51 protein-coding genes, 4 tRNA genes and 1 riboswitch (2 of these 56 cut by a window edge) are annotated in these 57,671 nt (G+C 39.8%); of the genes, 34 read left to right on the top strand and 21 right to left on the bottom strand.

Annotated elements, in window-relative coordinates; genetic code table 11:
- The 5 genes from clpX to EFY79_RS04955 all read right to left on the bottom strand — a co-directional run.
- A protein-coding gene (gene clpX / locus EFY79_RS04975; protein WP_123119576.1) for an ATP-dependent Clp protease ATP-binding subunit ClpX crosses the window boundary here: on the bottom strand, positions 1–345 show its start. 891 nt of this gene lie to the left of the window's left edge; the window shows 345 of its 1,236 coding nt (coding positions 1–345); it begins with the start codon at positions 343–345; the stop codon falls past the left edge of the window.
- Positions 346–425: 80 nt separating this feature from the next.
- Positions 426–1,052: a ClpP family protease gene (locus EFY79_RS04970; protein ID WP_123119575.1), complete on the bottom strand. Its 627-nt coding sequence runs from the start codon at positions 1,050–1,052 to the stop codon at positions 426–428.
- Positions 1,053–1,073: 21 nt separating this feature from the next.
- Positions 1,074–1,763, bottom strand: coding sequence for a ClpP family protease (locus EFY79_RS04965; RefSeq protein ID WP_123119574.1), 690 nt, complete (start codon positions 1,761–1,763; stop codon positions 1,074–1,076).
- Positions 1,764–2,053: 290 nt separating this feature from the next.
- Complete coding sequence (gene tig / locus EFY79_RS04960; protein WP_123119573.1) at positions 2,054–3,421, bottom strand: trigger factor; 1,368 nt, start codon at positions 3,419–3,421, stop codon at positions 2,054–2,056.
- Positions 3,422–3,491: 70 nt separating this feature from the next.
- Positions 3,492–3,573: transfer RNA gene (locus tag EFY79_RS04955), tRNA-Leu, on the bottom strand.
- 181 nt (positions 3,574–3,754) lie between these two features.
- On the opposite strand from EFY79_RS04955, the gene EFY79_RS04950 reads away from it, so the two are divergent.
- The 7 genes from EFY79_RS04950 to EFY79_RS04920 all read left to right on the top strand — a co-directional run bounded on the left by EFY79_RS04950 (position 3,755) and on the right by EFY79_RS04920 (position 8,895).
- Positions 3,755–4,000, top strand: coding sequence for a DUF433 domain-containing protein (locus EFY79_RS04950; RefSeq protein WP_123119572.1), 246 nt, complete (start codon positions 3,755–3,757; stop codon positions 3,998–4,000).
- Positions 3,987–4,280, top strand: a complete 294-nt coding sequence (locus EFY79_RS04945) for a DUF5615 family PIN-like protein (protein ID WP_123119571.1) — start codon at positions 3,987–3,989, stop codon at positions 4,278–4,280. The genes EFY79_RS04950 and EFY79_RS04945 overlap by 14 nt, the downstream gene beginning before the upstream one ends.
- 69 nt (positions 4,281–4,349) lie before the next feature.
- Complete coding sequence (locus EFY79_RS04940) at positions 4,350–5,546, top strand: phosphoglycerate kinase (RefSeq protein WP_123119570.1); 1,197 nt, start codon at positions 4,350–4,352, stop codon at positions 5,544–5,546.
- Between the two features lie 131 nt (positions 5,547–5,677).
- The gene (locus tag EFY79_RS04935) at positions 5,678–6,268 is read left to right on the top strand and encodes a LemA family protein (RefSeq protein ID WP_123119569.1); all 591 of its coding nucleotides are present in this window, start codon (positions 5,678–5,680) and stop codon (positions 6,266–6,268) included.
- A gap of 13 nt (positions 6,269–6,281) precedes the next feature.
- Complete coding sequence (locus EFY79_RS04930; RefSeq protein ID WP_123119568.1) at positions 6,282–6,737, top strand: TPM domain-containing protein; 456 nt, start codon at positions 6,282–6,284, stop codon at positions 6,735–6,737.
- A gap of 21 nt (positions 6,738–6,758) precedes the next feature.
- Complete coding sequence (locus EFY79_RS04925) at positions 6,759–7,565, top strand: TPM domain-containing protein (protein ID WP_123119567.1); 807 nt, start codon at positions 6,759–6,761, stop codon at positions 7,563–7,565.
- A gap of 43 nt (positions 7,566–7,608) precedes the next feature.
- Positions 7,609–8,895 (top strand): GH36-type glycosyl hydrolase domain-containing protein, encoded by a 1,287-nt coding sequence (locus EFY79_RS04920; protein WP_199727437.1) that lies wholly within the window; start codon positions 7,609–7,611, stop codon positions 8,893–8,895.
- A gap of 34 nt (positions 8,896–8,929) precedes the next feature.
- Here EFY79_RS04920 and EFY79_RS04915 read toward each other — a convergent pair whose 3' ends face one another.
- A complete protein-coding gene (locus EFY79_RS04915; RefSeq protein WP_148041855.1) occupies positions 8,930–9,781 on the bottom strand; it encodes an isocitrate lyase/PEP mutase family protein in 852 nt (283 codons plus the stop codon).
- Positions 9,782–9,992: 211 nt separating this feature from the next.
- On the opposite strand from EFY79_RS04915, the gene EFY79_RS04910 reads away from it, so the two are divergent.
- From EFY79_RS04910 to EFY79_RS04900, 3 genes are all read left to right on the top strand, one after another.
- The gene (locus tag EFY79_RS04910; protein ID WP_123119564.1) at positions 9,993–11,801 is read left to right on the top strand and encodes an ABC transporter ATP-binding protein; all 1,809 of its coding nucleotides are present in this window, start codon (positions 9,993–9,995) and stop codon (positions 11,799–11,801) included.
- A 155-nt stretch (positions 11,802–11,956) separates the two neighbouring features.
- A tRNA-Ser gene (locus EFY79_RS04905) sits at positions 11,957–12,045 on the top strand.
- Between the two features lie 23 nt (positions 12,046–12,068).
- Positions 12,069–12,143: transfer RNA gene (locus EFY79_RS04900), tRNA-Pro, on the top strand.
- Positions 12,144–12,228: 85 nt separating this feature from the next.
- Here the strand turns inward: EFY79_RS04900 and pepE are convergent.
- The 5 genes from pepE to EFY79_RS04875 all read right to left on the bottom strand — a co-directional run bounded on the left by pepE (position 12,229) and on the right by EFY79_RS04875 (position 17,079).
- Complete coding sequence (gene pepE / locus EFY79_RS04895; RefSeq protein WP_123119563.1) at positions 12,229–12,954, bottom strand: dipeptidase PepE; 726 nt, start codon at positions 12,952–12,954, stop codon at positions 12,229–12,231.
- A 33-nt stretch (positions 12,955–12,987) separates the two neighbouring features.
- Positions 12,988–13,986, bottom strand: coding sequence for an L-glyceraldehyde 3-phosphate reductase (gene mgrA, locus EFY79_RS04890; protein WP_123119562.1), 999 nt, complete (start codon positions 13,984–13,986; stop codon positions 12,988–12,990).
- Positions 13,987–14,077: 91 nt separating this feature from the next.
- The gene (locus EFY79_RS04885; RefSeq protein ID WP_123119561.1) at positions 14,078–15,631 is read right to left on the bottom strand and encodes an Rne/Rng family ribonuclease; all 1,554 of its coding nucleotides are present in this window, start codon (positions 15,629–15,631) and stop codon (positions 14,078–14,080) included.
- 257 nt (positions 15,632–15,888) lie between these two features.
- Entirely contained in the window at positions 15,889–16,743 is an 855-nt protein-coding gene (locus tag EFY79_RS04880) for a tetratricopeptide repeat protein (protein WP_123119560.1), read from the bottom strand.
- A gap of 48 nt (positions 16,744–16,791) precedes the next feature.
- A complete protein-coding gene (locus tag EFY79_RS04875) occupies positions 16,792–17,079 on the bottom strand; it encodes an HU family DNA-binding protein (RefSeq protein ID WP_123119559.1) in 288 nt (95 codons plus the stop codon).
- A gap of 191 nt (positions 17,080–17,270) precedes the next feature.
- On the opposite strand from EFY79_RS04875, the gene mutY reads away from it, so the two are divergent.
- The 5 genes from mutY to EFY79_RS04850 all read left to right on the top strand — a co-directional run bounded on the left by mutY (position 17,271) and on the right by EFY79_RS04850 (position 23,826).
- Positions 17,271–18,335 (top strand): A/G-specific adenine glycosylase, encoded by a 1,065-nt coding sequence (mutY, locus tag EFY79_RS04870; protein ID WP_123119558.1) that lies wholly within the window; start codon positions 17,271–17,273, stop codon positions 18,333–18,335.
- A 27-nt stretch (positions 18,336–18,362) separates the two neighbouring features.
- Entirely contained in the window at positions 18,363–18,767 is a 405-nt protein-coding gene (locus EFY79_RS04865; RefSeq protein ID WP_123119557.1) for a single-stranded DNA-binding protein, read from the top strand.
- Positions 18,768–18,827: 60 nt separating this feature from the next.
- Complete coding sequence (gldE, locus tag EFY79_RS04860; RefSeq protein ID WP_233577919.1) at positions 18,828–20,129, top strand: gliding motility-associated protein GldE; 1,302 nt, start codon at positions 18,828–18,830, stop codon at positions 20,127–20,129.
- A gap of 30 nt (positions 20,130–20,159) precedes the next feature.
- The gene (gldD, locus tag EFY79_RS04855; RefSeq protein ID WP_199727436.1) at positions 20,160–20,795 is read left to right on the top strand and encodes a gliding motility lipoprotein GldD; all 636 of its coding nucleotides are present in this window, start codon (positions 20,160–20,162) and stop codon (positions 20,793–20,795) included.
- Between the two features lie 109 nt (positions 20,796–20,904).
- Positions 20,905–23,826, top strand: a complete 2,922-nt coding sequence (locus tag EFY79_RS04850) for an FAD-binding and (Fe-S)-binding domain-containing protein (protein WP_123119555.1) — start codon at positions 20,905–20,907, stop codon at positions 23,824–23,826.
- A gap of 74 nt (positions 23,827–23,900) precedes the next feature.
- Here the strand turns inward: EFY79_RS04850 and EFY79_RS04845 are convergent, their stop codons facing one another.
- The 4 genes from EFY79_RS04845 to EFY79_RS04830 all read right to left on the bottom strand — a co-directional run bounded on the left by EFY79_RS04845 (position 23,901) and on the right by EFY79_RS04830 (position 29,677).
- Positions 23,901–25,268, bottom strand: coding sequence for an efflux RND transporter periplasmic adaptor subunit (locus EFY79_RS04845; RefSeq protein ID WP_123119554.1), 1,368 nt, complete (start codon positions 25,266–25,268; stop codon positions 23,901–23,903).
- Between the two features lie 185 nt (positions 25,269–25,453).
- The gene (locus EFY79_RS04840; protein WP_123119553.1) at positions 25,454–26,908 is read right to left on the bottom strand and encodes a TolC family protein; all 1,455 of its coding nucleotides are present in this window, start codon (positions 26,906–26,908) and stop codon (positions 25,454–25,456) included.
- 112 nt (positions 26,909–27,020) lie between these two features.
- Positions 27,021–28,193 carry a trans-sulfuration enzyme family protein gene (locus tag EFY79_RS04835; RefSeq protein ID WP_123119552.1) on the bottom strand — a complete coding sequence of 391 codons (1,173 nt, stop codon included), beginning with the start codon at positions 28,191–28,193 and terminating at the stop codon, positions 27,021–27,023.
- Between the two features lie 98 nt (positions 28,194–28,291).
- Positions 28,292–29,677, bottom strand: a complete 1,386-nt coding sequence (locus EFY79_RS04830) for an APC family permease (RefSeq protein ID WP_123119551.1) — start codon at positions 29,675–29,677, stop codon at positions 28,292–28,294.
- Between the two features lie 58 nt (positions 29,678–29,735).
- Between EFY79_RS04830 and EFY79_RS04825 the strand changes: the two genes are divergently transcribed.
- The 4 genes from EFY79_RS04825 to EFY79_RS04810 all read left to right on the top strand — a co-directional run bounded on the left by EFY79_RS04825 (position 29,736) and on the right by EFY79_RS04810 (position 34,941).
- Positions 29,736–31,796 (top strand): TonB-dependent receptor, encoded by a 2,061-nt coding sequence (locus EFY79_RS04825; RefSeq protein ID WP_123119550.1) that lies wholly within the window; start codon positions 29,736–29,738, stop codon positions 31,794–31,796.
- Positions 31,797–31,899: 103 nt separating this feature from the next.
- A riboswitch (cobalamin riboswitch) is annotated at positions 31,900–32,145 on the top strand.
- A gap of 97 nt (positions 32,146–32,242) precedes the next feature.
- Entirely contained in the window at positions 32,243–34,183 is a 1,941-nt protein-coding gene (locus tag EFY79_RS21870) for a TonB-dependent receptor plug domain-containing protein (protein WP_123119549.1), read from the top strand.
- Positions 34,184–34,259: 76 nt separating this feature from the next.
- Positions 34,260–34,853 carry a MarC family protein gene (locus EFY79_RS04815; RefSeq protein ID WP_123119548.1) on the top strand — a complete coding sequence of 198 codons (594 nt, stop codon included), beginning with the start codon at positions 34,260–34,262 and terminating at the stop codon, positions 34,851–34,853.
- Positions 34,854–34,869: 16 nt separating this feature from the next.
- Positions 34,870–34,941 (top strand) — tRNA-Arg (locus EFY79_RS04810).
- A 43-nt stretch (positions 34,942–34,984) separates the two neighbouring features.
- On the opposite strand, the gene EFY79_RS04805 is transcribed toward EFY79_RS04810, so the two are convergent.
- The 5 genes from EFY79_RS04805 to EFY79_RS04785 form a co-directional block, all read right to left on the bottom strand.
- Positions 34,985–36,223 (bottom strand): RNA polymerase sigma factor, encoded by a 1,239-nt coding sequence (locus tag EFY79_RS04805; protein ID WP_123119547.1) that lies wholly within the window; start codon positions 36,221–36,223, stop codon positions 34,985–34,987.
- 35 nt (positions 36,224–36,258) lie between these two features.
- The gene (locus EFY79_RS04800) at positions 36,259–36,621 is read right to left on the bottom strand and encodes a YciI family protein (RefSeq protein WP_123119546.1); all 363 of its coding nucleotides are present in this window, start codon (positions 36,619–36,621) and stop codon (positions 36,259–36,261) included.
- A 141-nt stretch (positions 36,622–36,762) separates the two neighbouring features.
- Positions 36,763–37,236 (bottom strand): carboxymuconolactone decarboxylase family protein, encoded by a 474-nt coding sequence (locus tag EFY79_RS04795; protein ID WP_123119545.1) that lies wholly within the window; start codon positions 37,234–37,236, stop codon positions 36,763–36,765.
- Between the two features lie 110 nt (positions 37,237–37,346).
- Positions 37,347–38,063, bottom strand: coding sequence for an alpha/beta fold hydrolase (locus EFY79_RS04790; protein WP_123119544.1), 717 nt, complete (start codon positions 38,061–38,063; stop codon positions 37,347–37,349).
- Between the two features lie 185 nt (positions 38,064–38,248).
- A complete protein-coding gene (locus EFY79_RS04785; protein ID WP_123119543.1) occupies positions 38,249–39,253 on the bottom strand; it encodes an aldo/keto reductase in 1,005 nt (334 codons plus the stop codon).
- Positions 39,254–39,562: 309 nt separating this feature from the next.
- On the opposite strand from EFY79_RS04785, the gene EFY79_RS04780 reads away from it, so the two are divergent.
- The 7 genes from EFY79_RS04780 (at position 39,563) to EFY79_RS04750 (ending at position 45,949) form a co-directional block, all read left to right on the top strand.
- Positions 39,563–40,078, top strand: coding sequence for a hypothetical protein (locus tag EFY79_RS04780; RefSeq protein ID WP_123119542.1), 516 nt, complete (start codon positions 39,563–39,565; stop codon positions 40,076–40,078).
- Positions 40,079–40,311: 233 nt separating this feature from the next.
- Positions 40,312–41,214, top strand: a complete 903-nt coding sequence (gene prpB, locus EFY79_RS04775; protein WP_123119541.1) for a methylisocitrate lyase — start codon at positions 40,312–40,314, stop codon at positions 41,212–41,214.
- Positions 41,207–42,361 (top strand): bifunctional 2-methylcitrate synthase/citrate synthase, encoded by a 1,155-nt coding sequence (gene prpC, locus EFY79_RS04770; protein ID WP_123119540.1) that lies wholly within the window; start codon positions 41,207–41,209, stop codon positions 42,359–42,361. Before prpB ends, prpC begins: the two co-directional genes overlap by 8 nt.
- Positions 42,362–42,610: 249 nt before the next feature.
- Entirely contained in the window at positions 42,611–42,814 is a 204-nt protein-coding gene (locus tag EFY79_RS04765; protein WP_123119539.1) for a hypothetical protein, read from the top strand.
- Positions 42,811–43,260 (top strand): PIN domain-containing protein, encoded by a 450-nt coding sequence (locus EFY79_RS04760; protein WP_123119538.1) that lies wholly within the window; start codon positions 42,811–42,813, stop codon positions 43,258–43,260. Before EFY79_RS04765 ends, EFY79_RS04760 begins: the two co-directional genes overlap by 4 nt.
- Before the next feature lie 101 nt (positions 43,261–43,361).
- Positions 43,362–44,813, top strand: a complete 1,452-nt coding sequence (locus EFY79_RS04755; RefSeq protein WP_123119537.1) for a bifunctional 2-methylcitrate dehydratase/aconitate hydratase — start codon at positions 43,362–43,364, stop codon at positions 44,811–44,813.
- Positions 44,814–45,037: 224 nt separating this feature from the next.
- On the top strand, positions 45,038–45,949 hold the full coding sequence (locus EFY79_RS04750) for an alkaline phosphatase family protein (protein WP_123119536.1): 912 nt from the start codon (positions 45,038–45,040) through the stop codon (positions 45,947–45,949).
- A 100-nt stretch (positions 45,950–46,049) separates the two neighbouring features.
- On the opposite strand, the gene EFY79_RS04745 is transcribed toward EFY79_RS04750, so the two are convergent.
- Positions 46,050–46,562, bottom strand: coding sequence for a DinB family protein (locus EFY79_RS04745; RefSeq protein WP_123119535.1), 513 nt, complete (start codon positions 46,560–46,562; stop codon positions 46,050–46,052).
- A 254-nt stretch (positions 46,563–46,816) separates the two neighbouring features.
- Between EFY79_RS04745 and EFY79_RS04740 the strand changes: the two genes are divergently transcribed.
- The 8 genes from EFY79_RS04740 to araA all read left to right on the top strand — a co-directional run.
- On the top strand, positions 46,817–47,953 hold the full coding sequence (locus EFY79_RS04740) for an aldose epimerase family protein (RefSeq protein ID WP_123119534.1): 1,137 nt from the start codon (positions 46,817–46,819) through the stop codon (positions 47,951–47,953).
- The gene (locus EFY79_RS04735) at positions 47,954–48,634 is read left to right on the top strand and encodes an HAD family hydrolase (protein ID WP_123119533.1); all 681 of its coding nucleotides are present in this window, start codon (positions 47,954–47,956) and stop codon (positions 48,632–48,634) included.
- Between the two features lie 243 nt (positions 48,635–48,877).
- Entirely contained in the window at positions 48,878–50,428 is a 1,551-nt protein-coding gene (locus EFY79_RS04725) for an alpha-N-arabinofuranosidase (protein ID WP_123119531.1), read from the top strand.
- A gap of 27 nt (positions 50,429–50,455) precedes the next feature.
- A complete protein-coding gene (locus EFY79_RS04720) occupies positions 50,456–52,123 on the top strand; it encodes a ribulokinase (RefSeq protein WP_123119530.1) in 1,668 nt (555 codons plus the stop codon).
- A gap of 2 nt (positions 52,124–52,125) precedes the next feature.
- Positions 52,126–52,833 carry an L-ribulose-5-phosphate 4-epimerase gene (locus EFY79_RS04715; RefSeq protein WP_123119529.1) on the top strand — a complete coding sequence of 236 codons (708 nt, stop codon included), beginning with the start codon at positions 52,126–52,128 and terminating at the stop codon, positions 52,831–52,833.
- Positions 52,834–54,186 (top strand): glycoside hydrolase family 27 protein, encoded by a 1,353-nt coding sequence (locus EFY79_RS04710; protein WP_123119528.1) that lies wholly within the window; start codon positions 52,834–52,836, stop codon positions 54,184–54,186. It begins immediately after the preceding gene.
- Positions 54,187–54,196: 10 nt separating this feature from the next.
- Positions 54,197–56,209 carry a glycoside hydrolase family 127 protein gene (locus EFY79_RS04705; RefSeq protein ID WP_123119527.1) on the top strand — a complete coding sequence of 671 codons (2,013 nt, stop codon included), beginning with the start codon at positions 54,197–54,199 and terminating at the stop codon, positions 56,207–56,209.
- Positions 56,210–56,240: 31 nt separating this feature from the next.
- Positions 56,241–57,671, top strand: partial view of an L-arabinose isomerase gene (gene araA / locus EFY79_RS04700; protein ID WP_123119526.1) — the 5' portion only. 60 nt of this gene lie beyond the right edge of the window; 1,431 of the gene's 1,491 nt are visible here — the first part of the coding sequence; its start codon is at positions 56,241–56,243; its stop codon lies off the right edge, out of view.

The raw sequence follows: 57,671 nt of genomic DNA, 5'->3' as shown, positions 1-57,671 counted from the left end.
CACCATAATGATGTTGCTTTTTTCAATTTCTACATCATTGTCAATTTTTTGATTGAGCCTTTTATAATGATTATAAACGGCGACAGAAAGAATTTTTTTAGCATCATCCTGGCCAATCACGTATTCGTCGAGGAATTTCTTAAGCTCCATAGGTTTTTTTACGGCAAGCTTATAGCTGGAATTGCTGGTGTTCTGGTCCTGCGGTGCTATTTCCTGCATAATAATTTCCTGTGCATGCTCGATACAATTTTCACAAATGTGCCCTTCCTGTCCCGCAATTAAAATTTTGACTTCATCACGGTTTCTTCCGCAAAATGAGCAATGTAAAGTCTGTTGTTTAGCCATATGGTTACAGATATTTATAAAGAAACGAAAGCTTCTTTAGTTTGTTTTAATATGACAGCAAAAACTGTCAAAATGATGCATTATAATTTTTTAATAATGCCATCCACTATGCCGTATTTTTTACTTTCTTCGGCATCCATCCAGTAATCTCGGTCAAAATCCTCCATTACCTTTTCATAAGTTTGTCCGCAATTTTCCGCTAATATTCTTGCCCCGATTTCTTTTGCCTTCTGAATTTGCACCGCTAATATTTCCAAATCGGCGCTTGTTCCCTGGCCTCCGCCGCTGGGCTGGTGTATCATTACTTCGCCATGGGGGAAAATAAAACGTTTGCCTTTTTGGCCTCCGCTCAGTAAGATGCTTCCCATGCTGGCCGCCATGCCCATACAAACCGTACTAACGGGTGAAGAAATCATTTGCATGGTATCATAAATCACCATTCCGCTGGTAATAACACCTCCCGGGCTATTGATATAAAAAGTAATTTCTTTGCCGGGGTCAATCGCATCAAGGTATAGAAGACGATTGGTGATTTCCCGTGCGCTTTTATCATGAACCTCTCCCCAGAGAAATATCTTCCGCTGTTCGATAAATTTTTTATCAAACATCATTCCACCCATCATTTTTTCAATTGGATTTTCTGCTGCAGGAGTTTCAGGTTCTTCTTCCTGGTCGAAACGTATTAAATTATTTTTATAGAAATTCATATCTAAATCTTTTTTGTCAAATTATTTTTTTTCTTTTCTTGCATTGGTCACTAACACTTCATCTACCAAGCCGTAATCTTTTGCTTCGCTGGCCGTCATCCAGAAGTCGCGGTTACTATCCTTGGCCACTTTCTCTAAAGTTTGTCCGGTATGATTGCTCAGAATTTCGTAGAGTTCCTGTTTGATTTTTCTGACTTCGTTAACGGTGATTGCCACATCTGAGGCCTGGCCTGCCGCTCCGGCACTAGGCTGGTGCATCATAATGCGTGAATGCTTTAAAGCGCTTCTTTTTCCGGGAGCTCCTGCCGCCATCAATACGGCTGCCATACTTGCGGCGATTCCTGTACAAATAGTAGCCACGTCGGGATTTACAAACTGCATTGTATCGTACAAGCCTAAGCCTGCGTAAACGCCGCCTCCGGGTGAATTAATGTAAAGCTGAACGTCGCGGTTTCTGTCGGTACTTTCCAAAAATAACAATTGTGCGGTAATAATATTAGCCACCTCATCATTTACGGGGTAACCTAAAAAAATAATCCTGTCCATCATCAAACGGCTGTAAACGTCCATAACTGCTACGTTCATAGGCCGCTCTTCAATGATATTCGGGGTTAAATTTGTTATATTATGTTTGATATAGCCGTCCAGTGTATTGCTGCTAATGCCCAGATGCTTCACAGCATATTTTTCAAATTCTTTTCCTGTATTCATAAACAAAATTTAATGTAATTACAATTTACAGCCGTTGAAGTTCCAAATTTTATGCTAACAAAAAAAATAAGACAAAAGGACAGAGAAAATGTAGGATATCTGATGGGAGGCTGCCTGATAAATAAGATTAGTCCATCTTTTTAAAACAACAGGAAGAAACAAAAAATAAGATTTTTTAGAGATTATTCTAAACAGAGCACAGCAAAGCAACAAAAAAGAAAGATTTATTTTTCACTAAACCATTCTAAACCATTCTAAACCATCTAAACTCCTCAACAACTCAACCCTCTTTAATGGTGATGATGATGTTCCTGCATTTTCAAAAATTCTTCAGAAGAAATTTCCTTTTCCTCTGGTGTAACCTGCGATTCCAGCCAATTGAATAATTTTTCAGTAATAATTCTCCTGTACGATGCATCCAGTTGCTTTTCATCTTTCATCATCCTGTCTACGTAGCTGTCCAGCCATGCCGTATCTTCTCCCAGGTTCATTTGGCCAAAGTAGCGGGAAATTTCTTCCTTCATACTGTTGCGCAATTCTTCGGGCGATACCTCAAGCTTATTATCCTTAATAATTTTATCGCTTATAAGAGTCCACTTTAACTGGTCAACAAACTTTGGATATTCTTCTTCTACCTGTTCTTTACTTTTTAATTTTTCGCCGCCTACTTCTAACCAGCGCTTTAAAAAGGTTTCAGGAAATTCAACGGGAGCCTCTATTAAGGTGTGATATAATTGGTCCTGGAGCTGATTGTGGCCGGCTGCATCCCATTGTTTTTGAATTTCTTCTTCAATATTTTTACGGAAATCTTCTTCAGTTTTTATTTCTTTCCCAGGAAATACCAGGTTAAAAAATTCTTCATTCAATTCCTTTTTTTCTACCAGGCCGATTTTGGTGATAGACATTTTAAAATATTTATCAATGGCGGAATTATCTTCTTTGTCAAGGCCAAGGTCAGATAAAATCCATTCTCTTTCCTTGTCAGGAAACGCATCTTTTAACTGGAGAACAATGGAATCGTCCACTTTTTTGTCCTGCAGTTTTTGCTGGTAATCTTCAGAAAAATATTTTAATAAAATAGAATTGTCTTTTGAAATCACGCCTTCTGCCACATTTCCTTCACTATCGCTTTCTTCAAATAAAACATTCAAGACATTTTCGGGGGAAGAAACTGTTTCAGCATCTTTGAGGTCCCCGTTTTTTGTGACAAGTTTTTCAATTTCTTCGTTCACCATTTCGGGTGTCACTTTCACTTTGTAGAAAACCGGCTTTGCTGTAGAAAGCGCGTCCAGGCTGATTGCAGGCTTAAGCCCTATCTCAAACGGGAAATCGTACTCTTCCGGCTTGTTCATATCTAATTTACGCAGGTCGCTTGCCATGGGTAAAGGCTGCGCAAACATTTCAGGCCTTTCTTTTACAAGATAATCCTGCAGTTCTTTTTCCACAGTTTTTACCACTTCATCAGAATATATAGAAGCGCCGTACATTTTTTTAATCATGCCGGCGGGCACCATTCCCTTTCTGAAGCCGGGGATGTTGGCTTTTTTGCTATAATCTTTTATTGCCTTTTCAAACGCGGGAAGATAATCCTCTTTTGAAAGTTTCACTGTCAGCTTATCGTGAAGATTACCGATATTTTCTTTTGTAACACTTGCCATGGCTCTAAATTTAAAAAAACCGTTCAACACGGTTTATGCTTTTCTTTTTCAGAAAATTAGTTGAAGAAAGTGCGCATGGAGGGACTCGAACCCCCACACCTTGCGGCATCAGATCCTAAGTCTGACGTGTCTACCAATTTCACCACATGCGCTTTAAGGGCGGCAAAAGTAATGGTTTTTTTTAAAATATCATCTTAAGCGGTTTGTAAAAAACAAAAAATCAGATTAATATTAATTTACTCAAAAAGTACTGCCAGAAAAGGCTGGTGTTTTAATGAGAGCTACGTGTCTTTCATTGTATCATTTTAATTGTAAATTTGAAAAAAATAATTCATGGAAACCGAGTTATTAAAAAGGATTACAGTCAACCCGGGAATATTTAATGGCAAGCCGATTATCAGGGGAATGAGGTTTACTGTTGCTGATGTATTAGGGTATCTTGCGGCCGGAATGACGCAGGAAGAAATCTTAGCTGATTTTCCTTATCTCGAAAAGGAAGATATAACGGCAGCCTTAACTTACGCACAAACAAAAGTGGATCATCCAATCATTTCAGTTCAATTAGATGCAATCAAATAATCTTGAATTCTGGATTGATGTAAATCTTCCACCTGCAATGGCTATTTGGATTCAGGATGATTTTGGTTGTTCTGCCAAATCCTTCAAAGATCTAAAATTTGAAAATGAACAAGATATAGTAGTATTTACGAAAGCCGCAAAAAAATTAAATACTATCGTTATTACCACAAAAGATATCGATTTCAAAATTCTCGCTGAAGAAAGGAGAATTCATCCCAGGATTTTATATTTGAACGTCGGAAATATTTCCAATAAAATACTCAAAAGAAATAATTTATAAATCACTTAAAGATGTTATAAAAACATTTTTAGAAACTGATAATTTTTTTATCGAAATCAAAAAACAACAATGAGCCAATTTTCAGAACACAATTTCAAAAATGAAAAAGCCCTCGTACGGGTTGATTTTAATGTACCGCTTGATAAGGATTTTTCTATCACAGACGATACCAGGATGCGCGCGGCTGTGCCTACAATACAAAAAATCCTCAAAGATGGAGGAAGTGTGATATTAATGTCGCACCTCGGAAGGCCCAAAAATGGCCCTGAAGATAAGTTTTCGCTGAAGCATTTGTTACCACACCTGAAAAAATTGTTGGGCGGAGTAAATGTTTTATTTGCAGATGATTGTATTGGCAATCAGGCTGTAGAAAAATCAAAAAGCCTGCAACCGGGCGAGGTATTGCTGTTAGAAAATCTTCGTTTCTATAAAGAGGAAGAAAAAGGAGATGAAGAATTTGCCAAAAAACTTGCTTCACTGGGGGAGGTATATGTCAATGATGCTTTTGGAACCGCTCACCGTGCTCATGCTTCTACTGCGGTAATCGCGCAATTTTTTCCAAAAGACAAGAGAATGTTTGGCCTGCTGATGAACGCTGAAGTTTCCAATGCCGAGAAGATTTTAAACGATTCAGAAAAGCCGTTCCTGGCCATCATCGGCGGGGCAAAGGTTTCTGATAAAATTCTTATAATTGAAAATTTGCTGGACAGGGCCACTGATATTATTATTGGCGGAGGAATGGCCTATACTTTTTTTAAGGCAATGGGTGGCAAGATAGGAAGTTCGCTGTGTGAAGATGACAGGCTGGATAAGGCAAATGAATTATTACAAAAAGCCAAAGAGAAAAATGTTTCTATCCATCTGCCGGCTGATTCCATTATTGCCGATAAATTTGCCGAAGATGCTATGGTATCGGGATCGTTGAGCAATGATATACCTGAGGGATGGATGGGGCTTGACATAGGCGAGATGGCCTGCGAAACTTTTTCAAAAGTGATTCTTAATTCTAAAACGATTTTATGGAACGGGCCCATGGGTGTATTTGAAATGAAAAAATTTCAGCATGGCACAAAATGTATTGCCCAAGCTGTGGCAGAAGCTACCGCAGACGGCGCTTTCAGTCTTATTGGCGGCGGCGATAGCGTTGCAGCCGTAAATGAATTTGGACTTGCAGACAAAGTGAGCTATGTGTCCACCGGCGGCGGCGCTTTGCTTGAATACTTTGAAGGCAAAGAGTTACCTGGCATTAAGGCCATTAAGGGATAATGGGACCAGGTTTGCAGTAAATCAATAAATAATACCTTTTTCTATTTTTTATTTATCGTTTAGTTAATAAATATTTCATTTAATATTGAATGGTATATCTTTAAATGTACATTTAAAAAAAACTAAAATATATGAAGTCGAAAACTACGCTGTTTGTCATATTGGCAATCGTTGTAATCTTATTATTTTGGGGCTGTGGAAGCTATAATGGTTTGGTAACTGCCAACCAGGAAGTACTTACCAAATGGAGCAACGTGGAAACCAACTATCAAAGAAGAACTGACCTTTACAATAGTGTTATAAAAGTGGTGCAAGGGTCAGCCAATTTTGAAAAAAGCACTTTAACGCAGGTAATCGAAGCGCGTTCAAAAGCCACCTCTATTAAAGTAGATGTAAACGATCCTAAATCATTGGAAGCGTTTCAAAATGCGCAGGCTGGCTTACAAAGCTCTTTTGGCCGATTGCTCGCCGTTGCAGAAAATTATCCTGACCTGAAAACCACGGCACAGTTCCAGGGATTTCAGACCCAAATTGAAGGAACCGAAAACAGGATAAATGTGGCACGCCAGGATTATAACGCATCGGTTCAATCGTATAATCTAAAAGTAAAGCGGTTCCCGGGCAATATTTTTGCCGGCATATTCGGGTTCCATGAAAAAGCATTTTACAAGGCAGATGCGGGAAGCGAAAAAGCGCCCGATATTAATTTTGACATTAAATAAATTGTAAGTCTACATGTGGCGATTTTCAAGAAAAAAACCCTTCTTCACGGAAGAGCAAAATGAAAAAATTGTGAACGCTATCAGGAATGCTGAAATGCAAACAAGTGGCGAAGTGAGGATTTTTGTTGAAAATCGCTGCAAATATGTAGATGCACTGGATCGGGCAAAACAACTATTTGATAATTTGGAAATGGGGAAAACCCAACTAAGAAATGGAGTACTTTTTTACATCGCGATAAAAGACAGGCAGCTTGCCATTTATGCAGATAAAGGAATTCACGAAGCTGCCGGGCCTGATTATTGGAAAAATTCAGTAAAAGACATTCTTTCTGTTTTTAGCAAAGAAAACATAACCGAGGGCATCATAGCTTCCCTATCCAAAATAGGGCAGGCGCTACAAACCTACTTTCCTTATGAAAAGGAAATCGATAAAAATGAGCTTCCCGACGAAATTATTTTTGGCAAATAACGCATCTGTAACTTCCCATTCATGAAAAAATTATTTTTACTGCTTTTTATTATCATAGGATTTCAACCGGTTTTTTCACAAAAAATTGAGCCAAAGCCCAATCCTCCAAGAGCAGTAAATGATTTTGCCCACCTGCTGGAACCTTTCCAGGCACAGGCTCTGGAGCAAAAGCTAGATGCGTACAACGATTCTACTTCGTCGGCGATTGTAATTATTACTGTGCCAGACCTGAATGGTTACGATATTGCCGAGGTTTCACTAAAATATTTAAGGGATTGGGGAATAGGCGTGAAAGGGAAAAATAATGGAGTAGTGGTCATGGTTTCAAAAGCAGACCATAAAGCGAGGATTGAAACGGGGTATGGGATGGAAGGTGTTTTACCTGATATTCTTGCGAAACAAATCATCGATGAAAGGATGATTCCCTTTTTTAAAAACGGAGACTATTATGCCGGCCTGAATAATGCTGTTGACGCTATTAGCCAGGCTGCTGCCGGCGAATACAAAGCAGACCCCAATGCAAAAAAAGGAAATGGTTCTTTGATTGGGAAAATTATTCCTTTAGCAATTATTTTCATTATTATTCTCTTTGTTTTTTCAGGCCGCGGGGGCGGCGGAGGCGGTTCTTATATGAGCAGGAGGGGTTCAAGAAGTTTTCTCGGAAATGCTTTGCCATGGTTTTTATTGGGCAATATGCTGGGAGGTGGTAACCGTGGCGGTGGCGGCTTTGGCGGCGGAGGATTTGGAGGTGGTGGCTTCGGTGGAGGCGGCTTTGGTGGCTTTGGTGGTGGAAGTGGCGGTGGCGGCGGCGCCAGCGGCGGATGGTAATTATCCGGAAAAATTATTCTACCAAATTTTTAAGTAAAATATCATGCGATTAAAAATTTTGATAGTCATCTGCTTACTGCTGGCTTTTGCATGGCAGGATAGCCTCTTTTCTCAGTCGCATACAGGAATAAAATCCGAAATTCTAAAAGACTCTTCACTCAATCGCGTAAAATCAATGGCAGCCGGTTTGATAGAAACCGGCTTTAATGCAGGAAGTGGTTATGGCGAAGTGTGGATTAGGGATTTTAATACTTTTATTGAGCTTTCCTGCAAATTGATGCCCCGTGATTCGATAAAAGACCGGCTCAGGGTATTTTTTCAAATGCAGGGAGATGATGGAAATATTGTGGACGGTTATATTCCGAAGAAAAAAGCTGATGTAGGCTACAATTATATTTACAGTAAAAACGCACCCGATTTTGCAGGGCATAAAAACACGGTAGAAACTGACCAGGAAACTTCATTAATCCAGGCGGTTTATAAGTATGTTACCGCCACAAAAGATTATAATTTTCTCAACGAAAATATTGACGGAAAATCTGTGCAGTCGCGCCTTTCGGATGCGCTCGAATTTTTGATGAACAAGCGTTATTCACCGGAATATGGCCTGATTTACGGCGCTACCACAGTAGATTGGGGCGATGTACAGCCGGAAACAAAATGGGGTGTGGTTTTGGATTCAACTAGCCATTTGGCAATTGATATATATGACAATGCTATGCTGGTGATTGCACTCAATAATTATATTGAATTATTTCCCGGCTCTAAAAGATGGGAAGATGTCCGGGATAAAATACGAGCTAACATTCGCAAATATCTCTGGGACGAAAAAGGTCAAAAATTTATTCCTCATATTTATCTAAATGGATCGCCATTTCCGGCTTCTTTCGATGAAAATAAAATCAATTACCACGGGGGAACAACTGTCGCTATTAAAGCAGGCCTGCTCAATAAGAAAGAAATTCAGGAAGTAAACGAACAAATGCTTCGCGATGTAAAATTATCGGGCGCAATGTCAATAGGCCTCACTATTTACCCGCCTTATCCGGAGGGATATTTTAAAAATAAAGGCATGTTTCCCTATGGCTATCAAAATGGCGGCGACTGGACATGGTTTGGCGCACGCACCATCACACAATTAGCAAAATACGGATTCTTGAAAGAAGCTTACCATGAAATAAGACCCATGATAGACAGAGTAATTAAAAACAATGGATTTTACGAATGGTATACCGTGGATGGAAAACCGGCCGGGTCAGGCAGTTTCAGGGGTTCGGCCGGGGTGCTTTACACAGCAATCACCACTTTACAAGAAAGTGCATCCCAGTAATAATTGACATGCCTTGAAATACCTATCAAATAAATTAGCTACTTTGCGGGTTTGAAATTAATTTGTTCAAATAATCTGAAGTAGCCGGATTGTTGGTAATTTCCTCCATTCCCTGGTAATTCAATAATTTATTTGCAACATCCTTCATTGAATTGATTGCATATTTTAAAAATCCTGGCCCAAGGCTTACCCTCGCTACACCTATTTCTTTCAATGCAGCAAAACCGGGAATGCCAGGAAGCATCAAAATATTTATAGGAAGCTGAACCTCATCTATGATTGATTTTATAGATTGTTGCTCCTTCAAAAAAATGGGATAAAGCCCATCAGCGCCGGCACTTTTGTAAAGCTTTCCTCTCTGGATGGCCTCGTTAAGTTTTTCTTCTTTTGACAAATTATTTTGCTTTAAAAACACATCTGTACGCGCATTAATAAAAAGAGAACTTCCCATTTCAGAAGCGGTATTTTTTATCAGATGAATTCTTTCAGCCTGCTCTTCCTTAGCTACTAATTTTTGTTCCTCATGTTTACTGTCTTCAAAATTTATCCCCAAAATCCCAGTATCTACCAATCTCTTTATATTTTCTTTTAATTCGATATTGTTTTTCGCATAACCGCGTTCTACGTCTGCAGTTACGGGAATGCTCACACTTTGCGTAATTCGCTTCAGCAATAATACTAATTCATTAAAAGGATATTTTTCTCCATCCTGGTAGCCATTGCTACATGCAATAGATGCGCTTGCCGTGGCAACTGCTTTAAAACCTAAATCCTGTAAAAGCAAAGCTCCCAGCGGGTTCCAGATATTAGGAAGCACTAATATCTCGCTATTATGATGCAGTTGGTAAAATAAATTCTCGTTTGAAGATATATTATTCGCAGACATTTTATTTTTTTTAATTGAATAAAAAACCAATCACTACAAAATTACTTCAGGAATAACCAATTCAATTTCTAATGCCGGAAAAAATAGTAAACGAAAAAATAACAGTGATTTTAAATCTGATTATTAAAATGATTCTATAATTATTAATTAGCTGAATCCTTTAACGAAGGAAAAGCCTGAAATTTAATTCAATTCCATTTATTTTTGGGGGATGAAGATATTAATCTCTTACTTAAAACCTTATAAGTGGCTGATTGTACTGGCACTTTTTCTTGCAGCTACCAACCAGGTTTTTTCACTTTTTGCTCCATGGATTAGCGGTAATATTCTTGACCTTTTTGCAAATCATCCCCATGTTTTTCCTGATAAGACGCCAAGAACAGAATATGAATTTTTCTTCGGGAAGGGAAAATATCATGGGCTTATATATTTTCTCTTATTGCTGATCGGCACTGCAATGGTAAGCCGCATTGCAAAAGCATTCCAGGATTATTTTGGAAACGTTCTTGTCCAAAAATTTGGAGCTACCATTTTTACTGACGGGCTAAAACACAGCATGCGCCTTCCCTACCAGGATTTTGAGGACCAAAGCAGCGGTGAAACTTTGTCCATCTTAACAAAAGTGAGGGCAGACACTGAAAAATTTATCACCAACTTTATAAATGTATTTTTCATTATCATTGTTAGCATCGTTTTCATTTCTATTTATGCATTCAGGTTAAACTGGATTATTATGCCCGTGTATGTGATAGGAATTTTCGCCATCGCTGTTGTGACCAGCCTTTTAAGCAAAAAAATAAAAGTGATTCAAAAAACTATCGTCAGAGAAACTAATACTTTGGCTGGCACCACCACCGAATCGCTCAGAAATATCGAACTTGTAAAAAGCCTCGGGCTAACAGACCAGGAGGTGAACAGGCTGAACAATAACACCTTCAAAATTCTCAATCTTGAATTGAGAAAAGTAAAAAGCATCCGTACGTTGAGCTTTATCCAGGGCACGATGGTCAATTTTCTGCAACAAATTATTACGTTTACTTTACTTTGGCTGATTTTCCAAAATTCTATTACTCCCGGCCAATACCTGTCGCTCACTTTTTACAGCTTTTTTCTTTTTGGACCTATGCAGGAAATTGGCAACATTATCATTTCTTACCGCGAGGCAGAAGCTTCGCTGGGAAATTTTCACGACCTGATGGCCAAGCAGCCCGAAATAAAACCCCAAAGTCCCGTCAACATTCGCAATATTGAAAAGCTGGAATTCATTAATGTTAAGTTTAAACATTTATCTGCACAGCAGCCCGCGTTAGCTGATATCAGTTTTGAAATAAAGAAAGGTGAAACTATCGCTTTTGTAGGCCCTTCAGGTTCCGGAAAAACAACGCTGGTAAAGCTTTTAGTCGGTTTATATATTCCTCAAAAAGGTGAAATATTGTACAATGATATTAACCGGGAAAATATTGATTTTGATGTTCTCAGAACTCAAATCGGCTTTGTAACACAGGATACGCAATTATTTGCAGGAACTATCAGGGAAAACTTATTATTTGTGAACCCTTCCGCCTCCGATGCAGAAATGATGGACGTGCTACGAAAAGCTTCGTGCAACACGCTGCTTGCCCGCGCTGATAAGGGGCTAGATACGTTGATTGGGGAAGGAGGCGTAAAGGTTTCCGGTGGTGAAAAACAAAGGCTGTCGATTGCGCGTGCATTATTGCGCCGCCCGCATTTGCTAATTTTTGACGAAGCTACTTCCTCATTGGATTCACTTACAGAAGAGGAAATTACTAATACTATCAAAGAGGTTTCATCCAAAAAAGAGCAATTGACTATTTTGATAGCCCACCGGCTAAGTACGATTATGCATGCCGACAGAATTTATGTGCTTGAAAGAGGTAACATAATCGAAACCGGGAATCATGAACAACTATTAGGCAAGATGGGATTGTACTATGCAATGTGGAGGCAGCAGATAGGGGAACGAAAAAAATTAAATATTCAACCCGAGATGGCAAATTAAAAAAACGGGGTATTTATTCGTTTACTTGTACAGAGAATTAAAATCTGCATTTTTATCCTCAAAATGCATTAGAAGGTGTTTTTATAAAGAGCAAGTTTTTTATTTTCTTTTTTGAATTTTCAATGCTACTTTTGCAGCCCTCAATTACTATAAAAGGAGAGGTGCCTGAGTGGCCGAAAGGAACGGTTTGCTAAATCGTCGTACGGGTTAAACTGTACCGTGGGTTCGAATCCCACCCTCTCCGCACTAATTTAATATTTGAGAATTCGGGGCGTAGCGTAGCCCGGTCATCGCGCCACATTTGGGATGTGGAGGTCGCAAGTTCGAATCTTGCCGCCCCGACTTAAAAAAGCCATTCAATTTGAATGGTTTTTTTTATTGAAGTCAGCGCGTACGGATGCAATTGGGAGGTTGACAAATTTGAATTTTATAAAAGAATTGAAATATCAGCAGTTGATTGAATAACCTTTTTTGAAAATCCCGCCGCATCAATTTCCGATCGAAATAATACCCCATCGTTTTCACCAAAATATTGCAGAAAATTATTCTCCAATTTTAAATAACTTCCTTCTGGTAAACCTACAACAGGCACGCTTGGATTCATTTTTAAAAATTCCTTTAAACGATCATCGCGGCTTTCGCCATTAAAGCCTTCTATGTTTTGATTAAAATAATGAGGGTTTATCTGGAAGGAAAAAAGATTAAGCGCATTGAATGATTGGGGTTCAATAATCGGCATATCATTGGTCGTAGAAATTGTGGGCGCTAAAATGTTGGAACCCGCGCTCCAGCCGATATAAGGTATTCCGTTATTTATCTTTTCACGAATAACATTCAATAAATTTAATTCCTGCAGGTCATGAATTAATTTAAAAGTATTTCCCCCGCCGACTAATATTGCATCACTATTTTCAATTACAGAAATTGCGTTTGAGGGCAAAACCACGCTTATTTTTAGGTCCGGATTCTTTAAGCCGTTCTGAACAGAAAGACCATATTCTTCATAATTTTTATCTGCATCTGCAAATCCAAAAAACGCAATATTCGTTGGTTTACTGCCAAGAAATTCATTGATGACCGGCGCAGCTTTTTCCAGGTAACCGGAGCTTCCAACACGGGAACTACTTAATGCGAGAATATTTTTTGAAGTCATATTCTGAAATATAACGGCGTTGTGTACACGAATTTACTGTTGCAATATCAAATCAATCTTCTCAAGTTCTTCTTTTGAAAAATGAATATTACCGGTTCCTTTAATGCTACCTGCTATTTGCGTGGGTTTGCTCGCTCCCAGTATTACAGAAGTAATTCTTTCATCCTTTAATACCCACGCCAGTGCCATTTGGGCTAATGATTGGTTCCTGCCGGCAGCCACTTTATTCAGCTCTTTTACTTTTTTGACTTTGTCTTCTGTTATTTGCGATTCTGTGATGGCGCCGTTTTTAAGATGACGGCCAGCTCTTGAATCCGCGGGAATTCCATTCAGATACTTGTCTGTGAGCAGCCCTTGCGCCAGGGATGAAAAAGTAATACAGCCAATCTTTTCGTTTTCTATCACATCCAGCAGTCCGTCTTCGACCCAACGGTCAAACATATTATATCTTGGCTGAATAAGCAGGCATGGCGTGCCTAAGTTTCGTAACAGATCAATTGCTTTTTTCGCTTCAGCAGGTTTATAGTTTGAAATTCCTACATAGAGCGCCTTTCCCTGGCGCACTACAAGATCCAAGGCGCTCATTGTTTCTTCCAGCGGCGTTTCAGGATCTGGCCGATGATGATAAAAAATATCTACATAGTCTAACCCCATCCGCTTGAGGCTTTGATCAAGGCTCGAAAGGAGATATTTTTTTGAACCCCAATCCCCATAGGGGCCATCCCACATTTGATATCCGGCCTTAGAAGAAATTATCAATTCATCACGAAAAGGTCTGAAATCCTGTTGAAAAATTTTTCCAAATTTTATTTCGGCGGCGCCCGGCGGAGGGCCATAATTGTTGGCCAGGTCAAAGTGTGTAATTCCATTATCAAACGCAGCATGTAAAATACTACGGCAATTTTCATAATCATCTGCAGCTCCGAAATTATGCCAAAGGCCGAGTGATAAAACGGGCAATTTGATGCCGCTGTTTCCGCAGCGCCTGTAATTTATGTTTTCATACCTGTCTTTGTCGGGTTGATAATCCATGATTTTTTTATTTAAGGAATAAAAAATGTTTTACAAAACTAACAACTGAAAAATAAACAAGTACTTTTAACCCAAAAGGATCTAAAAAAGATTACAATTGAAGTTTGATTTCTTCATTGCTCTTATCAAAAAAATGAAATTCGGTAAGGTGGTAATTTGTGTTAGGCTGGATTTTTATTCTTTCCTTAAACTTAATTCTCCATTTCATGCGCTTTGACGGGAAGCCTTTTGTGAGGTAAGCATATAGAATCGGATGTACTTCAATGGTTAATCCTTTATGCTTTTGCATAATAAGGTAACTAAGATTTTTTTCGATCTCATCCTCAAGCACCAGTGTAGAAGACACTTTGCCTGTACCGCCGCAACTGGGGCAAAGTTCCATGGTGTTGATATTAGTCTCAGGCTTCATGCGCTGGCGGGTTATCTGCATCAGGCCAAACTTGCTGATAGCAAGAACTGCATGTTTTGCCCTGTCTTTCCTCATGAACAGGTCCATTTGCTCTGCCAGCTTCTTTTTATTTTCAGGAAGCTTCATATCAATAAAATCAACCACGATAATGCCGCCAATATCTCTTAACCTCAACTGCCGCGCAATTTCCGCAGCTGCTTCCAGGTTGGTTTCAAGTGCATTTTGTTCCTGGTTATTCCCGACGCTTTTATAACCGCTGTTTACATCAATAACATGCAAAGCTTCTGTGTGCTCAATTATAAGATAAGCGCCACTTGGCAAATTGACTGTTTTGCCGAAAGAAGCTTTTACCTGTCGGGTAACGCCATAAGCGTCAAATACAGGGGAACCGTTATTATAAAAAGAAAGAATATCCAGCTTTTCAGGAGCTATACGATGAAGGTATGTTTTGGTATCGTTGTAAATGTTCTTATCATTCACCACTATTTTATTGAAATCTTCTGTGAGCAGGTCGCGCAGAATGCTGTTGGTTTTGCCTTCCTCTGACAGGATTTTAGTAGGCGGAACAGCCCCTTTCAGGTTTTGCTGCATATTTTTCCATGTGGCAATCAGTCCCAACAAATCGTCATGAAGTTCAGCAGCAGGTTTGCCTTCTGCTGCTGTACGAACAATAACTCCAAAATTTTTTGGCTTTACTGCTTCTATGATTTTTTGTAACCTTTTTCTTTCTTCTGATGAATGAATTTTCCTGGAAACAGCAATAATATCGTTAAAAGGCGTAAGCACTACATACCGGCCCGGTAGCGAGATTTCGCAACTAAGGCGGGGGCCCTTGGCGGCTATGGGTTCTTTTAATATCTGAACCAGGATATTTGGCTTTCCGCTAAGTACTTCGGCAATTTTTCCGGTCTTTACAATTTCAGGCTCTACCTGGAAATTTTCAAAATTCATTCCTTCCGGCGATGTATCATTCGTCGCCAGTTTTGTAAACTTCAGAATAGACCGGATGTAAGGGCTTAAATCGGAATAGTGAAGAAATGCATCTTTTTCAAAGCCAACATCAATAAAGGCCGCATTAAGACCCGGAATTAATTTTTTAACTTTTCCTAGGTACAAATCGCCAACTCCAAAGCTTGAATTTGCATTTTCATTATGCATTTCCACGAGCTTTTTATCCTCAAGTAAGGCTATCTCAACTGCCTGTGGGGCAGCATTTATAATAAGTTCCTTGTTCAAACTTTAATTTCTTTATTCCGTTTTTTAACAACAGAAGCAAAAGGATAAAGCCGGATATGCCGGCAGGCGAAAGTAAAAGAGTGCAAATAATTACCTCTTCTTATGTCGATTCTTTCTTAAACGCTTTTTACGCTTGTGAGTTGCGATTTTATGGCGTTTTCTCTTTTTACCACATGGCATAAATAAATAATTTTAATTTTTTTTATAAAAAGACAAATAAGTTTTAATCTATTTGCCATTGTTACTTTGCTAAAAAACTATTGATTTTCCTTCAATGCTCTTATTCGCTCGTTGATCTCTTTAGTAAACGCCGGATTATTAACCAGGTGTTCACTTTGCTCATACCATTTTATTGCATTTTGCTTGTCGCCTGAAGCGGCATAAGCATCGGCAAGCCAGGAAACGGCTTCAAGATTGTGTGGGTCAAAATCCACTACCTTTTTTAACCTTTCAATGGCTTTGTCGTATTGGGACGAAATAACACCACCAATTCCCAAAACCATCTGGGCCTGCATATTATTAGAATCTTTTTTCACTACTTCCAGCAATTGCTGAATTCCTTTCATGGTTTGTTCAGCGTTTCCAATCATTCCTTCACCATACACGTAGCAACTTCCCAGTCCAACTTTAAGATCATTATTATCAGGATCCAGCTTTATTGCTCTCTCAAAAAGATCGGCTGCTGTTTGAGCTTCCCACACTTTTTGGGCCGGATCGTCCGCCCGTTTCATATTCTCTAAAATTAACCGGGCTGCAAAGGTGAGCTTTTTTTCTGAATTATCCAATTTGGCAGCCTCGCTAAGATAGTAGGCGTAGGGGATAAAACTTCCAACCGAATCTTTCCAAAAATTAGCCAGGTTAGTATATTGATTAACTTCCTGGTGTTTTAAATCGCCCCGGCTGATATTATTTTCAATGTTGTTTACAAAAACAAGGCGTTCAGGTGATAATTTGTGCTTTTCGGCAGTGAGGGAATCTTTTATATTAAACTGGGGCGTTTCGGCCTTTGCCGCGGCCGGCATTTCTTTTTTGGTGGTTGCTGTTTTGCCAAAGAAAAAAAGTACGAATACTAGTATAGCCCCAAGCCCTGCTAAGATGATTCTTTTATTCAAAATTGATTCTTAATTTTTCAGGGTGCAAAGTTAATGCATTAAGGGCTTTTAAGAAAGGTTCTTTCCTTTGATTTGATCAACAAATTCTTTAGAAGGTTTGAAGGCGGGAATATAGTGTTCAGGAATTTCTACCGCGGTATTTTTTTTGATATTACGGCCAATTTTAGCAGCTCTTTTTTTGGTAATGAAACTGCCGAAACCCCTGATATAAATATTTTCACCTTCAGTTAGTGATTTCTTCACTTCCTTGAATAAGTTTTCAAGCGTTACAAGAACATCAACCTTAGCGATTCCCGTATTTTCGGATATCCGGTTAATTAAATCTGCTTTTCTCATTTTAAACTCTTTTTAGTTAGATGAAAATTAAAATGTGTTTTTTAAACATCGATTCAACCAGGTTAGACAAATTTACCAATCTTTATTGTAATAACTTGCTATAATATCTTTTGTGTATGTTTTTTTTTATTATTTCATAAATCCGGCTAATCTTTTTTCAAACCGGAGCATAATATACTTATTTCGCTTTAATGGAAAATCTTAAATTTTTTTCAAAAACGCTCCTTAGATGGAATCAATACGAAAATACAAGGCAAATGCCCTGGAAAGGCGAGTCTAATCCTTTCCGCGTGTGGATTAGCGAGATTATTTTGCAACAAACCAGGGTGCAGCAGGGCCTTGACTATTATAATCGGTTTATAAAGGCTTTCCCCGACATTAAATCGCTGGCGACTGCCGATGAAAAGGAGGTTTACAAATTATGGGAAGGATTGGGATATTATTCAAGATGCAAAAATTTAATGTTATCGGCCAAACAAATTTATTACGAAAGAAATGGAGAATTTCCACGCAACTATGAAGAGATAATCGCCTTAAAAGGCATAGGAAGCTACACTGCCGCCGCTATTGCATCCTTTGCTTTTAACCTTCCTTATGCTGTTTTGGATGGAAATGTTTTCAGGGTTCTGTCAAGATTTTTTGGAATTGAAATTCCGGTAAATACAACCGAAGGCAAGAAATATTATGGCAAACTTGCCCAATCACTTCTTGATAAAAAAAATCCCGGAATTTATAACCAGGCTTTAATGGATTTTGGCGCAGTTGTTTGTAAACCCGCTGCCCCTTTGTGTTTGGAATGCCCTTTTCAAAAAAAATGCATCGCCTTCCAACAGAAAAAAGTGAGCGTATTACCTGTCAATACTAAAAAACTTACTTTAAAAAACAGGTTTTTTAATTATTTATTGGTTCACTATAAAAACACTTTTTATGTGCATAAAAGAACGGATAAAGACATCTGGGAAAACCTGTATGAATTTATCCTGTTAGAAACAGACGAATTGTTAAATGAAAAAGCAGTAAAGGAACAAATACGTCAGATTTTAAATCCGGGAAATTATACCATCAATTTTATTTCAGCCGAAAAATCGCAAAGGCTTACTCACCAGATTATCACGGGACGGTTTATACATATAGAAGTTAATGAACCGGTTTTTTATAAAGATTATTTCCCCGCAGATAAAAGCCAGTTGGAATTATTGCCTTTTCCCAAATTAGTCACCTCTTATTTAAAAGATAAAAATGTATCTTTAAATTGAATTTTTTAAAGGAGAAAACACAGCATTATGCGTGGACTTAATAAAGTAATGTTAATTGGAAACCTGGGCAAAGACCCGGATATCCAATACCTTGAAGGAAACATTCCCGTATCCAAATTTCCATTAGCCACCACAGAAACCTATAAGGATAAGAACGGTAAAGCCATTTCCCAAACTGAATGGCATAATATTGTTTTATGGCGCGGCCTTGCAGAGCTGGCTCAAAAATATTTACACAAAAGCAGCCTTGTTTATATAGAAGGCCACCTGAAAACCCGGTATTGGGAAGACAGGGACCACAATAAAAAGGCTACAACAGAAATCATCGCCGATAATCTTATTTTGCTTGACAAGCGGAGCGAGGCCAATCCTGATAACCCGAAAGAACATTCAGATAGCGGCTTAAACGATTCTACTGAAAAAGATATCTGAAAGCAGAATTCAATGATTCTTATTTTTAAACCTTAATTTGGTCATCAAATAGTTTTGCAATTGCTCACAATATTAGCCATTATCAACACTTCGGTAACTACCATCCTGTTTTTCATCTTGCTGGTGCTTTTCATCCTGTCATTTTTATTTTCAGGTTCGCAAATGGCTTATTTTTCGCTCACATTGAAGGATATAAATATGCTTAAAACCCGCCAGCAACCTTCCTATAAAAGAATTGTAACATTACTGGAAAATCCGAAAAGCCTGATGGCATCGCTGCTTATCGCCAACACTTTTGTAAATATTGGAATTATTTTAATTTCTAACCTTCTGCTTGACCAATGGATTACAACCCTTGATCTGCATTTTGTCATTAGTTTTCTTTTAAAGATTATTATCATCTCACTGGTGTTAATTTTATTTTGCGAAGTTCTTCCCAAAGTGTGGGCGGCCCATCATAAGATTTGGTTCGCTTCAACGGCTTCGATGGTGGTTGATGTCTTTAACAGCATGCTGTCAGGAATTAGTTTGCAGCTTGTAGGCCTGGATTCTTCTATCGAACGTGCATTCAAATCAGGCAATGAGATAAAAGATGATTCGCAACTGGATGATGCCATTGATTTATTGCCCGACAATAAAGCCTCCAGCGAAGAAAAACAGATTTTAAAGGGTATCCGGAAATTCAGCAATACCACCGTTAAGCAAACCATGCGGCCGCGCCTCGATGTGACAGGCATTGACGCTTCTGTGCCGTTTACTACTGTTTTGGAAAAAGTAAAAGATTATTCCTATTCCCGGCTGCCCGTTTACAAAAGCAATCTTGATGAAATTGTTGGAATTCTTCATACAAAAGATTTATTGTCGCATCTTAATGATAAGGAAATTGACTGGCATCCATTGATGCGGCCGGTATTTTATGTGCACGAACAAAAGCTGATTGAAGACTTATTACAGGATTTTAGGAACAAACGAATTCATATGGCTGTCGTAGTTGATGAGTTTGGGGGCACATCGGGCATTATTACGCTGGAAGATATCATGGAAGAAATTATTGGCGATATACAAGATGAATTTGATGATGAGCAAAGCGGCAATAAAAAAATTGATGATTATAACTATATATTTGAAGGCAAAACAATGATAAATGATCTTTGCAGGGTATTAAAAATTCCAACCCATACCTTTGACCTTTTGCGGGGAGAAAGTGATTCCTTAGCGGGTTTGATTTTGGAAATAGCCGGGGAATTTCCTACTATAAACCAACAGTTTGAAACCAATAATTATATTTTTACAGTGCTTGAGATTAATAAAAACCGCATTGCGAAAGTGAAGCTTACATTAAAACAAAAACAAGGAAAGTAAATCCTATTTAACTGAATAAAAACCCGGACGATGCGGCGAATCATTTATTTCCCGTTTGCTTTGCTTATTCTCAGTTGCAATTCAAATTATACCTCGAAGAAGACGGGATATTTTAAAATTGATTTTCCTGAAAAAAAATATACATCATTCAATCAGCCTGGCTATCCTTATACATTTGAATATCCGGTATATGCGAAAATTGCAAAAGATTCCAGCTATTTTGAGGAAGGCTCCAAAAATCCCTATTGGATTAATATTGAGTTTCCTACTTTCAACGGCACTATCTTTATCAGCTACAAACAAATAGGAGGTACTTCGGTTTATAAAATTAAAAACAGAGACGGCACTTACCGCGATTCTGTAGGTATTAACAGTTTTGACAAAATGGTGAACGACGCATTTAATCTTACTTATAAAAATGATGTAAAAGCTTATTCCATTGAAGACAGCCTGATGCATACGCCCAATAATATTTCGGGTGTTTTTTTTAAGGTTTCAGGTAATGTAGCCACCGCCAAACAATTTTTTCTTACTGATAGCGTAAAGCATTTTTTAAGAGGTGCCTTATATTTTGATGCCACCCCTAATGAAGATTCGCTGAGGCCTGTGAACGCCTTTCTGCAGCAGGATATGAAACACCTTATCAACACCTTGCAATGGAAGTAAGCATTTTTTTTATTAAGAATGCCTGTCAGAGAAAGTAAAAAAATAAATATGTATGTTTTGCTGTTTAAAACTTTTTAGCTTTACCGTTTTTTAAAAAAGAAATTTTAAAATGGAGAAGTTGAAAGATTTATCCCGCCAGTTAGAGGGTGAATTATTTACCGATGATACCATACGCCAACTATATGCTACCGACGCTTCAGCTTACCAGGAAAAGCCTTTGGCTGTCGCAATCCCCAGATCAGTTGATGATTTAAAAAAGATAATATTATTCGCAAAAAAACATCATGCTTCTATCATACCAAGAGCCGCCGGCACCTCGCTTGCGGGCCAGGTAGTGGGCAAAGGCATCGTTGTGGATGTGTCAAAATATTTTACCAAAATTATTGAGCTTAATGAACAGGAACGTTGGGTCCGTGTGCAGCCCGGTGTTATCCGCGATGAGCTGAATATGTTTTTAAAACCCTACGGCTTGTATTTCGGCCCTGAAACTTCTACCGCCAACCGGGCTATGATGGGCGGAATGGTGGGTAATAATTCCTGCGGCTCTAATTCAATTGTATATAGAAGCACACGGGAGCATCTGCTGGAAGTAACTACGCTGCTCAGTGATGGCAGCGAGGCTGTTTTTAAAACGGTAAGCCTGGACGAATTTCACGAGAAATGCGAAGGCAATACCCTGGAAGCTGCTATCTACAAAAATATAAGAACCATTCTGAGCAGTTATGATAACCAGCAGGAGATATTAAAAGAATTTCCGAAGGAAACGGTTGAAAGAAGAAACACGGGATATGCTTTGGATATTTTGATGAACTCAGCGCCGTTTATCGCGGGAAAAGAAGATTTTAATTTTTGCAAATTGATAGCGGGCTCAGAGGGTACACTGGCTTTTATCACGGACATTAAATTAAATGTAGTGCCTCTTCCACCAAAGGAAACAGGCTTAATGTGCGTACATTTTAATTCCATTGATGAGGCGCTAAAAGGAAATTTAATCGCCTTGAAATATAAACCACGAGCCAGTGAACTGATAGATCATTACATTTTAGAATGTACTAAGGAAAACATCGAGCAAAGCAAAAACCGGTTTTTTGTACAAGGCGATCCGGAAGCAATTTTGGTGATAGAATTTTCTGCGCCCACCCATGAAGGCGTAATAGAAATTGCAAAGCAATGCGAAGCCGAAATGCGTGAGATGGGATTCGGTTACCACTTTCCGTTGTTGTTTGGAGATGACACAAAAAAGATATGGACTTTACGAAAGGCAGGCCTGGGCTTGCTTAGCAATCTTCCCGGAGATGACAAAGCTGTTCCTGTAATCGAAGATACGGCGGTGGACACCGCTGATTTACCGGCGTATATCGAAGAATTTAACGTTATCCTGAAAAAGTACGGTTTATATTCTGTTCATTATGCGCATGCTGGTTCGGGCGAGATTCACCTGCGGCCCATCATCAATTTAAAAACGGAAGAGGGCAACCGTTTGTTCCGCGCAATCGCACAGGAAATTGCTGCACTTGTAAAAAAATACAAAGGCTCCCTAAGCGGCGAACATGGCGATGGAAGACTGCGTGGAGAATTTATCAAACAGATGGTGGGCGAAAAGAATTACAAGTTATTTGAAAATATTAAACACACCTGGGACCCCGATAATATTTTTAATCCGAATAAAATTGTAGATACACCGCCGATGAATACGCATCTGCGCTATACTCCGGGACAGAAGACGCCAAAGTTCAACACCGTATTCCGGTTTCACAACCAGGATATTTTACAGCATGCTGAACAGTGCAACGGCACCGGCGAATGCAGAAAAACTCATCTTACCGGCGGTACCATGTGCCCTTCATACATGGCCACTAAAAACGAAAAAGATACCACGAGGGCAAGAGCAAATATTCTTAGAGAGTTTCTTACCAATTCAACCAAAATCAATCGTTTTGATCATGAAGAAATTCATGAAGTAATGGACCTTTGCCTTAGTTGCAAAGGTTGCAAATCTGAATGTCCTTCAAGCGTGGATGTAGCGAAACTAAAGGCTGAATTTCTTCAGCAATATTACGATGCCAACGGCGTGCCTTTCCGTGCCAAGCTTATTGCCAACTTTGCCAAGTCTGCTAAAATGGGTTCTATTGCTCCCGGTGTGTACAACTGGATGGTGACTGCTCCCGTGGTTAGTAATATGGTAAAACGCTTTTCTGGCTTTGCATTAAAACGTTCGATGCCTACTTTGTATAAAACCAGTTTGCGAAAATGGTTTGAGAAAAGAAAAAATAAAGCTAACGGTGATGGTCACACGAAAAATAAAAAAGTCTATTTATTCTGTGATGAGTTTACCAATTACAACGATACCGAAATCGGTATTAAAGCCATCCTTCTTTTGGAAAAACTGGGTTATGAAGTATTAATGACTAAGCATGAGGAAAGCGGCAGAGCATGGATGTCAAAAGGCCTGATAAGGCACGCCAAAAAAATAGCTAATAAGAATATAAAAATATTCAGTAAAATTATTAATGAAGAAACACCGCTGTTGGGCATAGAACCCAGTGCCATCCTTACTTTCCGGGATGAATATATAGACTTGGCTGATGAAGCCAACCTGGCCACTGCAAGGGCGCTTGCTAAAAATGTTTTTATCATTGATGAATTTATCGGCCGGGAAATCGAAAAAGGAAATATCAAAAAAAGTTCGTTTACTACAGAAAAACGGCATATCAAATTGCAGGGGCATTGCCATCAAAAATCTTTATCGTCCACTGCGCCTACTTTAAAAATGGTGTCTTTGCCGGAAAACTATTCTGCAGAAGAAATCCGCTCCGGCTGCTGCGGCATGGCCGGCTCTTTTGGCTTTGAAAAAGAACATTATGATTTGTCTATGCAAATTGGCGAATTGGTATTATTTCCAACGGTAAGGAGCACAGCGCCTGATGTCATCATCGCTTCGGGAGGCACCAGTTGTCGCCACCAGGTAAAAGACGGCACCGGCGTAAAGGCTTTGCATCCTGTGGAAGTATTATACGATGCGCTGGTTTGACGGGAACAGTAAAGGCACAAATCATCACGGTTTTTATTCTGTAGCGCTTGCTTTTTTATAAGAAGCAATTGTAATTACTTCTTAGCGCTAAAAATTTCACTTTTGGGAACTACCTTTACTTTATCACCATTTTTGAGTGTTTTCGAAACCACATCATAAGGGCCTGTAACCACTTCATCGCCCTCTTTTAGCCCATCTGTTATTTCTATGTAATTAATATCCTGGATGTCGGTTTTTACTTTTTGCATTTTTACTTTACCATCTGCCTGTACAACAAATACTACAATATCCAAATCATCAACATTGGTTGTGTTAGCTGCTGCATCATCACTAGCAGGCTTGTTGGCGCCTGGCGCTTTGGTAGAATCATTTTTTTCCCTTGTAGTTACCGCATTGATTGGAATGGATAAAACGTTATCATGTGTTTTGGTTTGAATATCTGCGCTGGCACTCATTCCCGGCCTGAAGGGGAATCTTTTTTTGTTCGGCCCCTCCAGCAAATCCCTATAAGAATCCGGATTTAAGCGGATATACACTTTATAATTGGTAACATCGGTGGTTGTATTGGCAAGGTCGCTTTGAGTAGCAGCACCATTGCTGCTGCTCGCAATTTGTGTAACCACGCCTGCGAATTTTCTGTCGTTATAAGCATCTACTTCAATGGTGGCACTATCGCCAAGCCTTACCTTGGGAACATCATTTTCGCCAACATCTACTCTTACTTCCATTTTGCTCATGTCTGCTATGCGCATCATTTCTGTTCCGGCCATCATTGAGCTTCCCACTACTCTTTCTCCTTTTTTTACGCTCAACAGGGAAACAATTCCATCCATCGGCGAAACAAGGGTTGCCAGCCTTAAATCTTTATTGGCTTTTTGCAATGCAGCCTGTGCGCTTTGCACACCAGCCATGCTACCGTGTATGCCTTCTTTTGCCGCATTAAGATTTGCAATTGCTGATTTATAATTGGCTTCAGCCGTGTTGAACTCATTTTTTGAAATCACTTTTTGATCATACAATTGCTTTTGCATGTTGAAAGTTTCCTTTGCCTGTGCAAGATTCGCCTCCAAAGCGCCTATGGATGCCTGCGCATCGGCTAGCTGCGCCTGTTGCTGTTTAACCACAGCTTCTGCCTGGTCTTTTTGTGTCAAATAAATATCGCCATAGATTTTCGCAAGCACCTGGCCCTTTTTTACGCTATCGCCTTCGGCCACATCAAGCTCAACTATTTCTCCGGAAATATCAGGGCTTAGTTTAACTTCCACTACCGGATAAATTTTACCGCTGGCGTTTACGGTCTCTACAATTGTGCGTCGCGCTACCTTCTCTGCGGTTACTTTGGTGCCTTCATCTTTTCCTATTATTCCTGCTTTTTTCAGTACTATTAATGCTACAATTAATACTACCAAAACAATAATTATCCATTTAAGAGTTTTATTCATAATGCGTGTTTCGGGGCTTTGTTGAAATAATTTTTATTTATAGAATTTTAAAACGCGGCGTTTGTAAAAGATAATTACACCATTCATAAAAGTTGCGCCCGGTTTTAAATTAATTCATTATAGTTTTTAATTTACACTACTTTAATTTGTCTGTCATCGGCCCAATTTCACCGGCTACAGAATTTTTATTCCAGCTTTAATCCCTGCCCTTTGTAATATTCCAGCACTTTCATTTTAAATATATAATCAAACTGGTTAATCACATATTGCAGTTTGGCCGTAAATAAATTGTTTTGATTGGTTATCAGGTCAAGCGTTCCGATCATTCCTACATTATATCGCAACAATGTATAATCGTAGGTTTTTTGTGCCGATTCCACAGCTTTTGATGAAGAAGCAAATTTTTGCCTGGCCACTATTGCCGCATTATAAGCCTGGTATATATCCTGCTTTAAGGTTTGATTATCCAGTTGCTCCTGGTATTGCATATTCCGCAAATTGATTTTGGAACGCTGGTAACCGGCCTTTGCCTGCCATCCATTAAAAATCGGGACACTCAAACTTATACCGATGGTTTGCCCAAAGTTGTCATTAAACTGGGTTCCAAAATTGGGGGACGTAATAAATTTCTTCTGCCCGTTCACGAACGTGGGCTGTTGAATATTGTAATCGTTAATAATATTGCCCATTGCATCCATTACTACAAGGCCGCTTTGCTTATACCCGCTAAATACCTGGGTATAATAAGGTGTTCGCGAATATCCATAACTATTGCTCAGGCCACCAAATGCGGATATGCTGGGATAAAGCGCTCCTTTGGCGGCCAGCATATCTTTTTCAGCCGCCTTAATATTAAAGTTGTTCACTTTTTGCTGAGGGAGATTTTTTAATGCAGATGCATAAACGTCTTCCGGTTGTAAATCGCCAATAGGTTGTAATGGTATTTTGTCAATCGGAGGTTCATCTACATCAAATGAATCGGCAGCATCAATGTTCATATAAGACATCAACACGTATTTAGCCTGCGTAACATTTCCGGCAGCGGTAATCAAATTAGAAGTATCATTGGCCAATTGGGATTCAATCTCTACTGCATTCAATTCAGGCAAAGAGCCAGCGGCAACTTGTTTATTCACAATTTCCAGTTGCGAGCGTGATTGTGTTACCTGCACTTCTGCAATTTTTTCCTGCTCCCGCGCCAGCAGCACCTGCAGGTAAGAGTTGGCAACAGATAAAGCAATGTCATTCTTCAATTTATCAGTCGCAGCTTTGGAAGCTGCCAATGACCATTCGTTGGCAAGAATTGTATTCTTTTTCGAAAACCAGTTAAAAATTTCGGCACTGGTCTGAAGATTTAAGCCAACTGTAAAGTAATTCTGGTTTTCCAAAATACCGGTAGATGGATTCTGAGATTTACCAAAACGATAGCCATCGCTGTTAGAAAAATTAGCAGTGGGTATTTGAGAAAGCTTGCTTTGCTTATAAGTTATAGCAGAAAGGTCGGACTGCAGTGCTGATTGTTTTATTGAAATATTATGCTCCATTGCATAATCCACACATTCCTGCAGTGTCCATTTTTTTTGTGCAGAAATATCAGTAGCTATAAAAAGAATAAGTACGGTTACTATAAATTTTTGCATTTGCAAATATAAAAGAACGCCATAAAGTAAGTTCACAAATGAGTTAAAATTGTGATAAGTGGCAAAAGCTTTATTGTAAATGACAGTTTTGAAAAAAGATTTTTTAAATAGCTTAAGCCATTTTACTAAAGCCCCCTTCTAGATCTTCAATTAAATAATCCGCTTCTTCAAGGCCTGTGTACATTCTCAATCTTCGGTGAACTTTATTATTCGGATCAAATTCATTTGGCCTTATGGATGCACATCCGGGAATGACCAGCGATTCGTGGCCGCCCCAACTTACGGCCATTAAAATATGTTTCAGTCCCTCGCAAAAATTTTCAATCTCCCGGATGGTTTTTGTTTTCAGAACAAAAGAAAACAGTCCGCCTGCGCCAAGCATTTGCTTTTGGGCGAGCTTATATTGAGGGAAGTTTGGATTAAACGGATAATGAACTTCTTCTACTTCGTCACGGCTTTCCAGGTAACTGATAATTTTTTTTGTGGTAATCGAACTCTTTTCCAAACGCGAAGGAAGTGTTCTTAATCCGCGAAGAATGAGCCAGGCATTAAAAGGAGAAATGCCAATTCCCATATTTAGATATTCACTGTTGAAAATTTTTTCAATCAATATTTTTTTGCCACTTAATACACCGGCTACCACGTCGCTGTGGCCGTTTAAATATTTGGTAGCGCTTTGCAAAACCAGGTCAATGCCAAAATCAATTGGCCTTTGGTATAATGGGGTGCAATAACTGTTATCGCAGATAGTAATAACATTTTTTGAGCGCGCCAATTTTGATACCGCTTCCAGTTCCTGCAAATAAAAACTCCAGCTATTCGGAGTTTCAAGGTAAATAATGCGGGTGTTTGGGCGCACGGCAGCTTCAAAATTCTCTATAGCCCTTCCATCCACATACGTCACTGACACATCAAATTTCGGCAAAATATTATTGAACAGTTTTTGCGCCCATGTATAAGGTTGATCTACAGAAATAATATGATCTCCGCTTTTCACCTGCGACAAAACAGCGGCAAATATCGCCGAGGCGCCACTGTTGCACACCAGGCAATCTTCTGCTCCATCAAGCGCAGCAAGCTTTTGAGATAAAATCCGGACAGTTGGATTTAAGCCACGGCTGTATAAAAAAGTAGAATATTCATCTTCAAATGCTTTGCGAAGCTGATCCACTTTGGTGAATGAAAAATTACTGGTTTGAATGATTGGCGGAGAAACTGCATTAAAATAGTTCTCCCTGTCTTCTCCAAGCTCATTGATGATATATGAAATTGATTTCGAATCCATGGATTCTGTATTTAAACTTAAGTGTGTATTATTTCTTCAAAATAAAATTCTTACTATTTATTGCTTTACTAACTTTTACAACTGATACTGCATTTGATTTATTGATGCATATTTTTTTGTTCTTTTAATTTCTCTGCTACAAAATAAAAAATAATAAATGCTGCCAATACCGCCAGCCCAACAAGGGATATTTTCGTATTGGTCACTAAAATACTGATTCCAACAAATACATAAGCCGCTATAAAAATCAAAGGCAACAGTGGATAAAGTTTCATTATGTAAATGCCGCTGTCATCAAGGTATGAAGTTTTTTTCCGGATGATAAAAATGGATCCGGCCGAAAACGCCATTCCAAAACAATCCAAAAAAATGGTAAAGCTCAGGATGGTGTCAAATTCCTTCGCCCAGAAAATGATAAAAACGCAAAGGATTGAAAAAACAGTAAGTGAAGTGGTAAGTGCTTCTGTCTTTACGTTTCGTTTTTTAAATGCAGGTGGCAAAATGTTATCATCACTCATGGCGGCCATTACTCTCGGGTTGCTCATCAGCGTAATATTTACGTAGGCGAGTACACTTAAAAAAAGCAACACGGATAGAATTTTTTCAGCATTTTGGCCAAAAACTTTTGAAGCCATAATAGCTGCAATATTTTTTGCCGTTTTTAACCGCTCAAAACCGATCACATTTACATAGGCATAATTGATAAAAAAATAAAGCAGGATAATAATGATGATTCCGAAAAAAATGCCGCGCGGAATGGTTTTTTTCGGCTGTACTACTTCTTCTCCAAAGTTTATTGTTTGCTGATAGCCACCGTAAGTAAAACTTACCGCTACCAGGCCAATGCCAAATGATTTTAAATATTCTACGAATGCAGGAGAAGCGGTGGAAACATGAGTAACAACTGTATTTGCAGAAGAACTGCCGGCAAAAAATAAAGGGCTTATCAGCGCAATCACCATCAGGATTTTAATTACTGTCAGAATATTCTGTGCGCGGGCACTCATCTTTAATCCCATCAAATTAAGCCCATAAAAAATAATGACAGCGCAAATAGCAATACCAATTTGTAAATGTTGGATATAAAGCGTGTTTTCCGGATTAGATATCCATCGCTGTTGCTGCGACGCCGGAATTAAAACCCCTGTAATATATTCGCCACCCACCAGCGCAACAGCCGCGAGCGAGGCCGCGTTGGAAACAAGGATGATACAATTGATAGCAAAGGCAATCGAGGGATGATACGCAAAGGCAATCACTTTGTAATAACCGCCGGTAACCGGCATGCGGCTGCCAATTTCTGCATAGGTAAGAGCGCCGCATAATGCAATGAATCCGCCCACAATCCAGGCGGCATAAAAAACGGCCGGGCTGCCCACGGCCATGGCTACATTGGAAGGCGTACGAAAAATTCCCATACCAATTACGAGGCTTACCATAATGATTGTAAAATCAAATAGTGAAAGCTGCTTCGTAAGTTTCATAAAGGAAAGATAGAAATATTATTGGTTACTTTTGTGCCTGATTAAGCACATATCTCTGATGAAGCATTTCCTTATAATTTTTGTATTACTTCCGTTTTCTGTCTCAGCTCAACACATTTATAACGAAGATTCGGCCCTGATTTTAGAAAATGTGATTGTAAAAGCGTATGAACAAAACCGAAGCCTGATAAAGGTCGCAGCGCCTGTAAGTGTCATCGGGCAGTCGCAGTTAAACCGTTTTGGCAACTTGTCAATTTTGCCCGCCGTCAATATTACGCCCGGTGTAAGTATGGAAGAAAGATCTCCGGGAAGCTACCGGCTTAATATCCGTGGCAGTTCATTACGCTCGCCATTTGGTGTGAGGGATGTAAAAATTTACTTGAATGATATTCCGCTTACAGACCCGAGTGGCAATACCTATTTAAATCAATTGAGCTTTTACAATTTCAATTCAATAGAAATTGTCAAAGGGCCTGCCAGCAGCTTATATGGCGCCGGAATCGGAGGAGCAATGCTTATTAATACATTGCCCGATGTATGGAATGCGGGAGCATCAATTGATTATTCAGCCGGAAGCTATAACACGCATAGCATCAATGCCAATGTAAAAACCGGTAATGCCAACCGGGGAAACAGTTTCAATTTTTCTCATCAAACCAGTGATGGATACCGGCAACAGGCAAAAATGCGCAGAGATATCGCGAACTGGGAAACCCAATTGAAAGTAAGCGACAAACAATCGCTTCATGCTTTTATGTCTTACAGCGATCTCTACTATCAAACGCCCGGCGGCCTGAATCTTACTCAATACAATGCTGACCCTAAACAGGCACGACCTGCGGCGGGGCCGTTTCCCGGCGCAGTGCAGGCGAAAGCAGCCATTTATCAGAAGATATTTTTGACGTCATTTAGTAGTCACTACGTGTTCAATGATCATTGGTATAACAAGACTTCAGTGTATGGATCTTATACCGATTTTACTAACCCCGGCATCAGGGTGTATGAATACCGCCAGGAGCCGCATTTTGGAGGCAGAAGCGTATTTGAATTCAAAAAGAAAATTAAACAATCCGACCTCCAGATTGATTTCGGAGCGGAGGCTCAAAAAGGATTTTTTAATACAAGAGATTATAGCAACTTGCACGGCACTGCAGATTCATTACAATCTGACGATAATCTAAACAACTGGCAATACATGATTTTTGCCCAGGCAAACCTGGAATTGCCCAAAGGCTGGTCAATAACCGGCGGCGCCAGCATGAACAAATCTTCTATCAGTGATGTAAATCTTCATGCAAGGCCTTCCACCACACAGGAAAGAATTTTTAAAAATCAAATAGCGCCACATCTCGCCGTTCTTAAGCAATTGAAAAAACAGATGTCTGCCTACGTAAGCATTGCCCGTGGTTTTTCTCCGCCTACAGTTTCTGAAGTACTTAGGTCGGATGGTTTGTTCGGAAAAAATTTGCAACCTGTAGATGGAATGGATTATGAATTGGGATTCAAAGGAGCTACTTTGAGTAACAGACTTTATTTTGATATAAGCGCCTTCCTGTTTGATTTGAACAACACCATAGTGCAACGAATTGATGTGGACGGCGTTTATTATTATGTGAATGCAGGTAGTACCAAGCAAAAAGGAATAGAAGCGTACTCTTCGTATCAATTAACAGACAGGCCGCGCCAATTTATCAGCGCTACGAAAGTATGGGCCAGCTATGCTTTACACGATTTTCATTATGGAAATTTTAAGCAGGTAAATGATGATTTTTCAAAAAATAAATTGCCAGGCGCCGCGCCAAATGTAGTGGTGGCAGGCATCGACGTGCAATCAAAAGCCGGCCTCACTTTAAACGTAACTTATAATTATTCAGATAAAATTGCGCTCAACGATGCGAATTCTGTTTATGGTTCATCCTATAGTCTTTTAGGTGCGAAACTGGGATTTAAAATCAATGTGGATAAAAAAACCGGCGCTATAATTTTTGCGGGCGCGGATAATATTTTGGATACAAAATACAGTTTGGGTTACGACATAAACGCAGCAGCAGGAAGATATTACAACGCGGCCCCCGGAAGAAATTTTTATGCGGGTGTGTCGCTAAAATTTAATCAGTAGCAGTCAGCGTCTTACAGCAAAGCAATAAATAATCCGCAATTTTTTTCCTGCGCATTTTAATGTTAGCAGCCTCGCCATTTTTGAATTTCAATTTTTTTGCTTTTACATTTGCAGCCTGATTGGTTTCTCCGCCTCAGGCAGAGAATTAAAAAGGGAATCCGGTTCAATTCCGGAGCTATCCCCGTAGCTGTAAGGCAAGTGAATTAAGGGTTTGGGCAATTAAAGATCAATTCATCGTTGGCCATCCCATTCACCGTGTTGAATCTTCATACCACTGTTCGCCCGTGGCGGATGGGAAGGTGTTCAACATTAGCCAAGCCAGAAGACCTGCCAGTCACGAGTCAACAATTCGAAGCTTTCGGGTGAAAAGCATGAAGTGTAAAAGCCGGGGAGGCATTTATATTTCTTTCTTTAATCGGAAGCAGTCACAAAAAAAATTTTTGTAAATGAAAAAAGGATTTTTTATTGCGGCTGCTGTATTTATCAGCAGTTATGGTTGGGCACAACAGGATTCTTCTGTTACCACACTGGACGAGGTAGTGGTTACACCCACAAAGTCGTTATTAAAACAATCGCAAACGGGCAAAGTTGTAAACGTAATCACTCATGAAGAGCTACAAAAAAGTTTTGGAAAATCGTTAGGCGGAGTGCTTAACAATCAACCCGGAATTACCATAAACGGAGCGGATAATAACCTGGGAACTAACCAAACGGTTTATACCCGCGGTGCATCATCTGCCAATACATTAATCCTCATTGACGGCGTGCCGTTGTATGACGCATCAGGCATCAGCAGTGAGTTTGACCTGAATAATTTTGCATTGGACAATATCGAAAGAATTGAAATTTTAAAAGGAGCACAATCTACCTTATATGGTTCAGACGCGGTGGCCGGGGTGATTAATATCATCACGCGCAAATCATCTCCAAAACCGCTGAGCCTTAATATGAATTTTTCTGCAGGTAGTTACCAGACTTACAAAGACGGAATTTCATTAAGCGGCAATAACGGTAAGGGACAAACGTTTTTTGCATCTTACAACAGAATTTATAGCCGGGGATTTTCATCGGCTTACGATTCTACCGGGAAAAATAATTTTGACGATGACGGTTTTAACCAGGATGCCGTAATGCTGAAGTACAGCCTAAAACCACTGAAAAATACATCTGTGCATGTTTTTACAAAATACAATAGCAACCATGCAGATATTGATGCAGGCGCTTTCAGAGACGACAAGGATTATACAAATCATAATAATAATTTTATAGCAGGTACTTCAATAGATTATACACTTAATAAAGGATTCATCAGGCTGCAATACAATTATAACCGCTTCAACAGGAATTACGAAGATGATTCTACTGACGTGGGAGGCTTTTCAAAATATCAAAAAGCAAAATACAATGGCTCATCCAATTTTGCTGAAATATATGCAAGTCTCCGTCTTGCAAAACACATTGAGCTGCTGACCGGCGCAGATTTCAGGCAAAATTCAAGCGACCAGTTGTATATTTTTTTTCCTGATTATGGTTTTCCGGCTGTGCCTATTTCTTCAGATTCTGCAAAAACCAGCCAGTATAGTTTGTATGCATCTTTAATGTTGAAAAGATTGAAGGGGTTGAATGCGCAAATCGGCAGCCGGTACAATCATCACAATATATATGGTTCAAATTTTACCTATTCATTTAACCCGTTTTTTATTCTTAAAAATCATTATAAAATTTATGCCAGCGCTTCTTCCGGCTACCGGGTGCCCTCCATCTACCAGTTATATTCAGAATATGGGAATAGAAATTTGAAACCGGAAGTTACCACCAGCGTTGAAGCAGGTTTTCAGTATTTTTCAAATGATATAAATGCCCGGATAACTGGTTTTGCCAGAAACGGAAAAGATATTTTTTACTTTTATACTGACCCAATCACTTATGCTAACAAATATATAAATGCGGACAAGCAACAGGATTACGGCATTGAAGCTGAAGCGCATTTCAAGTTTTCACCCATATTTTCTGCTGACTTAAATTATACCTATGTGGATGGTAAGATTTTTACTGCCGGCAGCGCAGCTAAAGATACTTCTTACTTCAACCTTTACAAGAGGCCAAAAAATGTTTTTAATTTATCACTCAGTGTGCAGGCTGCCAAAGAATTATTTTTATCTGTGAAATTTAAAACCGTGAGTGAATCGTTTGAACCTCAATACAACGGGCCTTCTTACAAATTAAACGGATATTATACCTTGGGATTGTATGGGCAATATCAACCCAAAAAGATGTTTACACTTTTTGCAGATTTACAAAATATTACTGACCAAAAATATTTTGTGACGCGCGGATTTACAACGAAAGGATTTAATCTAAATGCAGGAGCAAAAATTAACCTCTAATGCGTGTTGACAAGGTAAAACAATTATAAAGCCTCTGCGCGTCTGCATCATCTTTGCTACATTTGAAAAAAAAAGAATGCCGAGCATTGCCAATATTTCTAAAAGTGAATTACTAACGATAAGCTTCACCTTATTTGCGGTAATAGACATATTAGGTTCAATACCGGTATTGATTTCATTAAAAGATAAGATGGGCGGCCAGATTCGTTCGTTCCAGGCCACCATTGCTTCGGGAACGCTGATGATACTGTTTCTGTTTTTGGGCGAACAATTCCTAAAACTTTTAGGCCTGGATGTTCATTCTTTTGCAGTTGCCGGAAGTATTGTAATATTTATCATCGGGCTGGAAATGATTTTAGGAGTTGATTTTTTTAAACAGGAAAAAAATCCGAAAAGCGGCAGCATGGTTCCTATCGCTTTTCCCCTAATCGCCGGCTCGGGAACGCTCACCACTATCATGTCTTTAAAAGCGGGTTATCATGATATCAATATTTTGCTAGGTATACTTATCAACTGCATTGTAATTTTTATTGTTTTGAAATCGCTAAACTGGGTGGAAAGGGCTTTAGGACCAAGCGGGCTTTCAGTGATAAGAAAATTTTTTGGAGTGATATTAATAGCCATTGCTGTTAAAATATTTGGAAGTAATATTGCAGCCTTCGGGCAATAGCCAATCTGACATTACCGGCCTCGTAGTACAATGGATAGTATAAGAGTTTCCGAAGCTCCAGATACAGGTTCGATTCCTGTCGAGGCCACTTTAAGGTGAAAATAAAAAGAATTAAAAAAACTAAAAACATTCTAAACCCTTAAAGATTTCATTTTTAGGCTTATAATTTGTCTTTCAGTTTCTGTTTTTGCTAATGAAAGCGCTCTTTCAAAATAGGCTTTTGCCTTTTCATTGTTACTTCCTGCATATAATTCGCCAAGCAGCGTAAAATAAAAATGATTGTGGGGCAGATTTATTTTTGCAGCCTCTGCCAACGCGACTTCCTTTCCCCGCGCTTTATACAAAGCATAAAGCCTGTTTAAAGCCACGCCGGGCGAATAATTTATTTCCAATAATAAATTGTAATGATGTAAAATGCTTTCCCGTTTTTCTTTAGTATCATCTTTTTGACAATTCAAAAAAGCAATACCAGCCTCCAAATGATAAGAGCTCAGTTTGTTTCCCTGCGCAGATAAATTTAAAAAGTGAATACCTTGTTCTATTAAATTCTGATCCCAAAGATTTTCGTCCTGCTCGTCGTATAAAATAAAATCGATTTTGTCGTTTTGCCGGGCATCCAGCCTTGAAGCATGAAAACTCATCAACGCAACCAGCGCATTTGTTTTTGGCAAACTGGTCTTGCTGTATTCTGTAAGCATCAAACCCAGCCTCAGCGCTTCCATGCAAAAATCTTTTCGCAATAGTTGATTTTGAGTGGCAGAATAATATCCTTCATTAAAGAGCAAATAAATGATGTGCAAAACATTGTCAAGCCGGGCTTCGATTTCATTTTCAGGCGGCATTTCTAATTGGACCTTTTCTGCTCTTAATTTTTCTTTTGCCCTGAATAATCTTTTATTGATGGTTTCCTTATTGCTAAAAAAAGCTTCTGCTATTTCTTCTATTCCAAAACCGCAGAGTACGCGCAGGGCAAGGGCTATCTGGGCTTCACTTGCAATTACAGGATCACAAATAGCAAACATCATTTCCAACTGGCTGTCTTTAATATTTTTTGTTGAAAAATCCATCTCTTTGGTTTCTACAATGGTGTCTGCTGATACTTTTATTTGAGGAACTATTTTTTCGTCAAAGATTTTTTTACGCCTGAAATGATATAAGGTTTTTTGTTTGGCCACTGTGTATAGCCATGCGGTTGGGTTTGGTGGAACGCCCTTTTTTGTCCAGTTCTCAGTAGCAGTTAAAAAGGTTTCACTTACAATATCTTCAGCGGTCTCAATGTATTGCAGCCCATAGAGCTTACTTATGACCGCAACCATTTTTGCAAATTCCTTTCGGAATAAATCGGGAATTAATTCTGTTTCTTCACCCATTTTTTAAAAAGGAAACTTATTTTTTAATAGCGTAGCTACCGGCTCGTCCCAGGTTCTTTCGCCAAAAAAGCCTCTCTTATCTCTACGCTGCCTCCTATCTCCAGCACGGGACAACCATGTGCCAGAGTAATTGCCTCGTCTAAAGTCTCCGTCTTTATTACAGCAAGGCCGCCTAGTTTTTCTTTTAATTCAACAAAAGGACCATCAGTTATTACCCCGCCGGGTTTCAAAATTTTACCGTCTTCAGAAAGCGCAAGACCAGTGCTCGATAACTTTACGTCCTCGGGGAATCCGCTAAGCCAATCATCCCATTTTTTACGATACGCTTTTATTTTTTCTGAATCCATTTCAGGTTCCTTTAGTTGCGGCCGCCTGAATAATAAAACGAATTCTTTCATGTTGATCTGTTTTGATTTTTGTTGTTTTTAATTGGGATAAAGGTCAAAAACCTTGCCTGCCCCTCGCACTTAACTGCCCGGCAGACAAGGTATTTTTTCTTTATCATTTTCCTGTATCATTCAATAGCCATTAGCGCAGAATTAATTTGCATGCACTTCCCATTGCCCTGGCTGATAATCTCCCGCCGGGGTTTTGAATGCAATATTAATACGATTGTAAGTATTGATGGTAGTAACCGCTACAGTTAAGTCTATCAATTCTTCTTCGGAAAACTGATGGCGGGCTTCTTCATAAATTTCATCCGGCACATCGCCGTCTTTAAGCTTTGTTACGGCTTCTGCCCACGCCAGTGCAGCGCGCTCGCGCTCTGAATAAAAAGGCGCTTCACGCCACGCAGCGATTGTATATAAACGTTGTTCAGTTTCCCCTGCTGCGCGCAAATCTTTTGAATGCATGTCAAGGCAATAAGCACAACCATTTATTTGTGATACCCTGAAATCAATTAAATTAATCAGTTGCGGTTCCAACGATGATTTAGCGAGATATACACTCAGGCCACCTAATGCTTTGATTACTTTTTGTCCTTTTTCTAATAAATCAATTCTCTGTTTCATTTTATCGTTTTTTAATTATTAAAATTGTTACACCTTAATAATGACTGAACTATTTAAAACAGGACATACACAATAACTTATTTTTATTTTCTTAACTGAATCTATTACTACTACGGAATTTGCAAAATCGACAACGCTGTTTCGTTCGGAGCGCTTATCATCGCGTTATGTCCACCGGACAGCATCTGGTAATAGTTAAAGCCCATGCGCTTTGCCCTTTCACCGGCATCAACAAACCAGGGAAAACGGGAAAGTTGAATGAATGTTCCTGGAATATTACTTCCTCGTTGGGTGAGATCTATTGTTTCAGTAAAGGTCTTGTATGGCTGATCGCCAACCCGGACTTTTACCCAATCAATATCTTTTCTATCCCTTACACCAAGGTCTTCAAGTGTTCCGAGAAATGGAATTCTCCACCCATCGCCTTTTGAAGATACTATTGTATTTAGTGACGGTATGACGAGATAATCCACTATGGATTTTTTATCCTCCGGCAAAAAGGCATCCAGATACACAAGTCGCGAAATTCTATTGGCTACTTTTTCTGCTACGCCGGAAATAACCATCCCAGCGTAACTATGTCCGACCAATATTACATTGTATAAATCTTCGTATTCAAGCATTGAAACTATATCTTCAATATGCGTACTTAAATCAATCTTTGGTGTAAGCAAGTGCGATCGCTCCCCAAGTCCTGTAAGTGTAGGTGTATAAACCATATGTCCTTTGGGTTCCAATAACGCCTTAACTTTTTTCCAGCACCAGCCACCATGCCAGGCTCCGTGAACAAGTACATAAACCGAATGATTGCTATTAACTTTATTCAATAAGTTTAAATTTTAAAAAATTATTTTTTCTTTTGTACCACGCTTACCATTAGCAGCCAGCGCTTCTTTAAATTAGAAAAAAACTCTGCTACCGGCAATTCAACGTAAGATTTTGCAGTTTTCTTCAGTGTTTGCGCCATCTCATTTCTTTGAAGAATTGCATCTGATTTATAAATACATCCGTTTTATTTATTTACCAGTTTCATGTTAGCATCGCTGATACGTTGACCTACATTCGGATATTTTTTTAAAATCATTTCTATGGATTCAAAATCATTTTTATCTAAAATAATATCCACTGCTTTAGCATTTTCTTCGAGATATTTTCGCTTTTTCGTTCCGGGAATAGGGATGATATCTTCCCCTTGTGCCAATACCCAGGCTAAAGCCAGTTGAGCCGGTGTACAATTTTTTTCTTTAGCAATGGCAGCAAATTCATCTACCAATTTCCGATTGTTTTCCCAATGTGCGTCATCAAAACGCGGTACGCTTCTTCTCCAGTCATCTTTTGTCAACGAATTATTTCCATTAAGTGTAGCCGTAATAATGCCCCTTGCCAAAGGACTATAGGGAACCAATGAAATGCCCAATTCACGACACGTATCCAAAATTTCTCCTTCCACATCGCGGCTCAATAGCGAATATTCACTTTGCAATGCCGCAATGGGATGGACTTTAGACGCACGGCGCAGCGACTCAGCAGAAGCCTCAGATAATCCTATATAACGAATCTTTCCTTCCTTTACGAGGTCTGCCATAGCGCCAACTGTTTCTTCAACAGGCACCTGCGGATCTACACGATGCGAATAATATAAATCAATGGTCTCTATTTTCAATCGTTTCAGGCTTTTCTCCACCGCTTTTTTTGCATAAGCCGGCGAGCCATCAAAATAAGTTCCTGGCGTGCCACCGAAACCTGCACTCCCTTCTCTTTGGCGGAAACCAAATTTAGTAGCAATGAAAACTTTGTTCCGGTTGGGCGATAAAACCTTTGAAATCAATTTTTCATTTTCTCCAAAGGCGTACATGTCTGCGGTGTCCCAAAAATTAATACCTAAATCCAATGCCTTATGCAAGGTAGCTATGCTTTCCTCGTCATCACGAATGCCGTACGCATGGCTCATGCCCATACAGCCCAATCCTATGGCGGATAAATGCTCTTCTGTTTTTCCTAGTGTTCTGTATTTCATCTTTTACATCTTTAGAATGCAAAGGTAAGTTCACATACCATAGCCGAAAATGGTCAGGCAGGACAATCTTAGTGGTGAAATGTGCCATCTCAAATAGCGGTTAAGTGCCTGTCCAACCTACCTTTCCTGCACTTCTTTATACTTCAGGCAATACGCAAAATAAAAATTCAGCTTAATTGTGACTTCACTGTCCATAAAACTGGTTCAGATGAAATTTTAAAAAAAAAATGACTGCAACACAATTAATCATATTTTGAATCGTTATACCATATGTAGAACGATGATTTCAATATTTAAATTCATTCTCCTATGGTAACAATTTCTTACGTTCTTCTCATTGCGTTAATCATGTTCGCAGCTACTTTGCGTTTAATTTCTTTTATCTCAAAAAGAAAAAAAGATAAATTATGTTTACGGTTAAGTAAAGAAGGCGCGAGCAACGGCCTCACTTTTTGCAGCCAGGAGCTTTTGGCAAATATTATCATAGGAATAGATGGTATACACCGCAAAATTCTTGTGGTGGAACAAAAGGCACATCATTATCACAGCACCATTATATCATTGGAAGAAGTACATCATTGCCAGGTGTTCAGCAACGAAGGGCTTTTGAGGCGTAAAAACTTTAATACCCTCAGCGAGTATTTAAAAAGCGTTGTATTAGAGCTTCGGTTTGAATTTAATAATTCACATGAAACTGCTTCCATCATTTTTGCGAAAGGTTTAAACACTTCAAAAAGAGAACTTGAACTATTGCGCGCCAAAGCAGAATTCTGGTCCGTTATGTTTTCAAAAATGCTTACACATCGCATAAGCGCACGAGCCTGATAGAATTCTTTCAGTGTATCCCCGAAGGTATAATGATTGATTTTTCATATTGATATTTTTGGTTAATAAAAGATAGTAAAAGTTAATATGCTATCAAATTTAAAGGCTGCCCGGAAAAGGGCGGCCTTTGATTTTTGTTCCTTTCTTTTATCTGCCTTAACATGACAATAGGAATATAGTCTTAGGCTGAAGCTGCAAATTCTATTCATATAATCGGTGTACTTTCGTACCCTATGAAAAGTTCAAATATTTCAAGTTCACAGGGGCTTCGTTTCCGTGAGGCAATGAAAAAGGAACAGCCGCTGCAAATCGTAGGCGCTGTGAATGCGCAACATGCATTATTAGCCGGGCAGGCAGGATTCAATGCCATTTATCTTTCGGGCGGCGGTGTGGCTGCGGGCTCGCTGGGCATTCCTGATTTGGGAATTACTACTTTGGAAGATGTGCTGATTGATATCAATCGCATCACCAACGTTACCAATTTACCTTTGATGGTAGATGTGGATACCGGTTTCGGCCCTTCCGCTTTTAACGTGGCGCGAACCGTAAAATCATTGATAAAAGCAGGCGCAGCAGCGCTTCACATCGAAGACCAGGTAGGCGCAAAACGATGTGGCCATCGCCCCGGAAAAGAAATAGTGAGCAAAGAAGAAATGGCCGACCGGCTGAAAGCGGCTGTGGATGCAAGAACCGATGAACATTTTGTAATTGGCGCGAGAACCGATGCTTTTGCAAATGAAGGTTTGGAAAAAACATTGGAAAGAGCTGTGGCCTATAAAGAGGCAGGAGCCGATTTCATTTTTGCAGAAGCCATTCCTGATTTATCTTATTACAAGAAATTTGTGGATGCCACAGGAATCCCTGTGCTGGCCAATATTACAGAGTTTGGAATGATACCCATGTACACAGTGGATGAATTGCGCGATGCTGGTGTCGGGTTAATTTTATATCCGCTTTCTGCTTTTCGCGCGGCCAACAAGGCGGCAGAAAATGTATACCGGCATATTCGTAAGGAAGGCACGCAAAAGAATGTGCTGCACACGATGCAAACCAGGGAAGAATTGTATCAAACCATTGGCTACCACGATTACGAACAAAAATTAGATAAACTTTTTAAAGAAAATAAAAATGGCTGATAATACAGAAACCCCGGCATTCAAGCCGAAGAAAAGTGTAGCGCTTTCAGGCGTAGTAGCGGGCAACACTGCTTTATGCACTGTGGGCAAAAGCGGAAACGATTTACATTATCGCGGTTACAATATTCTCGACCTGGCAGAAAAAGCTGAGTTTGAAGAAGTGGCTTATTTGCTTATTTATGGCGCTTTGCCGACGCAACTTGAATTGGCAAATTATAAAACCAGATTAAAATCTTTGCGCGGATTATCGAAGCCGGTAAAAAACATTTTACAACAGATTCCTGCTACGGCGCATCCAATGGATGTTTTGCGGACTTATGTTTCAGCGCTTGGTTGTGTAGAACCGGAAAAAGAGGACCATAACATTTCCGGAGCAAGAGACATTGCTGATAAATTGCTGGCATCATTCAGTTCTGCATTATTATATTGGTATCACTATTCGCACAACGAAAAAGAGATTGAAGTAGAGACCGACGATGAAACAATTGGCGGTCATTTTTTACATCTTTTGCATGGAAACAAACCTTCTGAATCGTGGATAAAAGCCATGCAGATTTCATTGAACCTATATGCGGAGCATGAATTCAATGCCTCTACGTTTACAGCGAGGGTTATTGCCGGAACCGGTTCTGATATGTATTCGGCTATAACTGGTGCCATTGGTGCATTACGCGGACCAAAGCATGGCGGGGCAAATGAAGTAGCTTACGATATTCAGAGCAGGTACAATTCTCCTGAAGAAGCAGAAGAAGATATCCGTAAACGGTTGGAGAAGAAAGAAGTGATTATTGGATTTGGCCACCCGGTTTATACCATTTCTGACCCGCGTAATGTGGTGATAAAAAAAGTAGCGAAACAGCTTTCAGAAGAAGCAGGCGATATGCAATTGTATAACATTGCCGAACGGCTGGAAAGTGTGATGTGGAATGAGAAAAAAATGTTCCCTAACCTCGATTGGTTTTCGGCAGTTTCCTATCATCTGATGGGTGTGCCTACATTAATGTTTACGCCGCTGTTTGTCGTGTCAAGAGTTACCGGATGGAGCGCGCACGTGATAGAACAAAGAGAAGATGGAAAAATCATCCGCCCGAGCGCTAATTATACCGGCCCTGAGAACAGAGAATTTGTTTCGATTGAAAAAAGATAAACAGCTGAAAATGGGAAAGAATAATTATAGAAATTACTTTTTTTCCTAAACCATTTGGAAAGGATGAGAAAATTCAGGAAATGACTTTTGACTGAAAATTTTTTATCAATAAGTTATCGTTCCAATTACTAAGGCTTTCAGCAGAAGAACAAATATCCCCTTTTTTTATATTTACCTCGGGCTTTGGCTTTTCAATCAGTATTAACACGCACAAATAATTCCTTAACTTCGGGATAGAAAATTCAGTAAATGGAAATAGAAAGAACAAACAAAGAAGTTATTATCAGGCTTCCCTCTTATGTTGACACGGAGGGGCTTCAACGTTTGGTAGACTATCTGACATATAAAGAAGCTACTGCGAAATCAAAAGCCAAACAGTCCGATGTTGACGCATTAGCAACAGAAGTTAAACAAGGTTGGTGGAAAAAAAACAGAAGCCGGCTTGTTAAATGAAAATCGTAGTTGACACAAATATAATTTTCAGTACACTATTAAACTCCAACCATACAATCGGCGACCTTTTGTTTAACTCGGACAAGCATTTTGAATTTTATAGTTGCAGTTATATGGGTTATGAAATTCAAAAGCATTGGGAACGACTTAAAAAAATTTCAAAATTATCAGAAGAACAATTGCAGGTCTCTTACATGCAGATTCTTTCAAAATTAAAATTTATAAACGAAGAAATCATCCCTGCTGAAACATGGCTGGCTTCGGAAGAAGTTACAAAAGAGATAGACATTGATGATATTGATTTTGTAGCGTTGACAAAATTTTTGAAAGCTACATTGTGGACAGGTGACAAAGCTCTCTACAACGGGCTTAAAAAACACAACTTTAAAAAACTGCTAAACACGACTGAATTACTTGCACTTCGGATGTCCAAAAGCCAGAAATAAAACGCCATATAACCAAACTATCTTTGCCGGTAACTGAACTTAAACACAAATCAATTAATAATATTCAGCAATTAATATCCAAACCAATAATTTAAGTAGAAATGTCATCACCTATCTCAAATGAAAGACCACAACCTGATAAAGTTTTAACCGATATCGTGGATTATGTGTTGAACTATGAAATCAAAACTGACCTTGCCTGGAAGACGGCGCACTATTGTTTATTGGATACATTGGGCTGCGGATTTGAAGCGCTGACCTATCCGGCATGTACCAAATTATTAGGGCCAATCGTACCGGGAACAACGGTTCCGCACGGCGCTAAAGTTCCGGGAACACAATTCCAGTTAGACCCCGTGCAGGCTTCTTTTAATATCGGTGCAATTATCCGCTGGCTTGATTTTAATGATACCTGGCTGGCCGCAGAATGGGGACATCCCTCTGATAATCTCGGCGGAATTCTCGCAACCACTGACTGGCTTTCGAGGACTGCCCTTGCCAACGGAAAGCCGCCGTTAAAAATGAAACAAGTGTTGGAAGCGATGATAAAAGCGCATGAAATCCAGGGCGTGCTTGCTTTGGAAAATTCATTTAATAAAGTCGGTTTAGACCATGTTATTTTGGTGAAAGTGGCTTCTACTGCTGTCGTTGGAAAATTAATCGGGCTCAGCCGTGATGAATTAATCAATGCGGTTTCCCTGGCTTTTGTGGATGGGCAATCTTTAAGAACTTATCGTCATTCGCCCAACACAGGTAGCAGGAAATCGTGGGCGGCCGGTGATGCCACTTCGCGCGCCGTTCGTTTAGCGTTGATGGCAAAGACCGGCGAAATGGGCTATCCTTCTGTACTGACTGCGAAAACCTGGGGCTTTTATGATGTGTCGTTCCGCGGAAATGAATTTAAATTTCAGCGCGATTATGGTTCTTACGTGATGGAAAATGTTTTGTTTAAAATTTCTTTCCCGGCAGAATTTCACTCACAAACCGCCGTGGAAGCGGCTATGGCTTTGCATGGAACGCTCGCAGATTTAAATAAAACCGTTGACGATATTAAGAAAATAACCATCCGCACACATGAGGCCGCCATTCGCATCATCGACAAAAAAGGCCCGTTGAACAATCCCGCCGACAGGGACCATTGCATTCAATATATGATTGCCGTTCCTTTGATTTATGGAAGATTAACGGCTGCAGATTATGAAAACAATATCGCGGCCGATGAGCGGATTGATGTGCTGCGCGATAAAATGATTTGCATAGAAGACAAACAATTTACCCTGGATTATCACGCCCCCGAAAAACGCTCCATCGCCAATGCGTTGACAGTAGAATTAAACGATGGAAGGATTTTGCCGGAAGTAGTAGTCGAATATCCCATCGGCCACAAACGCAGGCGGGAAGCGGGAATACCTTTGTTGCTCGAAAAATTTAGTATTAATCTCGCCAGGAAATTTCCTGAAAAACAGCAGAAAGTTATTTTAGACGCTACCTTAGATTACACCAAATTAGTAGATATGCCGGTAAATGAATTTGTGGATTTGATGGTGATTTAATCATAAATGGTGAATGGTGAATCGTCAAACACAGTGAAGCAATAAATTTTCGGAATTTTTATTTTCAGCAATTCCACCAATTTATTTCGGTTATATTTTTAAGATAAAAAATTAACTTAGCAGTTGCTTGATTTTCCTTTGGCCGGCAGACGGTTTTATAAAGGCACAAGATTAAAAATGTGAACTCATCACGAACTTTTTGTTCCAAAAAACAAAAAATATTTATGAAGAAGTTTTCTTTTCTGTTGTTTGGTGTGGCCATTGTAGCCCTGGCAACTTCCTGCAGGCAGGACCCTCAAAAAGTTACCGAAAGAGACGGTATAAAAGTGCCTGATCATGTCGTGATCGTAATAGAAGAAAATCACGGGTATGATCAGATAGTCGGATCAGACAGCGCGGCTTATATAAATAAATTAGTGGCTGAAAGTGCCGTGTTTACCGATGCGCATGGAGTGACGCATCCGAGCCAACCTAATTACCTGGCATTTTATTCGGGAACAACGCAGGGCATTAATGGCGATCAATGCCTGAAAGATTCAACTCCTTATACTACGCCTAATTTAGGAGCGGCTTTGCTTCAAAACGGATATACCTTTAAAGGATATGCGCAAACAATGCCTTCTGCCGGGTATCTTGAATGTGGCTATGGAAAAGGCGAGCTGACAGGCCAGAGTTTATATGGAAGAAAACATTGCCCGTGGGTAAACTGGCAGGGCCATAAAAAAAATAACATACCTGATTCGTTGAGTCAACCGATGACTGCTTTTCCCAAAAATTTTGATGATCTCCCTACTGTCTCTTTTGTAATTCCCGACATGGACCATGATATGCATAACATAGGCGCACCGGGAGATTCAGCATGTATCGTAAGAGGCGACAACTGGTTGAAACAAAATCTCAGCGCTTATGTGGAATGGGCAAAAAACCATAACAGCCTTTTAATTCTTACGTATGACGAAGACCAGTTTACTGCGCAAAATCGTATTCTCACTTTATTCGCAGGTGCCAATGTAAAACCCGGAAAATATTCTGAAAAGATCAATCACTATAATGTGCTGAAAACGCTTGAAACCATGTATGGCCTGCATGTGCAGGATAGCAATGTAGTAGCGGTAAAAAATATCTGGAAAAAATAACAGAAGGTTTTTTAATGTGAGAGTTAAAAACGTTTATGCGTTACCGTTAGTTTGCGCTCAAGGGGATACCTTTTTGAAAAGATGCCCTCTTTTGGAATAATCATTTATTTGGAATCAAAAAATTCTTATCATCAGCTGAAGGGCCATAAATAGAAGGCACAGGAATATCATTCAATCGCATATAAACGGTAAGCTGCCCGCGATGATGAACCCAATGGTTAAGGGTTACGCCGATATCAGTTATTTTTTTTGAACTATATAAAACCTGGCCATTTGCTTTCAGCGTAAAATCTCCTTGCAGATCTTCATCCGTGGCATTTTCCAGCACTTTCCTCGCTGCTGTCATATTTTCTTCGAAGTGCTCCACCAGTTCTTCATTGTTTTTTGGAGAAGCATGTTTGAAAGTAGCGAAATCTATTTCGCCATCAGTCACCATGTGAACAATCCATAAAGGAATTTCGGCCACCAGCAAAGCCAGGTAGCCCATGTTCATTGATTTTGGATGAGGCTTGTATTCAAATAAGGTTTCCGGAATTCTTTCAAGGCAAGCTTTTGTTGCAGAATATTCACGATTTAGTTCCTGAAGAAAATCTGCTGCTTTTGATGTTGCCATTGTTATTTTTTTTTACTGCGAATTTAAGATAGCCATCAAATTATTTAACAATATGAGACCAAAAAGAGCGCAAGCAATAAAATAAAAATCATGCGAATTTGTTGGCCTGCTGCTAAATATTTTTACGCTGTCTGAAAGAAACGAAAATCATACCGGCATTTATAAATAGAAATCTTTTCTAAATTGCTTTACATTTGACGGATAAAAACCTTGCATCACCCTGATATTTTTCAAAAAAAAATTAAAAAGAAATCATGAAGATTACAAGCATTTTCCTGGTTGCAGGAATTCTATCTTTTGTCGTAGCCTCCTGCAATAATTCTGGTAGTAATAAAAGTTCTGATATAAAAGCGGGAGTAACCAAAACTTCCTGGGGCGAATTTGATGGCAAAAAAGTGGAGCTTTTCACTTTGGTAAATCATAAGGGAGATACTGTGACGATTACTAATTATGGCGGAACAATTACTTCATTTGTGGTGCCTGATAAAAACGGAAATCACTCAAGCATTATCATCGGTTTCGATAGTTTGAAAACCTACTTGCAAAAGCCGCCTTATTTTGGCGCATTGATTGGCCGTTATGCGAACAGGATCGGAGGCGCACAATTTACGCTTAACAACAACGAGTACAAGCTAAATCCCAATGATGGAAAAAATACTTTGCACGGCGGATTGAAAGGATTTGATAAAGTAGTGTGGGATGCAACAATTCCTTCAGACAGCGTCCCTTCGATCGAATTAAATTATGTAAGCAAAGATGGAGAGGAAGGTTTTCCGGGGAATCTGAAAGTGATGGTAAAATATACGCTTACTGATGATCATGAATTGAAAATTGAATACAATGCTGAAACTGATAAGCCAACGCCGATTAATCTTACTAATCATAGTTATTTTAATTTGTCGGGTCGTGTAACCAATTCCATCCTTAATGAAACTTTGTGGATTGATGCAGACAAATACACGCCCGTTGACAGCACATTAATTCCGACCGGCGAAATACTTGATGTGAAAGGAACTCCGTTTGATTTTACTTCAGCCAAAAAAATCGGCGTTTCGATTGATTCGGTTAAAGGCGGTTATGATATTAATTATGTATTAAACAGGAAAGATTCTACTTCTCTTCAAAAGGTGGCTGAGGTGTCAGATTCTATCAGCGGCCGCACTATGGAAGTGTATACTACGCAGCCAGGAATACAATTTTATACAGGCAATTTTTTAGACGGAAAATTCACTAATCGCTACGGCAATCCGATCACACAGCATTCCGCATTATGCCTTGAAACGCAGCATTTTCCTGATTCTCCGAATAAGCCGGGTTTTCCTTCCGCCACTTTAAACCCGGGCGAAAAATTTCACCAGGAAACTGTTTATAAAATAAAAGTGAATGATTAGATGGCTGATTACGCTTTTATTTTTGACCTGAACGGAACGATGATTGATGATATGGAATATCATGCAAAGGCGTGGTCTGATATATTGAATATTGACCTGGACGCGGCGCTAACTTTAGACCAGGTGAGGGCAGAAATGTATGGAAAAAATGTGGAGCTGCTCGACAGGGTTTTTGGAAAAAATTATTTTTCGCCGGAAAAAGAACAGCAAATATCAATTGAAAAGGAAAGAAGATACCAGGAAGCTTTCAGGCCACATCTTTCACTCATCAAGGGACTGGATCAATTTCTTAAAAAGACCGAAGCCAGCAGAATTTCAATGGCAGTAGGCACTGCAGCCATCCCCATTAATATAGATTTTGTTTTGGACGGCCTGAACATCCGCCATTATTTTAAAGCAATCGTTAGTGCTGACGATGTGATAAAAAGCAAGCCTGACCCCGAGACTTTTACAAAGTGTGCCGAACTTTTGCATGTTCGCCCGGAAAATTGTGTCGTATTTGAAGACGCACCAAAGGGCGTGGAAGCCGCTGAGAATGCCGGTATGAGTTGTGTGGTGATTACTACCATGCATCCGCAGGAAGAATTTAAAAATTATAAAAACATAATTTCCTTTATTGAAGATTATACATCGGCAGATCCACAAACATTTGCAAAAACGATTTCGCAAAAAACAAAGTAGACGAACTTATACGGCAGATTTCTATTTTGCCTTATTACAAAATCCGGAATGATCTTCCGGAATTTTTTTTTATTCAATTGATTAAAAAACGTATGTTTGACAATAATAGCGTCGTTGCGAATTTTATTTCAGTTGCAAATGCCTTAAGTGAAGAAGAAACGAGCCAGGTAAGGCGGGATGAGATTACAAAATTCTTAGAAGTTTTTTGATTTGAAATTAATAATCTAAATAAACAAATTCTTTATGCGTATCAAGCTCTTCATGATGTCTGTCGGAATGATTCTTTTTTCTCCGATGGCTTTTTCCCAGCCCACGGCAACCCTGAATGTAAACGTAAATGCAGGAAAGGAGATCATTTCCAAAGATATTTATGGGATGTTTTCTGAGCATCTCGGCCGTGATATTTACGATGGCTTTTGGGTGGGAAAAGATTCAAAAATTCCGAATAAAGACGGCATCAGGCTGGATATTGTCAAAGCTTTAAAAGATATTAAAGTTCCGCTGATGCGCTGGCCAGGTGGTTGTTTCGCCGATCAGTATCATTGGATGGACGGCATCGGGCCAATGAATAAAAGGCCGGAAACGGTCAACATGAGTTGGGGAGGTGTTAGTGAAAATAATGAATTTGGTACCCATGAATTTATGCAACTCTGTGACCTTATCGGCTGCCAGGCTTATATAGCCGGTAACATGGGCAGCGGAACAGTAAAAGAAATGGCTGAATGGATAGAATATGTAAATTCTCCATTAGAAAGTTCTGTCACTAAAATGCGGAAAGAAAATGGCCGTGAAAAGCCATGGTATGTTCCTTATTGGGGCGTTGGAAATGAAAGCTGGGGCTGCGGCGGCAATATGACGCCAGAGCAATACACAGATATGTATCGGAGATACGCCACTTTTTGCCATAGCTATCCCGGGGCGCCATTGAAAAAAATCGCAAGCGGCCCAAATGGTGATGATGCACATTGGATGGAGGTAATGATGAAAAATATTCCTCACAACCTCATGTGGGGCGTGTCGCTACATTATTATACCATACCGACGGGCAATTGGGGGGCTAAAGGCTCTGCCACTGATTTTGACGAAAACCAATACTTTAGTACCATGAAAAATGCGCTCCACATGGATAATGTTATCAATAACCAGGTGGCCGTAATGGATAAATATGATCCAAAGAATAAAGTGGCACTGGCTGTGGATGAATGGGGCGTTTGGACTGATGCAGAACCGGGAACTAATCCTGCTTTTTTGTATCAACAAAACAGCCTGAGAGATGCGCTGGCTGCGGCTTCTACTTTAAATATTTTTAACAACCACAGCGACAGGGTGAAGATGGCCAATCTTGCCCAAACCGTAAATGTGTTGCAGGCATTAGTTTTAACCAAAGGTGCTCAAATGGTGCTTACGCCCACTTATTTCGTTTTTGGAATGTATAAGGTTCACCAGGACGCCACCTTGTTGCCCATCAGGTTAGTTTCACCGGATTATGTTTCCGGGAATGATTATATTCCTGCTGTAAATGCGTCGGCCTCAAAAGATTCTACCGGGGCTATTCATATTTCTTTGGTAAATATTGACCCTTTAAAAACTATTACTATCCGCACCACTTTTGAAGGAAGCAGTTGGAAAAATGTGACCGGCAAGGTTTTGACTTCTGATAAATTTAATGATGTTAATACATTTGAAAATCCGGACAAAATTAAAGTTGCTGCATTCTCAGGCGCTAAAAAAGATAAAGACGAATTGGTGGTAACCCTTCCTCCGAAATCTGTAGTAGTACTGGAATTGAAATGATTGATATTTAAAATTTTTTAAAAATTAATGGAACAGAAATTTGTAATTGGCGTTGATTACGGAACTGATTCAGTTCGCTCCGTGATTGTGAACGCAATGAATGGTGAAGAAATTGCTTCTTCGGTATTTGCTTATCCGCGCTGGAAGCAGGGATTGTATTGCGACCCTTCGAAAAATCAATTCCGCCAGCATCCTTTGGATTATATAGAAGGATTGGAAAAAACTATAAAAGACTGCGTGGAAAAAGCCGGAAAAGAAGTAGCAGAAAAAATAGTGGCTATTTCTGTAGATACCACGGGTTCCACACCTGTAGCGGTAGATAAAACAGGAACCCCGCTGGCTTTGCTCACTTCTTTTGAAAACAATCCGAATGCGATGTTTGTCCTTTGGAAAGACCATACGGCAACTGCAGAAGCGGCGGAAATAAATGAAAAGGCAAAAGAATTTGGAATTAATTATTTGCAGTTTGTCGGCGGAATTTATTCCTCAGAATGGTTTTGGGCAAAACTACTTCGTTTACTGCGCGAAGATGAATCGGTAAGAGCGGCGTGCTATTCATGGGTAGAGCATTGCGACTGGATTCCTTTTCTGCTGACGGGCGGAACAGATGTAAAAGATATGAAACGCGGCGTTTGTTCTGCAGGCCATAAAGCCTTATGGGCAGAGGAATTTGGCGGATTTCCACCGGATGAATTTTTTAAAACTGTGGACCCCTTACTGGAAAATTTTACATCCAGATTATTTACAAAAACTTATACTGCCGATAAACCCGCTGGAACTTTATCAGAAGAATGGGCAGAAAAATTAGGTCTATCAACAAATGTAATTATTGGCGTTGGCGCAATGGATGCCCACATGGGCGCAGTAGGCGGACAAATTGAACCTTACTATTTAAGTAAAGTAATGGGAACATCCACCTGCGATATGTTGGTGGCGCCCGCTGAGGAAGTGAACGAAACTTTAGTGAGTGGAATTTGTGGACAGGTGCCTGGTTCTGTTATTCCGGGAATGATTGGAATGGAGGCAGGGCAGTCCGCTTTTGGCGACACCTATGCATGGTTTAAGAACCTTTTGTCGTGGCCATTTGAGCTAATGCGACAATCGAAAATATCAGAGGAAGAAAAGATTAATGAGCTGATTGATGAAGCCACACATAAAATAATTGCACGGCTTTCAGAAGAAGCTCAAAAATTGCCTTTGGGTGAAAATGATGAATTGTCTGTGGATTGGTTAAATGGGCGGAGAACACCCGATGCCGACCAATTGCTAAAGGCTGCCGTTACCGGGTTAACACTGGGAACGGATGCGCCGCGATTTTTTAAAGCGCTGGTGGAAGGAACTTGTTTTGGCGCCAAAGCTATTGTTGAAAGATTTAATCAGCAAGGCATACAAGTAAAAGGTTTGATAGGCATTGGTGGCGTTGCAAAAAAATCTTCCTACATCATGCAAACCATGGCGGACGTAATGGATATGCCCATAAAAATTCACCGGTCAGAACAAACGTGCGCAGCGGGGGCGGCCATGTTTGCAGCCACCGCAGCAGGAATTTATGATAAGGTAGAAGACGCAATGAAGGCAATGGGACGTGGCTTTGATAAAGAATATTTTCCTGATAAAAACAAAGTAGCAATCTATAAAAAGCGATATGAGAAATATCAGCAGTTAGGAAAATTCATTGAACAACAAACCAAATAAAAGTGGCTCAAAAAAAATACGAACACATTCAGCAGGAAGCTTATGAGGCCAATATGCAATTGCCAAAATTAGGATTGGTGTTATTCACTTTTGGAAATGTAAGCGCCGCCGACAGGGCACTTGGCGTGTTTGCGATCAAGCCAAGCGGTGTGCCTTATGAAGAATTGACTCCCGAAAAAATGGTGATTGTAGATTTTGAATCCAACATTGTTGAAGGAAATTTAAGGCCATCCTCCGATACAAAAACTCATGCCGTTTTATACAAGCACTGGGAAAACATTAATGGTGTGGCGCACACGCACTCTGTGTACGCCACTTCGTGGGCACAGGCACAAAAAAGTATTCCCATTTTTGGAACCACACACGCGGATCATAATACGGTTGACATTCCCTGTGCGCCGCCGATGAGTGATGAAATGATACAGGGAAATTATGAATACCAAACCGGCTTTCAAATCCTGAATTGGTTCAAAGAAAATAATTTAAGCTATGAAGAGGTGGAAATGATTTTGGTAAGTAACCATGCGCCATTTACCTGGGGCAAAACCGCTGCCAAAGCGGTTTACAACAGTGCTGTTTTGGAAAATGTGGCAAAAATGGCTCACTTCACATTATCCATAAACGCTGATGCAGCACGGCTTAAAGATGCATTAATCAAAAAACATTATGAAAGAAAACATGGCACCGGAAGTTATTATGGCCAGCAATAAATGAAATTCTTCTTCACGATATTGCTTGGAGTTTTTACTTCAATAATTCATGCACAAAACGTGGCAATAACGCCACCAATGGGCTGGAATAGCTATAACTGTTTTGGCTCGGCTGTTCATGAAGATGAAGTGAAAGCGAATGCGGATTACATGGCGAAGAATTTAAAGCCTTATGGCTGGCAATACATTGTCGTCGATTTTTTATGGGCTTACGATAATCCTTCCTACAGCAAAATCGGGAACCCAGAACAGAAGCGGCTTTACGATGGTTCTTATATTCCATGGTTGAAAATGGATGAATACGGAAGACTCCTTCCTCAGCCGGATAAATTTCCTTCCAGCTTCCAGGGAAAAGGTTTTAAACCGCTTTCCGATTATGTTCATTCGCTGGGATTAAAATTTGGTATCCATGTGATGCGTGGCATCCCGCGCCAGGCGGTTTGGGCAAAAACAAAAGTGTTGGGAACCGACGGAATTACCGCGGATGAAATCGCAGACACTTCCTCAACCTGTAGCTGGCTCAATCACATGTATGGCCTCGATATGAACAAAAAAGGAGCGCAGGAATATTTAAATTCTTTGTTACAATTATATGCTTCGTGGGGTGTTGATTTTATTAAGGTGGATGATATTTCAAGGCCATACCATAAAGCTGAAATTGAAGGTTATAAAAAAGCCATTGAAAATTGCGGGAGGCCAATTGTGTTAAGCATTTCACCTGGCGCTACGCCTCTGAAAGATTCCACGCACGTGATGGCGCATACAAATATGTGGCGCATGGCCGATGATTTTTGGGACAACTGGAAAGAAATATTGGCGATGATGAATTATGCCAAACAATGGCAGGGCACAGGCGGGCCGGGCCATTGGCCTGATTGTGATATGTTGCAGATTGGAAAATTATCCAAGCGCGGCCCGGTTGGGCCCGAAAGGTACAGCCGCTTTACCGATAACGAATTGCGAACCCATTTTAGCTTTTGGTGTATCTATCAATCGCCACTAATGATAGGCGGAAATCTTCCCGAAAACCGGCCTTTTGATGATAGTCTTTTAATGAATGAGGAAGTAATTTCTGTTGATCAAAATTCGGAACATCCGCAATGTATTTACCAGGATAGTACAAAGGCGATATGGATTTCGCATGTGTTAGACAGTAAACAAATAAATATTGGCATTTTTAATTTAGCTGATAAAGCGCAAAGCATTTCTTTCTCATTTAAAGATATTGGTTCTTTTAAAAAAGCAGGTTTAAGGGATTTGTGGAAACGAAAAGAATTGGGTGTTTTTAAAAATAAATTTCAACAAACGATTGATGCGCATGATGCGTTGCTGTTGCGTATTACACCGGAATAAATTTTTAGAAATGAAAAAGTTTCTTCTGCCGTTGATTCTTTTTGGCGCCTTGCATACAAGTGCGCAAAAGAAAGATTATCCTTTCCGGGCAGTGGCGTTCAACAAGGTAAAGCTTTCGGATAATTTCTGGTTGCCACGGCTGAAAATAAATGAAACCGTTACTATTCCTGCCTCTTTCGAACGATGCGAAAAAACAGGCCGCGTGAAAAACTTTGTGATGGCCGCCGAACACACAGGAAAATTTTGTACGATATATCCTTTTGATGATACGGATATTTATAAAACCATCGAGGGCGCTTCTTATTCTTTGAGTTTATTTCCTAATCCTACGTTGGACAAATATGTGGATTCATTAATCAAAATCATTGGCGCGGCACAGGAGCCCGACGGATATTTATACACTGCCAGAACCATCAATCCCAATGACGTTGGTCCGTGGGTTGGAAAAGTTCGTTGGGAAAAAGAAAGAGAGCTCAGCCATGAATTATACAATGCCGGTCATTTGTATGAGTCTGCAGCAGCGCATTATTTGGCAACTGGCAAAAAGACATTATTAAATATTGCGTTGAAAAACGCTGACCTGGTTTGCTCTGTTTTTGGCCCGGATAAAAAACATGTGGCTCCAGGCCATGAAGTGGTAGAAATGGGTTTGGTAAAATTATACCGCATTACCGGGAATGAAAAATACCTGAACACAGCTAAGTTTTTTGTTGAACAAAGAGGCCATTTCAAAGGATATGATTCAAAGAGCAAAGACGAATGGAAGAACGGAATGTATTGGCAGGATGATAAACCGGTTGTTGACCAAACAGAAGCGGAAGGCCACGCCGTTCGTGCAGGCTATTTATATTCTGCGATGGCAGATGTAGCCGCATTGACCGGCGACCAAAAAATGCTGCAGGCGGTTGACACCATTTGGAATAATTTGGTTTCAAAAAAAATATATGTGCAGGGCGGAGCCGGAGCGGTGGGCGATGGCGAACGATATGGAGCAAATTATGAATTGCCCAATACCACTGCTTACAATGAAACCTGCGCAGCAATTGCCAATGTTTTTTGGAATGAAAGAATGTTCCTGCTGCATGGTGATTCAAAATACATTGATGTGCTGGAAAAGATTTTATATAACGGGTTGATTTCAGGAATTGGCCTTGATGGAAAAAGTTTTTTCTACACCAACGCCATGCAGGTGACGAATAGCTTTACACATCCGGATTTGGAACCAGAGCGGTCGGGATGGTTTCCCTGTTCCTGCTGCCCGACGAATTTGGTCAGGCTTTTACCTTCCGTTCCCGGTTATATTTATGCGCAAAACGAAGACAAGGTTTATATCAATCTTTTTATCAGCAGCAGCGTTTCGCTGAAGGTTCAAAACCAGGAAGTGGCCATCATACAGCAAAACAATTATCCGTGGGATGGTGATTTGAAGTTCATTATCCATCCAAAAAAATCTTTTTCTTTTCCACTGCTGGTACGAATTCCAGGCTGGGCGCAAAATGAGGCGATTCCTTCAGACTTGTATTCCTTCAAAAATAATTCTGACAAACAACCAATCCTCATTGTCAACGGAAAAGAAACGCCTTATGAAATTAAAAATGGCTATGCGGTCATCAACAGGAAGTGGAAAAAAAATGATGTTGTTGAAGTAAAATTGCCCATGGAAGTGAGAAAAGTAACTGCCAATGCAAACGTAAAAAATGACATTGGAAAAGTGGCTTTGCAACGTGGCCCCATCATGTATTGCGCAGAATGGGCTGATAATAATGGAAAAGCGGCTAACATTGTATTGCCTGCCGGAACAATGTTTCAGTCTGAATTTAATCCAACACTTTTAAATGGGATAGAAACCATCCATGCTGAAGTGCCGGCTGTAATTGTCAGCAAAAATGGCGAAAGCATTCAAACCCAAAAACAAAAATTTACCGCTATCCCTTATTACGCATGGGCCAACAGGGGCAAAGGTGAAATGATGCTGTGGTTTCCCGAAAAAATAAAAGACATTCAATTAGTATCCAACGAATAATTTTTAAACCAAAAAAGATAAAAAATTTAAAATGACCAATCTGAAGAACTTTGAAGTGTGGTTCGTTACCGGCAGCCAGCATTTATATGGAGAAGAAACCCTGAAGAAAGTGGCGGAACATTCGCAAATTATCGCACAATTTCTGAATGCTGATTCGCGGATTCCGGTGACCATCGTTTTTAAGCCGACTGTAAAATCGCCTGAAGAAATTTATAACATTTGCTCCGAAGCCAACACCACAAAAAACTGTATTGGCATCATTGCATGGATGCATACTTTTTCTCCGGCAAAGATGTGGATTGGCGGATTGAAAATTTTGCAAAAACCATTGTGCCATTTGCATACGCAATTTAACAGCGACATTCCATGGAATGATATTGATATGGATTTTATGAACCTTAATCAAAGCGCCCACGGCGACAGGGAATTTGGTTTTATCATGAGCCGTATGCGCTTAAGAAGAAAAGTAATCGTAGGTTTTTGGCAGGATGCAAAAGTGCTGGAGAGCATTAATGTTTGGGCCCGTGCTGCAGCCGGCTGGAACGATTGGCAAGGTGCAAGATTTGTTCGCTTTGGCGATAACATGCGTTTTGTAGCGGTGACTGATGGCGATAAAGTGGAAGCTGAAATGAAATTTGGTTATTCTGTAAATACGCATGGCATTGGCGATTTGGTAAAAGTAATAAATGAAGTAACTGACGCGGATACCGACAAATTAATTCAGGAATACCAGGATAGTTACCAACTGCATGATAGCCTGAACAAAGGCAATGAGAAACATCAATCTTTGTTAGATGCAGCGCGCATTGAACTGGGACTGAAATATTTTTTGGAACAGGGGAATTTCAAAGGATTTACCGACACGTTTGAGGACCTTCATGGCATGACGCAATTGCCAGGAATTGGCACACAGCGCTTAATGGCGGCTGGTTATGGTTTTGGCGCAGAAGGCGATTGGAAAACGGCTGCGCTCGTTCGGGCAATGAAAGTAATGGGCAGCGGATTGAAAGGCGGTAACTCTTTTATGGAAGATTACACTTATCATTTTAATCCTGATAATGAGATGGTGCTCGGTTCTCACATGCTGGAAATTTGCCCTTCTATTGCAGATGGAAAGCCTTCCTGCGAAATTCATCCTTTGGGAATTGGAGGAAAAGCAGACCCTGTGCGTTTGGTTTTTAATGTCAGCGGTGGCGAGGCGTTGAATGCTTCCGTGGTTGATATGGGAAATCGTTTTCGTTTATTGGTGAATGAAGTAGAAGCTGTCACTCCGGTTCACGATTTGCCAAAATTGCCCGTCGCAAGGGTTTTATGGAAACCGAAGCCGGATATGGCAACGGGTTGTGCTGCGTGGATACTCGCTGGTGGCGCGCATCATACCTGCTTTAGCCAAAATCTTACTGCGGAACATTTGGAAGATTTTGCGGATATGGCGGGGATAGAATGTTTGCTCATCAGTGAA

Origin of the sequence: Hanamia caeni, from assembly GCF_003721595.1 — a bacterium.
Taxonomy (GTDB): Bacteria; Bacteroidota; Bacteroidia; order Chitinophagales; family Chitinophagaceae; genus Ginsengibacter; species Ginsengibacter caeni.
The sequence above is the reverse complement of the archived record's forward strand: the minus strand, read 5'-3'. Positions and strand labels throughout refer to the sequence as shown.

What these genes read in the sequence shown, in the direction of transcription:
- EFY79_RS04915 (WP_148041855.1), bottom strand. Translation starts at nt 9,781, where the DNA reads ATGTCTGCGAATAATATATCTTCAAACGAGAATTTATTTTACCAACTG.
- EFY79_RS04845 (WP_123119554.1), bottom strand. Translation starts at nt 25,268, where the DNA reads ATGAATAAAACTCTTAAATGGATAATTATTGTTTTGGTAGTATTAATT.
- EFY79_RS04830 (WP_123119551.1), bottom strand. Translation starts at nt 29,677, where the DNA reads ATGAAACTTACGAAGCAGCTTTCACTATTTGATTTTACAATCATTATG.
- EFY79_RS04970 (WP_123119575.1), bottom strand. Translation starts at nt 1,052, where the DNA reads ATGAATTTCTATAAAAATAATTTAATACGTTTCGACCAGGAAGAAGAA.
- EFY79_RS04930 (WP_123119568.1), top strand. Translation starts at nt 6,282, where the DNA reads ATGTGGCGATTTTCAAGAAAAAAACCCTTCTTCACGGAAGAGCAAAAT.
- EFY79_RS21870 (WP_123119549.1), top strand. Translation starts at nt 32,243, where the DNA reads ATGAAAAAAGGATTTTTTATTGCGGCTGCTGTATTTATCAGCAGTTAT.
- EFY79_RS04840 (WP_123119553.1), bottom strand. Translation starts at nt 26,908, where the DNA reads ATGCAAAAATTTATAGTAACCGTACTTATTCTTTTTATAGCTACTGAT.
- EFY79_RS04925 (WP_123119567.1), top strand. Translation starts at nt 6,759, where the DNA reads ATGAAAAAATTATTTTTACTGCTTTTTATTATCATAGGATTTCAACCG.
- EFY79_RS04825 (WP_123119550.1), top strand. Translation starts at nt 29,736, where the DNA reads ATGAAGCATTTCCTTATAATTTTTGTATTACTTCCGTTTTCTGTCTCA.
- EFY79_RS04935 (WP_123119569.1), top strand. Translation starts at nt 5,678, where the DNA reads ATGAAGTCGAAAACTACGCTGTTTGTCATATTGGCAATCGTTGTAATC.
- EFY79_RS04750 (WP_123119536.1), top strand. Translation starts at nt 45,038, where the DNA reads ATGAAGAAGTTTTCTTTTCTGTTGTTTGGTGTGGCCATTGTAGCCCTG.
- mgrA (WP_123119562.1), bottom strand. Translation starts at nt 13,986, where the DNA reads ATGGATTATCAACCCGACAAAGACAGGTATGAAAACATAAATTACAGG.
- EFY79_RS04720 (WP_123119530.1), top strand. Translation starts at nt 50,456, where the DNA reads ATGGAACAGAAATTTGTAATTGGCGTTGATTACGGAACTGATTCAGTT.
- EFY79_RS04945 (WP_123119571.1), top strand. Translation starts at nt 3,987, where the DNA reads ATGCAATCAAATAATCTTGAATTCTGGATTGATGTAAATCTTCCACCT.
- mutY (WP_123119558.1), top strand. Translation starts at nt 17,271, where the DNA reads ATGGAAAATCTTAAATTTTTTTCAAAAACGCTCCTTAGATGGAATCAA.
- EFY79_RS04920 (WP_199727437.1), top strand. Translation starts at nt 7,609, where the DNA reads ATGCGATTAAAAATTTTGATAGTCATCTGCTTACTGCTGGCTTTTGCA.
- EFY79_RS04785 (WP_123119543.1), bottom strand. Translation starts at nt 39,253, where the DNA reads ATGAAATACAGAACACTAGGAAAAACAGAAGAGCATTTATCCGCCATA.
- EFY79_RS04765 (WP_123119539.1), top strand. Translation starts at nt 42,611, where the DNA reads ATGGAAATAGAAAGAACAAACAAAGAAGTTATTATCAGGCTTCCCTCT.
- EFY79_RS04850 (WP_123119555.1), top strand. Translation starts at nt 20,905, where the DNA reads ATGGAGAAGTTGAAAGATTTATCCCGCCAGTTAGAGGGTGAATTATTT.
- EFY79_RS04965 (WP_123119574.1), bottom strand. Translation starts at nt 1,763, where the DNA reads ATGAATACAGGAAAAGAATTTGAAAAATATGCTGTGAAGCATCTGGGC.
- EFY79_RS04780 (WP_123119542.1), top strand. Translation starts at nt 39,563, where the DNA reads ATGGTAACAATTTCTTACGTTCTTCTCATTGCGTTAATCATGTTCGCA.
- EFY79_RS04940 (WP_123119570.1), top strand. Translation starts at nt 4,350, where the DNA reads ATGAGCCAATTTTCAGAACACAATTTCAAAAATGAAAAAGCCCTCGTA.
- EFY79_RS04725 (WP_123119531.1), top strand. Translation starts at nt 48,878, where the DNA reads ATGCGTATCAAGCTCTTCATGATGTCTGTCGGAATGATTCTTTTTTCT.
- EFY79_RS04910 (WP_123119564.1), top strand. Translation starts at nt 9,993, where the DNA reads ATGAAGATATTAATCTCTTACTTAAAACCTTATAAGTGGCTGATTGTA.
- EFY79_RS04815 (WP_123119548.1), top strand. Translation starts at nt 34,260, where the DNA reads ATGCCGAGCATTGCCAATATTTCTAAAAGTGAATTACTAACGATAAGC.
- EFY79_RS04740 (WP_123119534.1), top strand. Translation starts at nt 46,817, where the DNA reads ATGAAGATTACAAGCATTTTCCTGGTTGCAGGAATTCTATCTTTTGTC.
- prpB (WP_123119541.1), top strand. Translation starts at nt 40,312, where the DNA reads ATGAAAAGTTCAAATATTTCAAGTTCACAGGGGCTTCGTTTCCGTGAG.
- EFY79_RS04835 (WP_123119552.1), bottom strand. Translation starts at nt 28,193, where the DNA reads ATGGATTCGAAATCAATTTCATATATCATCAATGAGCTTGGAGAAGAC.
- tig (WP_123119573.1), bottom strand. Translation starts at nt 3,421, where the DNA reads ATGGCAAGTGTTACAAAAGAAAATATCGGTAATCTTCACGATAAGCTG.
- EFY79_RS04760 (WP_123119538.1), top strand. Translation starts at nt 42,811, where the DNA reads ATGAAAATCGTAGTTGACACAAATATAATTTTCAGTACACTATTAAAC.
- EFY79_RS04745 (WP_123119535.1), bottom strand. Translation starts at nt 46,562, where the DNA reads ATGGCAACATCAAAAGCAGCAGATTTTCTTCAGGAACTAAATCGTGAA.
- EFY79_RS04800 (WP_123119546.1), bottom strand. Translation starts at nt 36,621, where the DNA reads ATGAAAGAATTCGTTTTATTATTCAGGCGGCCGCAACTAAAGGAACCT.
- EFY79_RS04735 (WP_123119533.1), top strand. Translation starts at nt 47,954, where the DNA reads ATGGCTGATTACGCTTTTATTTTTGACCTGAACGGAACGATGATTGAT.
- EFY79_RS04710 (WP_123119528.1), top strand. Translation starts at nt 52,834, where the DNA reads ATGAAATTCTTCTTCACGATATTGCTTGGAGTTTTTACTTCAATAATT.
- EFY79_RS04805 (WP_123119547.1), bottom strand. Translation starts at nt 36,223, where the DNA reads ATGGGTGAAGAAACAGAATTAATTCCCGATTTATTCCGAAAGGAATTT.
- EFY79_RS04865 (WP_123119557.1), top strand. Translation starts at nt 18,363, where the DNA reads ATGCGTGGACTTAATAAAGTAATGTTAATTGGAAACCTGGGCAAAGAC.
- prpC (WP_123119540.1), top strand. Translation starts at nt 41,207, where the DNA reads ATGGCTGATAATACAGAAACCCCGGCATTCAAGCCGAAGAAAAGTGTA.
- EFY79_RS04950 (WP_123119572.1), top strand. Translation starts at nt 3,755, where the DNA reads ATGGAAACCGAGTTATTAAAAAGGATTACAGTCAACCCGGGAATATTT.
- EFY79_RS04795 (WP_123119545.1), bottom strand. Translation starts at nt 37,236, where the DNA reads ATGAAACAGAGAATTGATTTATTAGAAAAAGGACAAAAAGTAATCAAA.
- gldD (WP_199727436.1), top strand. Translation starts at nt 20,160, where the DNA reads ATGCGGCGAATCATTTATTTCCCGTTTGCTTTGCTTATTCTCAGTTGC.
- pepE (WP_123119563.1), bottom strand. Translation starts at nt 12,954, where the DNA reads ATGACTTCAAAAAATATTCTCGCATTAAGTAGTTCCCGTGTTGGAAGC.
- EFY79_RS04875 (WP_123119559.1), bottom strand. Translation starts at nt 17,079, where the DNA reads ATGAGAAAAGCAGATTTAATTAACCGGATATCCGAAAATACGGGAATC.
- EFY79_RS04705 (WP_123119527.1), top strand. Translation starts at nt 54,197, where the DNA reads ATGAAAAAGTTTCTTCTGCCGTTGATTCTTTTTGGCGCCTTGCATACA.
- EFY79_RS04755 (WP_123119537.1), top strand. Translation starts at nt 43,362, where the DNA reads ATGTCATCACCTATCTCAAATGAAAGACCACAACCTGATAAAGTTTTA.